The sequence below is a fragment of the Inquilinus limosus genome (assembly GCF_002195995.1).
Lineage (GTDB): Bacteria > Pseudomonadota > Alphaproteobacteria > DSM-16000 > Inquilinaceae > Inquilinus > Inquilinus limosus_C.
Window position 1 is genome coordinate 1 of record NZ_NHON01000008.1, and the last position, 55303, is coordinate 55303.

General features: G+C 70.1%; 53 protein-coding genes and 1 tRNA gene (1 of these 54 cut by a window edge). 33 read left to right on the forward strand and 21 right to left on the reverse strand.

Features of this window, described 5'->3' with window-relative positions; all coding sequences use genetic code 11:
- On the reverse strand, positions 1 to 273 hold a 273-nt coding region (locus tag BWR60_RS05995), incomplete at its 3' end, for a hypothetical protein (protein WP_179221647.1).
- Between the two features lie 132 nt (positions 274 to 405).
- Complete coding sequence (locus tag BWR60_RS06000; protein WP_088150107.1) at positions 406 to 1038, reverse strand: LysE family translocator; 633 nt, start codon at positions 1036 to 1038, stop codon at positions 406 to 408.
- A 111-nt stretch (positions 1039 to 1149) separates the two neighbouring features.
- Between BWR60_RS06000 and BWR60_RS06005 the strand changes: the two genes are divergently transcribed.
- The 8 genes from BWR60_RS06005 to BWR60_RS06040 all read left to right on the forward strand — a co-directional run bounded on the left by BWR60_RS06005 (position 1150) and on the right by BWR60_RS06040 (position 7682).
- Positions 1150 to 1608 carry an Lrp/AsnC family transcriptional regulator gene (locus tag BWR60_RS06005; RefSeq protein ID WP_088150108.1) on the forward strand — a complete coding sequence of 153 codons (459 nt, stop codon included), beginning with the start codon at positions 1150 to 1152 and terminating at the stop codon, positions 1606 to 1608.
- 90 nt (positions 1609 to 1698) lie between these two features.
- Positions 1699 to 3663: an acetyl-CoA carboxylase biotin carboxylase subunit gene (locus BWR60_RS06010; protein WP_088150109.1), complete on the forward strand. Its 1965-nt coding sequence runs from the start codon at positions 1699 to 1701 to the stop codon at positions 3661 to 3663.
- 16 nt (positions 3664 to 3679) lie between these two features.
- Positions 3680 to 3982: a hypothetical protein gene (locus BWR60_RS06015; RefSeq protein ID WP_088150110.1), complete on the forward strand. Its 303-nt coding sequence runs from the start codon at positions 3680 to 3682 to the stop codon at positions 3980 to 3982.
- On the forward strand, positions 3979 to 4455 hold the full coding sequence (locus tag BWR60_RS06020) for a hypothetical protein (protein ID WP_088150111.1): 477 nt from the start codon (positions 3979 to 3981) through the stop codon (positions 4453 to 4455). Before BWR60_RS06015 ends, BWR60_RS06020 begins: the two co-directional genes overlap by 4 nt.
- Complete coding sequence (locus tag BWR60_RS06025) at positions 4452 to 4739, forward strand: acylphosphatase (protein ID WP_088150112.1); 288 nt, start codon at positions 4452 to 4454, stop codon at positions 4737 to 4739. The genes BWR60_RS06020 and BWR60_RS06025 overlap by 4 nt, the downstream gene beginning before the upstream one ends.
- The gene (locus BWR60_RS06030; protein ID WP_088150113.1) at positions 4736 to 5140 is read left to right on the forward strand and encodes an NUDIX domain-containing protein; all 405 of its coding nucleotides are present in this window, start codon (positions 4736 to 4738) and stop codon (positions 5138 to 5140) included. The genes BWR60_RS06025 and BWR60_RS06030 overlap by 4 nt, the downstream gene beginning before the upstream one ends.
- 319 nt (positions 5141 to 5459) lie before the next feature.
- The gene (locus BWR60_RS06035; protein WP_088150114.1) at positions 5460 to 6275 is read left to right on the forward strand and encodes a hypothetical protein; all 816 of its coding nucleotides are present in this window, start codon (positions 5460 to 5462) and stop codon (positions 6273 to 6275) included.
- A 15-nt stretch (positions 6276 to 6290) separates the two neighbouring features.
- The gene (locus BWR60_RS06040) at positions 6291 to 7682 is read left to right on the forward strand and encodes a hypothetical protein (RefSeq protein ID WP_088150115.1); all 1392 of its coding nucleotides are present in this window, start codon (positions 6291 to 6293) and stop codon (positions 7680 to 7682) included.
- A 63-nt stretch (positions 7683 to 7745) separates the two neighbouring features.
- Here BWR60_RS06040 and BWR60_RS38610 read toward each other — a convergent pair whose 3' ends face one another.
- A complete protein-coding gene (locus BWR60_RS38610; RefSeq protein ID WP_179221648.1) occupies positions 7746 to 9323 on the reverse strand; it encodes a methyltransferase regulatory domain-containing protein in 1578 nt (525 codons plus the stop codon).
- A gap of 187 nt (positions 9324 to 9510) precedes the next feature.
- The gene (locus BWR60_RS06050) at positions 9511 to 11049 is read right to left on the reverse strand and encodes an ABC-F family ATP-binding cassette domain-containing protein (protein WP_088150117.1); all 1539 of its coding nucleotides are present in this window, start codon (positions 11047 to 11049) and stop codon (positions 9511 to 9513) included.
- A 42-nt stretch (positions 11050 to 11091) separates the two neighbouring features.
- Between BWR60_RS06050 and BWR60_RS06055 the strand changes: the two genes are divergently transcribed.
- From BWR60_RS06055 to BWR60_RS06065, 3 genes are all read left to right on the forward strand, one after another.
- Entirely contained in the window at positions 11092 to 11268 is a 177-nt protein-coding gene (locus BWR60_RS06055; protein WP_088150118.1) for a type II toxin-antitoxin system CcdA family antitoxin, read from the forward strand.
- 67 nt (positions 11269 to 11335) lie between these two features.
- Complete coding sequence (locus BWR60_RS06060) at positions 11336 to 11581, forward strand: type II toxin-antitoxin system CcdA family antitoxin (RefSeq protein WP_218823366.1); 246 nt, start codon at positions 11336 to 11338, stop codon at positions 11579 to 11581.
- A complete protein-coding gene (locus BWR60_RS06065; RefSeq protein WP_179221649.1) occupies positions 11581 to 11883 on the forward strand; it encodes a CcdB family protein in 303 nt (100 codons plus the stop codon). The genes BWR60_RS06060 and BWR60_RS06065 overlap by 1 nt, the downstream gene beginning before the upstream one ends.
- 1 nt (position 11884) lies before the next feature.
- Here BWR60_RS06065 and lipB read toward each other — a convergent pair whose 3' ends face one another.
- On the reverse strand, positions 11885 to 12556 hold the full coding sequence (gene lipB, locus BWR60_RS06070; protein WP_218823367.1) for a lipoyl(octanoyl) transferase LipB: 672 nt from the start codon (positions 12554 to 12556) through the stop codon (positions 11885 to 11887).
- 87 nt (positions 12557 to 12643) lie between these two features.
- Between lipB and BWR60_RS06075 the strand changes: the two genes are divergently transcribed.
- From BWR60_RS06075 to mgtE, 3 genes are all read left to right on the forward strand, one after another.
- Positions 12644 to 12730: transfer RNA gene (locus BWR60_RS06075), tRNA-Leu, on the forward strand.
- A gap of 131 nt (positions 12731 to 12861) precedes the next feature.
- Positions 12862 to 15198, forward strand: coding sequence for an NADP-dependent malic enzyme (locus tag BWR60_RS06080; protein ID WP_088150122.1), 2337 nt, complete (start codon positions 12862 to 12864; stop codon positions 15196 to 15198).
- Position 15199: 1 nt separating this feature from the next.
- Positions 15200 to 16588, forward strand: coding sequence for a magnesium transporter (mgtE, locus tag BWR60_RS06085; RefSeq protein ID WP_230982964.1), 1389 nt, complete (start codon positions 15200 to 15202; stop codon positions 16586 to 16588).
- Positions 16589 to 16638: 50 nt separating this feature from the next.
- Here the strand turns inward: mgtE and BWR60_RS06090 are convergent, their stop codons facing one another.
- A complete protein-coding gene (locus BWR60_RS06090; protein ID WP_144445529.1) occupies positions 16639 to 16941 on the reverse strand; it encodes a hypothetical protein in 303 nt (100 codons plus the stop codon).
- 756 nt (positions 16942 to 17697) lie between these two features.
- Between BWR60_RS06090 and BWR60_RS38615 the strand changes: the two genes are divergently transcribed.
- The 8 genes from BWR60_RS38615 (at position 17698) to BWR60_RS06130 (ending at position 28279) form a co-directional block, all read left to right on the forward strand.
- Positions 17698 to 20175 (forward strand): calcium-binding protein, encoded by a 2478-nt coding sequence (locus BWR60_RS38615; RefSeq protein ID WP_179221650.1) that lies wholly within the window; start codon positions 17698 to 17700, stop codon positions 20173 to 20175.
- A gap of 172 nt (positions 20176 to 20347) precedes the next feature.
- The gene (locus tag BWR60_RS06100; RefSeq protein WP_088150125.1) at positions 20348 to 21520 is read left to right on the forward strand and encodes an isovaleryl-CoA dehydrogenase; all 1173 of its coding nucleotides are present in this window, start codon (positions 20348 to 20350) and stop codon (positions 21518 to 21520) included.
- Between the two features lie 37 nt (positions 21521 to 21557).
- Positions 21558 to 22664, forward strand: coding sequence for a hypothetical protein (locus tag BWR60_RS06105; protein ID WP_144445530.1), 1107 nt, complete (start codon positions 21558 to 21560; stop codon positions 22662 to 22664).
- 97 nt (positions 22665 to 22761) lie between these two features.
- Complete coding sequence (locus BWR60_RS06110) at positions 22762 to 23754, forward strand: BMP family protein (protein WP_088150127.1); 993 nt, start codon at positions 22762 to 22764, stop codon at positions 23752 to 23754.
- Positions 23755 to 23771: 17 nt separating this feature from the next.
- Positions 23772 to 25451 carry an ABC transporter ATP-binding protein gene (locus BWR60_RS06115; RefSeq protein ID WP_088150128.1) on the forward strand — a complete coding sequence of 560 codons (1680 nt, stop codon included), beginning with the start codon at positions 23772 to 23774 and terminating at the stop codon, positions 25449 to 25451.
- Positions 25452 to 25521: 70 nt separating this feature from the next.
- Positions 25522 to 26571, forward strand: a complete 1050-nt coding sequence (locus BWR60_RS06120) for an ABC transporter permease (protein WP_088150129.1) — start codon at positions 25522 to 25524, stop codon at positions 26569 to 26571.
- Complete coding sequence (locus BWR60_RS06125) at positions 26568 to 27512, forward strand: ABC transporter permease (protein WP_088150130.1); 945 nt, start codon at positions 26568 to 26570, stop codon at positions 27510 to 27512. Before BWR60_RS06120 ends, BWR60_RS06125 begins: the two co-directional genes overlap by 4 nt.
- Before the next feature lie 65 nt (positions 27513 to 27577).
- The gene (locus BWR60_RS06130) at positions 27578 to 28279 is read left to right on the forward strand and encodes a glycosyltransferase (protein WP_088150131.1); all 702 of its coding nucleotides are present in this window, start codon (positions 27578 to 27580) and stop codon (positions 28277 to 28279) included.
- Positions 28280 to 28409: 130 nt separating this feature from the next.
- Here the strand turns inward: BWR60_RS06130 and BWR60_RS06135 are convergent, their stop codons facing one another.
- Positions 28410 to 30173, reverse strand: a complete 1764-nt coding sequence (locus BWR60_RS06135; RefSeq protein WP_088150132.1) for an acyl-CoA dehydrogenase — start codon at positions 30171 to 30173, stop codon at positions 28410 to 28412.
- Positions 30170 to 31087, reverse strand: coding sequence for a dienelactone hydrolase family protein (locus BWR60_RS06140; protein WP_230982970.1), 918 nt, complete (start codon positions 31085 to 31087; stop codon positions 30170 to 30172). Before BWR60_RS06140 ends, BWR60_RS06135 begins: the two co-directional genes overlap by 4 nt.
- Positions 31088 to 31219: 132 nt before the next feature.
- On the opposite strand from BWR60_RS06140, the gene BWR60_RS06145 reads away from it, so the two are divergent.
- Entirely contained in the window at positions 31220 to 32437 is a 1218-nt protein-coding gene (locus tag BWR60_RS06145) for an OpgC family protein (RefSeq protein WP_179221652.1), read from the forward strand.
- A gap of 65 nt (positions 32438 to 32502) precedes the next feature.
- Here BWR60_RS06145 and BWR60_RS06150 read toward each other — a convergent pair whose 3' ends face one another.
- Both BWR60_RS06150 and BWR60_RS06155 read right to left on the reverse strand, forming a co-directional pair.
- The gene (locus BWR60_RS06150) at positions 32503 to 33891 is read right to left on the reverse strand and encodes an FAD-dependent oxidoreductase (protein ID WP_088150134.1); all 1389 of its coding nucleotides are present in this window, start codon (positions 33889 to 33891) and stop codon (positions 32503 to 32505) included.
- Between the two features lie 29 nt (positions 33892 to 33920).
- Positions 33921 to 34598, reverse strand: a complete 678-nt coding sequence (locus tag BWR60_RS06155) for a peroxiredoxin-like family protein (protein ID WP_088150135.1) — start codon at positions 34596 to 34598, stop codon at positions 33921 to 33923.
- 150 nt (positions 34599 to 34748) lie between these two features.
- Between BWR60_RS06155 and BWR60_RS06160 the strand changes: the two genes are divergently transcribed.
- Complete coding sequence (locus tag BWR60_RS06160) at positions 34749 to 35648, forward strand: LysR family transcriptional regulator (protein ID WP_088150221.1); 900 nt, start codon at positions 34749 to 34751, stop codon at positions 35646 to 35648.
- A gap of 225 nt (positions 35649 to 35873) precedes the next feature.
- Complete coding sequence (locus BWR60_RS06165; RefSeq protein ID WP_144445531.1) at positions 35874 to 36227, forward strand: hypothetical protein; 354 nt, start codon at positions 35874 to 35876, stop codon at positions 36225 to 36227.
- A 166-nt stretch (positions 36228 to 36393) separates the two neighbouring features.
- Here BWR60_RS06165 and BWR60_RS06170 read toward each other — a convergent pair whose 3' ends face one another.
- The 3 genes from BWR60_RS06170 to BWR60_RS06180 form a co-directional block, all read right to left on the reverse strand.
- On the reverse strand, positions 36394 to 37107 hold the full coding sequence (locus BWR60_RS06170; protein ID WP_088150137.1) for a DUF899 family protein: 714 nt from the start codon (positions 37105 to 37107) through the stop codon (positions 36394 to 36396).
- A 276-nt stretch (positions 37108 to 37383) separates the two neighbouring features.
- Complete coding sequence (locus BWR60_RS06175) at positions 37384 to 38796, reverse strand: FAD-binding oxidoreductase (protein ID WP_088150138.1); 1413 nt, start codon at positions 38794 to 38796, stop codon at positions 37384 to 37386.
- Between the two features lie 10 nt (positions 38797 to 38806).
- On the reverse strand, positions 38807 to 39781 hold the full coding sequence (locus BWR60_RS06180) for an L-threonylcarbamoyladenylate synthase (RefSeq protein WP_088150139.1): 975 nt from the start codon (positions 39779 to 39781) through the stop codon (positions 38807 to 38809).
- Positions 39782 to 39925: 144 nt separating this feature from the next.
- Here BWR60_RS06180 and parA point away from each other — a divergent pair, with 144 nt between their 5' ends.
- Complete coding sequence (gene parA / locus BWR60_RS06185) at positions 39926 to 40540, forward strand: ParA family partition ATPase (RefSeq protein WP_088150140.1); 615 nt, start codon at positions 39926 to 39928, stop codon at positions 40538 to 40540.
- A 15-nt stretch (positions 40541 to 40555) separates the two neighbouring features.
- Here the strand turns inward: parA and BWR60_RS06190 are convergent, their stop codons facing one another.
- On the reverse strand, positions 40556 to 41518 hold the full coding sequence (locus tag BWR60_RS06190) for a LysR substrate-binding domain-containing protein (protein ID WP_218823368.1): 963 nt from the start codon (positions 41516 to 41518) through the stop codon (positions 40556 to 40558).
- A gap of 183 nt (positions 41519 to 41701) precedes the next feature.
- Between BWR60_RS06190 and BWR60_RS06195 the strand changes: the two genes are divergently transcribed.
- The 6 genes from BWR60_RS06195 (at position 41702) to BWR60_RS06220 (ending at position 49171) form a co-directional block, all read left to right on the forward strand.
- Positions 41702 to 42673, forward strand: coding sequence for an ABC transporter permease (locus BWR60_RS06195; protein ID WP_088150142.1), 972 nt, complete (start codon positions 41702 to 41704; stop codon positions 42671 to 42673).
- Positions 42670 to 43578, forward strand: coding sequence for an ABC transporter permease (locus tag BWR60_RS06200; RefSeq protein WP_088150143.1), 909 nt, complete (start codon positions 42670 to 42672; stop codon positions 43576 to 43578). The genes BWR60_RS06195 and BWR60_RS06200 overlap by 4 nt, the downstream gene beginning before the upstream one ends.
- A 10-nt stretch (positions 43579 to 43588) precedes the next feature.
- Positions 43589 to 44563, forward strand: coding sequence for an ABC transporter ATP-binding protein (locus tag BWR60_RS06205; protein ID WP_088150144.1), 975 nt, complete (start codon positions 43589 to 43591; stop codon positions 44561 to 44563).
- Positions 44560 to 45546, forward strand: a complete 987-nt coding sequence (locus tag BWR60_RS06210) for an ABC transporter ATP-binding protein (protein ID WP_088150145.1) — start codon at positions 44560 to 44562, stop codon at positions 45544 to 45546. Before BWR60_RS06205 ends, BWR60_RS06210 begins: the two co-directional genes overlap by 4 nt.
- A gap of 140 nt (positions 45547 to 45686) precedes the next feature.
- Positions 45687 to 47300, forward strand: a complete 1614-nt coding sequence (locus tag BWR60_RS06215; RefSeq protein ID WP_218823369.1) for an ABC transporter substrate-binding protein — start codon at positions 45687 to 45689, stop codon at positions 47298 to 47300.
- Entirely contained in the window at positions 47297 to 49171 is a 1875-nt protein-coding gene (locus tag BWR60_RS06220; RefSeq protein WP_230982965.1) for a CocE/NonD family hydrolase, read from the forward strand. Before BWR60_RS06215 ends, BWR60_RS06220 begins: the two co-directional genes overlap by 4 nt.
- Positions 49172 to 49321: 150 nt before the next feature.
- Here BWR60_RS06220 and BWR60_RS06225 read toward each other — a convergent pair whose 3' ends face one another.
- The 7 genes from BWR60_RS06225 to BWR60_RS06255 are packed head-to-tail and all read right to left on the reverse strand — an operon-like array spanning position 49322 to position 54441.
- Positions 49322 to 50119, reverse strand: a complete 798-nt coding sequence (locus BWR60_RS06225) for a transporter substrate-binding domain-containing protein (RefSeq protein WP_218823370.1) — start codon at positions 50117 to 50119, stop codon at positions 49322 to 49324.
- A gap of 42 nt (positions 50120 to 50161) precedes the next feature.
- Entirely contained in the window at positions 50162 to 50890 is a 729-nt protein-coding gene (locus BWR60_RS06230) for an amino acid ABC transporter ATP-binding protein (protein ID WP_088150148.1), read from the reverse strand.
- Between the two features lie 34 nt (positions 50891 to 50924).
- Positions 50925 to 51596: an amino acid ABC transporter permease gene (locus BWR60_RS06235; RefSeq protein ID WP_088150149.1), complete on the reverse strand. Its 672-nt coding sequence runs from the start codon at positions 51594 to 51596 to the stop codon at positions 50925 to 50927.
- A gap of 13 nt (positions 51597 to 51609) precedes the next feature.
- Positions 51610 to 52293 (reverse strand): amino acid ABC transporter permease, encoded by a 684-nt coding sequence (locus BWR60_RS06240; RefSeq protein ID WP_088150150.1) that lies wholly within the window; start codon positions 52291 to 52293, stop codon positions 51610 to 51612.
- Between the two features lie 11 nt (positions 52294 to 52304).
- Positions 52305 to 53213, reverse strand: coding sequence for an NAD(P)-dependent oxidoreductase (locus tag BWR60_RS06245; protein WP_088150151.1), 909 nt, complete (start codon positions 53211 to 53213; stop codon positions 52305 to 52307).
- A gap of 3 nt (positions 53214 to 53216) precedes the next feature.
- The gene (rpiB, locus tag BWR60_RS06250) at positions 53217 to 53654 is read right to left on the reverse strand and encodes a ribose 5-phosphate isomerase B (protein WP_230982971.1); all 438 of its coding nucleotides are present in this window, start codon (positions 53652 to 53654) and stop codon (positions 53217 to 53219) included.
- A 43-nt stretch (positions 53655 to 53697) separates the two neighbouring features.
- Positions 53698 to 54441, reverse strand: a complete 744-nt coding sequence (locus BWR60_RS06255) for a FadR/GntR family transcriptional regulator (RefSeq protein WP_088150153.1) — start codon at positions 54439 to 54441, stop codon at positions 53698 to 53700.
- 191 nt (positions 54442 to 54632) lie between these two features.
- Between BWR60_RS06255 and BWR60_RS06260 the strand changes: the two genes are divergently transcribed.
- Positions 54633 to 55303: the 5' portion of an N-acetylmannosamine-6-phosphate 2-epimerase gene (locus BWR60_RS06260; RefSeq protein WP_088150154.1), read on the forward strand. 16 nt of this gene lie beyond the right edge of the window; 671 of the gene's 687 nt are visible here — the first part of the coding sequence; its start codon is at positions 54633 to 54635; its stop codon lies off the right edge, out of view.

Consider the following 55303-nt stretch of genomic DNA (forward strand, 5'->3'; position numbering starts at 1 on the left):
GCCCTGCTGTGCGGCCGGGGCGGCCGGCTGCGCGGCCGGCGCCTCCGCCGGCTTCGCGGGCGGCGCCGCGGGCGCGGCCTGCTGCGCGATCGCCGGGGTGGCGAACAGGAGCGGGAGCAGGCCCTGCTGTGCGGCCGGGGCGGCCGGCTGCGCGGCCGGCGCCTCCGCCGGCTTCGCGGGCGGCGCCGCGGGCGCGGCCTGCTGCGCGATCGCCGGGGTGGCGAACAGGAGCGGGAGCAGCGCCACGCCGGCGCGGAAGGTCGAAAGATTCATTCCAGGACGCGTCCGTATGATGTCTCCAGGCGGGTCAGTCTCGAGCCTTTCCCGCAGGGCGGGCCACACTCGTCCAGAGGGGCGCGGCTTGTCAATCCGCCAGAACGCAGCGCAGCGGCTGGAGCCCGGCTCTTACCAGCGCAGATAGAGGGCCAGGAACATATAGGCGGCGAAGACCAGCAGCAGCACGCCGGCGACGCGGTCGATCCACAGGAGCGTCCGCGGCGTCAACCGGCCGCCGGTGGTGGCGACGATGAAGCTCAGCGTCGTGAACCAGGAGGCGGAGCCGCACAGCACCCCCGCCACCAGGATCAGGCCGGAGCCGATCGACAGCGTCTCGGCCAGCCCGACCGCGGTGAAGGCGGTGGCGAAGGTCAGGATCGTCATCGGGTTGCTGAGGGTCAGCAGGAAGGCGGTGATGACCGCCGTGATCTCGCTGCCCTCGGTCCGCCCGGTCTCCGGGTCGCGCTCGATATGGCCGGCATGCAGCAGGGTGCGCACGGCTAGCACGAACAGCACGGTGCCGCCGATCAGGTGCAGCGCATCCTTCAGCGTGATCAGCCAGTCGCTCAGCGCCACCATGCCGAAGGCCGCGATCAGGCCGAACACCCCATCCGCGAAGGCGGCGCCGATGCCGGTCAGGATGCCGAAGCGGGTTCCGTGGATCAGGGTCCGGCGGATGCACAGGACGCCGATCGGGCCGACCGGGGCGGCAATGGCGATACCGAGGGCGACGCCTTTGGCGAACAGGAAGGGATCGATCATCACGGATGGGGTGCCGTCGGCCTCGTGTCACAAACAGAGCGATCGCGAATGGTGGTTCGCCGGCCCTTCGATTAAACCAATGCGGGACTGAAACCAACGGGGGCGATTCGGATGGACGCGAAACTCCGCCTCGATGCCATCGGTCGCACCCTGGTGCTGGCGCTGCAGGAAAACGCCCGCGCCAGCTATGCCGAGCTGGGCCGGCTGGTCGGCCTGTCGCCCCCGGCGGTGGCCGAGCGGGTGAAGCGGCTGGAGGACCAGGGCGTCATCAAGGGCTTCCGGGCCGAGGTCGACCGCGGCCGGCTCGGCTACGGCATGTCCGCCTTCGTCCGCCTGCGCTGCCGGGCCGAGACCTTCCCCGCGGTCGAGGCCTTCGCGCGCACCGTCACCGAGGTGGTGGAATGCCATGAGGTCGCAGGAGAGGATGCCTATGTGTTCAAGGTGGTTGCCCGCTCGATCCAGCATCTCGACGAGATCCTGCTGCGCCTCGCCGCCTTCGGCGCCACCACCTCCTCGCTGATCCTGTCCTCGCCGGTCGCCGGCCGGGTGCTGCCGCCGGCGGGGGAGTAAGCCGCTGCCGGGCCTCACGCTTTCCTGTTGCGGTGCGGCGTGAACGGGACGCAATGTTGCGCCCATGGCCCAGCCGCCTCCGAAGGGACGATGTTCGACAAGATCCTGATCGCCAATCGCGGCGAGATCGCCTGCCGCGTCATCCGCACCGCGCGGCGCATGGGCATCAAGACCGTGGCCGTGTATTCCGAGGCCGATGCTGACGCCGTGCATGTCCGCATGGCCGACGAGGCGGTGCCGATCGGCCCGGCTCCCTCGGCCCAGTCCTATCTGGTGATCGACCGCATCGTCGAGGCGTGCCGCGCCACCGGCGCCCAGGCGGTGCATCCCGGCTACGGCTTCCTGTCGGAGAATCCGCGCTTCTGCGCGGCGCTCGAGGCGGCGGGCATCGCCTTCATCGGCCCCGGCGTCCCGGCCATCGAGGCGATGGGCGACAAGATCGAATCGAAGAAGCTGGCCCAGGCGGCCGGCGTCTCGACCGTGCCCGGCCATCTGGCGCCGATCCTCGACGAGGACGAGGCGGTCGAGGTCGGCCGCCGCATCGGCTATCCGGTGATGATCAAGGCGTCGGCCGGTGGTGGCGGCAAGGGCATGCGCGTCGCCGCCAACGACGAGGAGGCGCGGGAGGGCTTCCGCTCCGCCCGCAACGAGGCGCGCTCGGCCTTCGGCGACGACCGCGTCTTCGCCGAGAAGTTCATCGAGGAGCCGCGGCACATCGAGATCCAGGTGCTGGCCGACAGCCACGGCAACACCGTCTATCTCGGCGAGCGCGAATGCTCGATCCAGCGCCGCCACCAGAAGGTGATCGAGGAGGCGCCGTCGCCCTTCCTGACCGAGGAGATGCGCCGGGCGATGGGTGCCGAGGCCTGCGCCCTGGCCCGCGCCGTCGGCTATCGCTCGGCCGGCACGGTCGAGTTCATCGTCGGCGCCGACCGGTCCTTCTATTTCCTGGAGATGAACACCCGGCTGCAGGTCGAGCATCCGGTGACCGAGGCGGTGACCGGGCTCGACCTGGTCGAGCTGATGATCCGCATCGCCGCCGGCGAGGAGCTGCCGTTCCGGCAGGAGGACATTCGGCTCGACGGCTGGGCGATCGAGGCCCGGGTCTATGCCGAGGACCCGCTGCGCGGCTTCCTGCCCTCGATTGGCCGGCTGACCCGCTACCGCGCACCGCAGGAGGGGGCGCAGGTCCGCGTCGACACCGGCGTCGACGAGGGCGGCGAGATCTCGATGCATTACGACCCGATGATCGCCAAGCTGATCGGCATCGGGACGAACCGGAACGCGGCCATCGCCTCGATCCGCAGCGCGCTGGACGGCTTCGTGATCCGCGGCGTCAACCACAACATCCCGTTCCTGGCGGCGCTGATGCATCATCCGCGCTTCGTCGAGGGCCGGCTGACCACCCGCTTCATCGCCGAGGAGTTCCCGGACGGCTTCCACGGCACCGCGCCCTCGGGCGAGGCCGCGGACCGGCTGGCGGCGCTCGGCGCCGCCCTGCTGCACCGCCAGGCCGTCCTGCGTGGGGCCCCGACGGGGGCGCGGGACTGGACGCTGCGCGCCGGCCGGCAGAACCGCCCGGTGACGGTGGCGGAGGATGCCGATGGCTGGCGGGTGACGCTCGACGGCCGGTCCTTCGCCATCCAGGGCCGGTGGCGTCCAGGCGAGCTGTTGTTCGACGGCGTGGTGGACGGCACCCGGCTGGTGGCGCAGATCGACCGCCGCCCGGTGGGGCTGCGCCTGACCCATGCCGGCGGCGAGGTCGACATGGCCCTGCTGTCGCCGCGCGCCGCGGCCCTGGCCGAGCTGATGCCGGTCAAGGCGCCGCCCGACATGTCGCGCTTCCTGCTGTCGCCGATGCCGGGGCTGCTGGTCTCGGTCGCGGTCGCCGCGGGCGAGCCGGTGCGGGCGGGGCAGGAGCTGGCGGTGGTCGAGGCGATGAAGATGGAGAATATCCTCAGGGCCGAGCGTGACGGCGTGGTCGAGGCCCTGCACGCCAAGCCGGGCGACAGCCTGGCGGTTGACCAGAAGATCCTGGAATTCGCAGCGGCCTGAGGGCCGGGAGAACGCGATGAACCGAGTCCTGCCTCTCATCCTGCCGGCGCTGATCCTGGCGGGCTGCGGCGATGGCCTGACCCCGCCGGACAATCCGGGCCCGCCGCCGCCGATCGCCTCGATCAAGGATGACGATTTGCATCCGCCGCCGGGCCCGACCGACCCGTTCATGATCCGGGTCGACGAGCGCGCGATGGGCGCCTGGGCCGATTACTGCACCCGGATCAAGGACATGGCCGGCCCGACCCGGCCGCCGAGCGCGGAGAAGACCCGGTTCGAAGGCGACCTGAAGAAGTGCGAGGAGATCTTCGCCCAATGAAGAGCGGCGGCGACGAGGCGGAGCTTCGCACCCGCTGGTTCGCCGACGTCATGGCCGGCCGCGGCGCCGGGGGGCGGGCCGATCCGACCGTGACCGTCGGCGACCACACCCAGGCGCTGCTGGTCGAGTTGGAGACGGTGTTCGGCGCCGGCGCCTGGGTCGCCACCGTGATCCTCTCCGTCGCGGTGATCGAGGCGCATCTGCGCGAGCAGGCGATGGCCTCCGGCCGCACGGTCGATCCCTATCTCAACGCCGGGACGCTGTTCGCCGAGGCGGGCCTGGACGAGCGCTTCGACACGCTGCGTCGGGCCCGCAACCGGGCGCTGCATGTCTCCGACCCGCCGACGCTGACGGTCGACATGCATTGGTTCGAGGCCGAGCGGCTGGAGGCGGAGGCGCGCTTCGCCATCCGCCTGGTCGCCGCCGCGCTCTACGGCAACGCGCTGCCGGAGGAACCGGAGGGCGAGGCATGAACGGGGAGCGCAAGGCGCTGTCGCTGCGCATCACCGGCCGGGTCCAGGGCGTCGGCTACCGCGCCTGGCTGGCCGGCCAGGCCGGGGCGGCCGGGCTCGACGGCTGGGTGCGCAACCGCCGCGACGGCTCGGTCGAGGCGCTGCTGTCCGGCCCGGCCGAGGCGGTCGACCGGGTCGTCGCCGCCTGCCGCCGCGGGCCGGGCGTGGCGCTGGTCGACCGGATCCAGGTGACGGAGGCGGAGCCGCCCGACCATCCCGGCTTCGCCCAGTGGCCGACCTTATGAGCGGCGACCCCGCCCCACGGCTCGGCGTCGGCGCCTTCATCCGCGACGCGGAAGGCCGGCTGCTGCTGGTGCAGCGGCGGCGTGAGCCCGAGGCCGGGCATTGGGGCCTGCCCGGCGGCAAGGTCGATTTCGGCGAGACGGTTGAGGCCGCGGTGCGGCGCGAGATCGAGGAGGAGCTCGGCGTCGAACTGCGGCTCGACGGGCTGCTGTGCCTGGTCGACCAGATCGACCGGGCCGCCGGCAGCCATTGGGTGGCGCCGGTGTACCTGGCCGCCATCGCCGCCGGCGAGCCGGTCAACCGCGAGCCGGCGGCCCTGGCCGCAATCGGCTGGTTCGCCACCGACGCCCTGCCGCAGCCGCTGACCCTGGCCACGCGGGTGGCGCTGGAGGCGGCGGGTTAAGTGCGAAGAAAGGGTGGAAGCGTCCCGCGTTGCCTCTCCCGCCCTGCGGGAGAGGCCTGAGGCGCTTGCGTGTCCGGGTGAGGGCTGGCACCGGCCTCGACAAACTCCCCTCACCCGGAGCGGCTGTCCTGCGGACCGCGACCGGGGAGCAAGGACCCCGGCGCAGAATGTGAATGCGATCCGTCCAGGGATGCCAAGCACTATTCTTCCGATTCGATTTCTATCGACGTTTCAGCTATAATTGTGGAATTCAGCGCTCCAGTAAGGATAGCCGATTTTAAGACTTATTTCTTAGGATCATAGTTTACAGGGGTGTTTCATGAAGAAGATGGTTCTTCCGCCGATTCTGGCGGCGTTGGTGGTGTGCTCCTGCTTCCCGCCCAAACCAGATCCGGCACTGGACAGCTGGCAATCCATGCTGTCGAGCTATGCCCGGCACTATGATGGGATTATGGGGGCGGCCGACCACCTGCGGGTGGTCCCGTCGCGGGGCTTCGAGTTCCCGGTCGGTACCGCGCTGCGGCCGGACAGCGCCAGTTCGATCACCAATGTCTGCGTGTGGACGCAAGCCATCCCCGAACTCGCGATGACGCCCACCCCGTCGATCACGACGGGGCGGAGGCTCGTGCTGAGCGCGAACCTGCCGGACGCGATCAAGGCCGCCCTTGGTGCCGTCCTCGACGTGTCCGCCTCGTTCTCCGGCGGCGGCACGACGGCGGTCTCCTTCCAGAACGAGAAGGGCTTCCTGCTGACCGAGCAGCAGATCGCCGCGATATTGCGCGAGCCGCACTGCGTCGAGGCGCTGTTCGGCACGTCGTTCCAGATCGTCAGGGGCTACATCTCGGCCCAGCAGATGTCTGAAAGCAAGGCCGGCATCGACGCCGAACTCGGCCTCACCGTCGAACAGGCCGGCCTGACCGTCAAGTACAACGACAACAAGGACTGGTCCGTGAAGGACACCAGCCCGCATCAATATTTCCTGGTTATCAGTTCCGTCACCGTTTCGTCGCGAAGCATTTCATCCGTATCCGGCTCCGTCCCGTCGGTGCTGTCGGGCCCGGATGATATGAATACAGGATTTTCACTGAGCAAGCCGACCGACGCCGAACTCTTGGGCGTCGGGCTGGCACCATAGCATCGGGAGATTTCCATGAAGGCGCTTCTGTTTGCTGCGCCCCTCCTTCTTCTGGCGCCCCACGCGACCGGTTGGGGCCACGAGATCACCAGAGAGGGCGTCCAGCAATTCCCGGTCGAGGCGGCCATCCAGGAGGTCCGTAGGACCGCCGCGGCCTATGCCGCCGCTGAATCGAGCGAGATCAGCATCGAGTTGGCGGAGGCGGTCCTGCAGGACGCGGTTCTGTGGCCGTCGCCCTACAAGATCGTGACCTGCTTCTGGAACGGCTCCGATGACCTCAGGGCCGCGGTCGCGAGGGTCGGGTCCGCCTGGAACGCGCCATCGGCGGCGTCGTTCGATTTCGGCCCGGCGCCCCATTTCAACGACTGCTCGGCGATCAGGGGCGACGTCCGCATCTCGCTGGATTCCACCACCCCCGGCATCTATGACAGCCTTCCGCAGGGCGCGAAGCGGGGCGGCTACTGGTCCCTGCTGGGGACCCTGTCGCGCGACGACCCGGCGAAGATCAGCCTGAACCTGCCTTCCATCAACGCGCATTACCTGGTCTGGAAGGTCAGCCCGACCTCGAACCCCGGAAAGGCGTTCATCTTCTACACGCTGCACGAACTGGGCCATGCCATCGGCTTCTCGCACGAGTTCCAGAAGACGGGATGCGAGGGCTGGTTCAACAAGGCGGCGTTCATGCAACAGTTCGGCTGGACCGAAGAGCAGTTCCAGACGAATTTCCAGATACTCCCGGAATCCGAGGCGATCATCTATCCGGAGCGGAAGCCGGACAAGGATTCCCAGATGAACTACAACCTTGATCCGAGTCTGTACATGGCAGACCAGCCCGGAATGCCCAATCCCTGCCGTCCCGACCACTTCATCGCCGGCCTTTCCGTGGGCGACGAGGACGGGCTGCGGCATGTCTACGGCGATCCGGTGAGGATCATCGCCAGCGTGGACCCGGCCGCCCCTGTCATGGCGGCTCCTGCCGAGGCGGCCCCTGGCGTCGCGGCCCCCGGCCTGCCGGCGCGTTCACCCAGCACTCCCGCGCAGGAACTGGACCGGTACATCCAGATGCGGAGCGTCGAATCCAATCTCGCCCTGACCCAACTGCGGTCCGCGCAGGACAGCATCGCCATGGTGTTCCGCGACCGGCCGGGGGCGAATGCCTTTTCCGTCCTGATCGACGGGCCGGCGGCGCGGGCGATGGTCGCCGAGGGCCCCTTCGGCCCGAACCTTCAGGCTTCGGTGCCGTGGCAGCGGATGGAGATGCCGCCGCAGGTCGTCGAGGCACCACCGGCATTCACGACGCTACCCGAGGTGATCTCCGAACTTTCCGTCAAGCAGGAGAAGCTGGAGGACTTCTCGCGCGCCGTCGAGAAGTTCCAGGCCCTCGTGAAGGCGCATCGACCGCAATGACGGCCAAGGGGGGGCCTCGCCACCCGCATGGCGCTGTAGGCGACGCAGTCGGCTTAGGCCGGCTCAGAACACGAAGCGCCGGGGGAACTGAGCCTTGACCCGGTCGAGGTGCTCCTTGGCGCAGCGCCGGATGTCGCCGGGGTCGCTCGCCATCCGGTCGGCAAGCCTGAAGGACAGGTCGCCCGTCGCGACGCATTCGACGAGCCGATCGATCAGTTCGCCGTCCTCCTGTGTCCCGTCGAGATGCGGCATCAGGCAGCGTTCCACCACGTCGAGGACGATCGACTCGTGCCAGGCATTGGCGACCCGGGCCATCCCCGCCTCCGCCATGCATGCCGCATAGCGCCGCCACATCTCCGGCACCGCCAGCGCCAGCCCCGGCTTGGCCACCGGGCCCAGCCGGACCTTCCCGCGATCCTGCATCACCAGCAATTCGATGAGGTCGGTCACCTCCGCTTCCGCTTCGGCCGGCATCCCCTCGGGCAGGGCGGCCTCGACCGCCGCCATCAGCGACCGGAAATCCAGCGTCCCAGGCCAGGCCGCCGTCAGCGCCGCGGCCGCTGCCTTGACCGACCGCTGGGGCAGGATCAGGGGACGGCTGCCCGCCGGGCCGTAGGGCCACGGCGCATCGTCCAGCACCGCGTCTCCCTGGGGCGGCAGGAAGGCGGCGACATGGAGCGCCCGCAGCCTCTCGCCATCGAGGCGGTAGGAGATGTCTCCGGCCCGATCGGCATGGACCAGAAGGGTCTGGCGGAAGGTCCGGTTGCTGACGAAGTCGAGATACTGCTCGAGCCGCACCTGGCTGTCGCCGCATTCCTGCAGCAGCGGAGCGGCGACGGAGGCGCCAAAATTGGCGACGAACATCGTCGACGGCTCCGCATCGCCGAGATAGGCCAGCCCGGCCTTCTCCGCGGCCGCGACGAAGTCTCCGAAATAGCAGGGCGAGTTGTAGAGCTCGAGGAATTCGTGCTGGAGATAGGATTCGTGGAAGGAGTTCAGGGCACCGCTCTGCTCCGCCACGATCCGGCCCATCAGGCTGTTGGGGTCGGCGACGCCGGCGAGGAAATCGATCATGCCCCGGGCATAGGCCAGCGGCCGGTCCTTCGATCCGGCATGGCGTCCGCGCAGGATCATGGCGTCGCGGATCACCTCCTTGGCCTTCCAGCCCGGATAGCAGTTGTAGCTGACATGCGCGACGCCGTCGGGGGCGAGGTTCTCGCGACAGACGCGGAGGATCGCCTCCTGCACGTCCGGCGGCACCCAGCTGTAGACGCCGTGGCAGATGATGTAGTCGAAGACCCCGAGCGTCGGGGCGATCTCGCCCAGGTCGCCCTGGTGCAGCTCGATGTTCTTCAGCCCGAGCTCCGCGGCGGCTCTCCGCCCCGCGGCGATCTGGACCGGCGACAGGTCGATGCCGACCACATGGCTCTCCGGGTAGCGGAGCGCCAGCGGCAGGATGTTGCCGCCGGACGCGCAGCCCAGCTCCAGCACCCGGCTGGTCGCGACCCTCGGGGCCGAAAGGCCGAAGAGATGCGCGACCGTCTCGAGATGGTCCGGGGACGTGGCCGGAAAGGAATGGGAGTCGTAGGGGACCGTATCGTAGGCGTCCCGGATCTGATCGATATCGATGATGTCGGACATGCGCGCTCCGTCGGCTCGAAAAATGGCCGGCTCTCGCCGGGCAGACTCAGGCTGGCAGCCGTTTCGGTGGCCGTCCGAAAGGACGGTCGCCCTCAAATGACTCCATCCTATCAGCGGGGCGGAGATCTTTCCTAGTCGGCAATGCGCCTGTGGACGACAGGTTCGTCGGAATGTTTCCCCCGCCGGTTCAGGCCGCGGCGGCCGCCCGTTCCAGGAAGTCGTCCGGCCCGTCGACCTCGACCAGCCGGCGATTGCGGATCTCCAGATAGCGGGTGCCGATGCCGCGCAGCATGCGGCGGTCATGGGTGACGAAGACGCAGGTCGTGTCGTCGCGCGACAGCAGGTCCTCCAGCCGCTCCCGCCCGGCGATGTCCAGGTGGTTGGTCGGTTCGTCCAGCAGGTAGATGTTGGGCTGGCGCAGCCGCAGCAGCAGGAAGGTGACGCGCAGCTGCTCGCCGTAGCTGAGATGGCCGATCGGCGTCGCCTGCTTCTCGATCGGGATGCCGATATTGTGCAGCTCGCGCACCAGCTCGGCGTCGCGCAGGGTCGAGGCCGCCTGCAGCGCCCGGTTCACCGGCATTTGCCGCGGCAGGTCGGACAGGTGCTGGTCGAGATAGCCGGGGCGCAGCTGCGGGTTGGCGGTGATCGACTGGCCCAGCGGCGCGTCGCCCGCCGCCGCCCGGGTGATCGCCGCCATCAGGTCGCGGATCAGGTGCGACTTGCCGGTGCCGTTCAGGCCCAGGAGGGCGATGCGGTCGCCACGGCGCACGAATTCCTGCTCGATGCGCAGCAGCTCGCGCCCGGTCTCGGTGCGCACGACATGGTCCTTCAGCCGCACCAGCGTGGCGCGCTGCACCTCGCCGGTGTCGAGGTTGATGTCCCGTCGCGCCTCGCGATGCGCCACTGTGGCCTCCGCCCGGCGCTGCTCGGCGCGGGACGCCACCGCCTTGGCGCGCCGGGCCATGTCCGGGTTGTGGCCTTTCAGGTTGGACCAGATCGCCAGCCGCTTCGCCGCGCGCTCCAGCCGCTCGACCTCCTTCTCGTCGCGCTCGGCCTGCTGCAGCGCCGCCAGATCCTCGCGGATCAGCTCCTGCCGCGCCTGGGAGAAGGAGGTGCCGTAGCTCCGCACCCGGTCGCCGCGCAGGATGATGGTGCGGTTGGTGACGCGGTCCAGGAACTCGCGGTCATGCGAGACCAGGATGAAGGGCAGGCGCAGATGCTCGGTCAGCCAGCGCTCCAGCCGCATCACCTTGCCGACATCGAGATGGTTGGTCGGCTCGTCCAGGATCAGCAGGTCCGGGTCGGCCAGCGTCGCCCGCGCCACCAGCAGCAGGCGCTGCCAGCCGCCGGACAGCTCGGCGACCGTCTGGGCGTGCCATTGATCCGGGGCGAGGCCCAGCTCGTCCAGCACCACATCGGCGCGCCAGGCCTGGTCGTCGCGTGCCGCCTCGGGCAGGGCCTGGACCATGGCCTCATGCAGCGTCAGCGGCAGGATCGCGGCCGGCACCGCCTGCGGCACATGGCCGATCAGCAGGCCGCGCCGGCGGGCGATGCGGCCGCGGTCCAGCTCGACCTCGCCCAGCAGGGCGTTGATCAGGGTCGACTTGCCGCTGCCATTGTCTCCGACCAGGCCGATCCGGTCGCCGGGGTGGACGGCGAAGCTGGCGTCCTGGAACAGGGCCCGGCCGCCGATCTTGAGGGTGATGGCTTCGGCCTGGAGGAGCATGATGGGACCCGGATTCGGCGATCGGACCGGGGAAGGTATCAGATGACCGATCGGAACAAGTCGAAAGATCGTGACCCGAAGGGCGCGGCCGACGAGGCCGGGCGCCGGGGCGAAGCGGAGCGCTGGAAGGAGGAGAACGCCGAGGCGATCCGGAGCCACAACGAGCGGGTCAAGCGGGAAGGGCTTATCCTAGCGAGGTACCGTCGCTTTCCGAAGTGACCTGGGCGGGCCTCGCCTGAGATCGAGGGGCCTTGTCATGCGCATCTCTTGTGCGCATATTATGCTTATGGCTTTGATCGAAGAGAAGCGCACGCCTCGCCGCGCGACCAATCTCAGCCTCTCGGCGGAGGCGACCCGTCGCGCCAGGGATTACGGTCTGAACATTTCCAGGATCGCCGAGGATGCGATCGTCGACGCGGTACGCCGGCATGAAGGCGAACTCTGGAAGCAAGAGAACGCCGAGGCGATCCGAAGCTACAATGAATGGGTGGCGGAAGAGGGCCTGCCCTTCGCGAAGTTCCGGCAGTTCTGATGCGCTTCGACGTCCATCGCGTCGCCGGATCCGATGTGACTCTCGCGCTGAAAGTTCAATCGGATTTCCACGACCATCTGGACACCTGTGTGGTCGTGCCGCTCATTCCTCTCGCTCGAACGAAGATGAAGCCGGCGCTACGGCTGCAGCCCGTGTTCAACGTTGCCGGTCAACCTTACATGCTTGCCACGCCTGCGCTGGCCTCGGTTCCTGTCGGCGATCTTGGTGATCGCGTCGGGTCCTTGGCCGACCAGCATTCGGTGATCGTCGACGCCCTGGACTTCCTGTTCCAGGGCTTCTGACTCACCCCTCGAACACCTCGTCCCAGGCCTCGCGCAGGGCCAGGTCGACATCGGCCATCGTCACCGGCAGGCCGAGATCGATCAGCGAGGTGACGCCGTACTGCGCCAGGCCGCAGGGCACGATGCCGGCGAAATGCGACAGGTCGGGGTCGACGTTCAGCGCCACGCCGTGAAAGGTCACCCAGTGCCGGATCCGCACGCCGATCGCGGCGATCTTCTTCTCGACGCCGTCGCGCTCGACCCAGATGCCGACCCGGCCCTCGCGCCGCTCGCCCTTCACCTGGAACCGCGCCAGGGTGCGGATCAGCCATTCCTCCAGGGAATGGACATAGGCGCGGACATCCGGGTTGCGCCGCTTCAGGTCGACCATGACATAGCCGACCCGCTGCCCCGGCCCGTGATAGGTGTACTGGCCGCCGCGGCCGGCGCGATAGACCGGGAAGCGGTCGGGCGCCAGCAGGTCGCCGGCCTGGGCGCTGGTGCCGGCGGTGTAGAGCGGCGGATGCTCCAAGAGCCATACCAGCTCCGGTGCGGTGCCGGCGCGAATCGCCTCGGCCCGGGCCTCCATCGCCGCCAGCGCCTCGGGGTAGGGCACGGCACCGTCGTCGATGCGCCAGTCAGGGCCGTGCGAAACGGCGGTTTCGAGGGGGGCGGCAGACGGAATCGCGATCATCTCATCGGGCTGCTTGATCGGGCGCATCCGATCTGCTAATCCCCCCGCACCTCGGAAGGCAAGGCCCCTCGTGGGCGTGCCTGCCGTGCGGTCGTGGCGGAATTGGTAGACGCGCAGCGTTGAGGTCGCTGTGGGCTAACCCCCGTGGAAGTTCGAGTCTTCTCGACCGCACCATTCTTCGCAAGGCCCGCCCTCACCGGCGGGCCTTTCGCGTTTCGGTCGCAGCAGCATCCCGTGCCGGCTCTTCCGCCCGGGCGGAACGCTGCCTATAACGGCTCGACCCGTAACGCTGTCCGGATCCCCTGATGTCCAGCGACCTGCGCGAAGCCGCCCTCGACTACCATCGTCTCCCGACGCCCGGAAAGATCGCGGTGGCACCGACCAAGCCGCTGGCGACGCAGCGCGACCTGGCGCTGGCCTATTCCCCCGGCGTGGCCGCGGCCTGCGAGGCGATCGTCGCCGACCCGCAGGAGGCCTCGCGCGTCACCAGCCGGGCCAACCTCGTCGCCGTGATCTCGAACGGCACCGCCGTGCTCGGCCTCGGCAATATCGGCCCGCTGGCGTCCAAGCCGGTGATGGAGGGCAAGGGCGTCCTGTTCAAGAAGTTCGCCGGCATCGACGTCTTCGACATCGAGGTCAACGAGACCGACCCGGACAAGCTGGTCGACATCATCGTGGCGCTGGAGCCGACCTTCGGCGGCATCAACCTCGAGGACATCAAGGCGCCGGAGTGCTTCGAGGTCGAATCCAAGGCTCGCGCCAGGATGAAAATCCCGGTCTTCCACGACGACCAGCACGGCACCGCCATCATCGTCGCCGCCGCCATCACCAACGGGCTGCGCGTCGTCGGCAAGGACCTGACATCGGTCAAGCTGGTCACCTCCGGCGCCGGCGCCGCGGCGCTGGCCTGCCTCGACCTGCTGGTCGACATGGGGCTGCCGATCGAGAACATCTGGGTCACTGACATCGCCGGCGTGGTCTGGGACGGCCGCAACGAGCTGATGGACCCGCGCAAGCAGCGCTACGCCCGCAAGACCGAGGCGCGGACCCTGGCCGAGGTGATCGGCGGCGCCGACATCTTCCTCGGCCTTTCGGCGCCGCGGGTGCTGACCGGCGAGATGGTCAAGAGCATGGCCGACCGGCCGATCATCATGGCGCTGGCCAACCCGACGCCGGAGATCATGCCGGAGGAGGTCAAGGCCATCCGCCCCGACGCGGTGATGGCCACCGGCCGGTCGGACTATCCGAACCAGGTCAACAACGTCCTGTGCTTCCCCTTCATCTTCCGCGGCGCGCTCGACGTCGGCGCCACCGCGATCAACGAGGCGATGAAGATCGCCGCGGTGCAGGCCATCGCCGACCTAGCGATGCAGGAGGGGTCGGACATCGTCGCCACCGCCTATGGCGACCAGCAGCTCAGCTTCGGCCCCGACTACCTGATCCCGAAGCCCTTCGACCCGCGGCTGATCATCAAGATCGCGCCGGCGGTGGCGAAGGCGGCGATGGAGTCCGGCGTCGCCACCCGGCCGATCGAGGATTTCGACGCCTATGTCGGCAAGCTGGAGGAGTTCGTCTTCCGCTCCGGCCTCGTCATGCGGCCGGTGTTCAACCTGGCGCGGGCGGAGCCCAAGCGCGTCGTCTACGCCGAGGGCGAGGACGAGCGGGTGCTGCGCGCGGTCCAGATCGTGCTGGACGACCAGCTGGCCAAGCCGATCCTGATCGGCCGCCGCGGCGTGGTCGAGCGCCGGATCGAGAAGCTGGGCCTGCGGGTCAAGCTCGACCGCGACGTCGAGCTGGTCGATCCCGAGGACGATCCCCGCTACACCGAATACTGGCGCCTGTACCACCAGCTGCTGGCCCGGCGCGGCGTCTCGCCCGACGTCGCCCGCACGGTGGTGCGCACCAACTCGACCGTGATCGCGGCGCTGATGGTGCAGAAGCAGGAAGCCGACGCCATGGTCTGCGGCAGCTACGGCCCGTACCGGCCGCATCTGCGCGACGTGCTCAGCGTCATCGGCCTGGCGCCGGGGGTGACCACCCCGGCCGCGCTCAGCGCTCTCGTGCTGCCGCGCGGCACCTTCTTCCTGGCCGACACCTACATCACCCCGGACCCGACGCCGGAGCAGATCGCCGAGACCACGCTGCTGGCGGCGGAGGAGGTCAAGCGCCTCGGCATCGTGCCGAAGGTGGCGCTGCTGTCGCATTCCAACTTCGGCACCATGGACGGCCCGTCGCCGGTGAAGATGCGCCACGCCCTGTCGCTGATCCGCGAGCAGGCGCCCGACCTCGAGGTCGAGGGCGAGATGCATGCCGACGCCGCGCTGTCGGAGGAGGTGCGCCAGCGCATCTTCCCGGACAGCAAGCTGACCGGCAGCGCCAACCTCTTGGTGCTGCCCTCGCTCGACGCCGCCAACATCGCCTTCAACATGCTGAAGGTGCTGGGCGAGGCGATCTCGATCGGCCCGATGCTGCTGGGCGTCGCCCGGCCGGCCCATATCGTCACCCCCTCGGTGACGGTGCGCGGCCTGGTCAACGTCACGGCGATCGCCACGGTCGACGCGCAGCTGGCGGGGGCGGTCTGCCCGATCGACGCCCATGCGCGGCAGGCGTCGCACGTGGCGCTCGAAGCCCTCTCGGTCTGAGGTGGTCACGGCGCCCGACCCGCAACCGGCGGACGCCCAGGAATACGGCCTGCCGCCCGGCTTCGTGCAGGAGATCGAGGAGGCGCTGGACGACCACCGCCTCGCCGAGGTGGAGGAGCGGCTGGCGCCGCTCCACTCCGCCGACCTGGCGGCGCTGCTCGAGGCGCTGCACCCGGACGACCGGCGCGTCGTCGTCGGGCTGATCCGGGTGCAGCTGACCACCGACGCCGAGGCGCTGGCCTGGCTGAACGAGGATGTCCGGCAGGAGGTGCTGGACCTGCTCGGGCCGCAGGACGTCGCCGCGGCGCTGCAGGAGCTCGATTCCGACGACGCGCTGGCCCTGATCGAGACCCTCGATGAGGGCGAGCGCGATGCGGTCCTGGCCAACATCCCGGCCGAGGAGCGGCGGCTCCTGCTCGAGGGCCTCGACTTCCCGGAATACTCCGCCGGCCGCCTGATGCAGCGCGAGCTGGTGTCGGTGCCGGACTACTGGACCGTCGGCAAGACCATCGACTGGCTGCGCACCGCCGAGGCGCTGCCGGACGAGTTCTACAGCCTGTTCCTGGTCGATGTGCACGGCAAGCCCAGCGGCCAGCTACCCCTGTCGCGCTTCCTGCGCGGCCGCCGGCCGGCGAAGCTGGCGGAGCTCGGGCTGGAGGACATCCATCCGATCCCGGCGGAGATGGACCAGGAGGAGGTGGCGCTGCTGTTCCGGCGCTACGGCATGGTCTCGGCACCGGTGGTCGACCGCGACGGCAAGCTGCTCGGCGTCATCACCCTGGACGACGTGGTCGACGTCATCGACGAGGAGGCGGAGGAGGACATCTTCCGCCTCGGCGGCATCGGCGAGCAGAGCGACCTGTATCGCGACGTCGCCGCGACCACGCGCTCGCGCTTCTCCTGGCTGTTCGTCAACCTGCTGACCGCGGTGCTGGCCTCGTCGGTGATCGGCCTGTTCGAGGAGACGATCAGCAAGGTGGTGGCGCTGGCGGTGCTGATGCCGATCGTCGCCTCGATGGGCGGCAATGCCGGCACCCAGACCCTGACCGTGGCGGTGCGGGCGCTGGCGATGCGCGAGCTGACCGACAGCAACGCCGTCCGCATCCTGTGGAAGGAGGTGCTGGTCGGCGTGATCAACGGCCTGCTGTTCGCGGCGATCGCGGGCGGGGTGGTGTGGCTGTGGTTCTCGGATCCGCGCCTGGCGGTGGTGATCGGCGCGGCCATGATCATCAACCTGCTGGCCGCCGCCTTCTCGGGGACTGTGATCCCGCTGGCGCTGCAGCGCTTCGGGGTTGATCCGGCGGTGTCCAGCGGCGTGTTCCTGACCACCGTCACCGACGTGGTCGGCTTCTTCGCCTTTCTCGGCCTGGCCGCCTTGATCCTGCTCTGAACCGTCGCCCCATCCCGCCGGACCGCGGGATGGGGGTCGATCCATCCGCCTCAGGCGGTGCCGACGGTGCCGGTGCTGCCGGCGATGCTGACGCCCTTGGCCTCGCGCGCGGCCTTGATCACGTTGTTGGCGATGTTGACCGCCGGGATGGTGAGATTCTGGCCGCCCGGCACGCCCCGGGTCAGGTGCTCGACGAGCTCCTTGACCTTCTCCTCACTGATGGTCTCGACGCCCGGCAGCAGCGCGATCAGCGCGGCCAGGCCGACCACCTGGCCGAAGCGCAGGTCGCTCGCCACCGCCAGCTTCTTCAATGCGTCGCGCAGATCGGCTTCGCTAATGCCAGTGGATTCCACGTTCAAAATGCCCTCCCTCACCGGATCCGGGGCTACTGCTCAAGTGCAGTGCATATCCCGTCATGAATACCCAGGGTTGTACGAGGCGATCGCGCCCGGTGTCCAGCCGTTCTCGCCGAGCCTTGAGTTGACCCTGGTGGAGGAGTCTACCCCGCCGGGGCCGGCAATGCGACCGTCCCATGACAACCGGGCCGAGGCGCCACGGCGGTCCGGCAAGATCAGCGGCAGTCGCCGCCTCCACCCGGCTGGGATTCCATTCGCCCATTGCTGATTCGCTCAAAGACCCCGGGGAATTTGTGTCACATTTTCGACATGCTGCAAGAACAGCGGGAAGCAAAGCCGGCCGCCGTGACGGGCGGTGGTGCCTCGGGCCCGGCATTTTGCCACCGGTCTCAGGACCGAGGCTGCGTCCCAAGCCCGCTGCCGAACGAGTCGCGGAGGGCCCTTCCGACATCCCCGGAACTCTGTCGGATCAAGGACATATTACGCGCAGCAAACGGGCGTGCATGAAGCGCATTCAGAAATAAAATTATACTAACAAAGTAATAATGTGACTTATATCGAGAAATGAAAGAACTAGCTTGGCTGACAGAATTTATCCGGAGTCAATTTCATCCGTCTATTTCGTCTTTGAAAAGTAAAAAACGGGAATTTCCATGGACAGCCCTATCGTTTTTTGCCTGAATGCCGGCTGGCTAGCCCTGTGGGCGGCGGCCGGGCTGTCGGCTTGGCAAGAGTTTTTGGAGGAGGAAAACAATGGGTCTTCTTGACGGCCTGCTCGGAGATGACGGACTGCTCGGCGGCTTGCTGGGCAATGACGGTCTCCTCGGCGGCCTGCTGGGCAGCGACGGCCTTCTCGGCGGTCTGCTCGGAAACGATGGTCTGCTCGGGAATCTTCTCAGCGAAGATCTCCTCAGCGGCGTGATCGGCACGGTGAAGAGCGTCCTGGGCTCCCTGGACGGCCTGATCCTGGGCTCCTCCGAGGGCGAAGGGCTCCTCGGCGGCGTCTTGGGACTGGTCGACGGGCTGCTCAACGGCCTGCTCGGCGGCGCGCTCGGCAGTGACCTGACCGGCGGCCTGCTCGGCGGGGTCGAGGATCTCCTCGGCAACATCCTGCATGGCGACCTGCTGGGCGGCGTCCTCGGCGGCGTGCTCGACACGGTCAGCGGCCTGCTGGGCGGCATCCTCGACGGCGACCTGCTGGGCGGCGTCCTCGGCGGCAACGCCGGCGGCATCCTCGGCGGCCTGCTCGAGACGGTCGACGGCCTGCTCGGCGGCATCCTGGGCGGCAGCGATCTGCTCGGCGGCCTGCTGGACGGCGGCCTGCTCGGCGGCGTGCTCGACACCGTCGGCGACCTGCTGAACGGCGTCCTTGGCGGCGACCTGCTGGGTGGCGACCTGCTCGGCGGCCTGCTGGGCGGCGACCTGCTCGACGGCCTGCTGGGCAGTGTGAACGACCTGCTGGGCGGCTTGCTCGGCGGCGACCTGCTGGGCGGCGACCTGCTGGGCGGCGTGCTCGACCTGGTCCAGGGCCTGCTGGGTGGCGTCCTGGGCGGCGGCGACGTGCTGGGCGGCGCGCTGGGCGGCATCACCGGCGGCGGCGACCTGCTGGGCGGTCTGCTCGGCGCGGTCGAGGGCATCGTCGGCGGCCTGCTGGGCGGCGACCTGCTCGGCGGCGACCTGCTGGGCGGCCTGCTCGGCTCGGTCGGCGACCTGCTGAACGGCCTGCTGGGCGGCGACCTGCTGGGCGGCATCGGCGGCGGCCTGCTGGACGGCGACCTGCTGGGCGGCCTGCTCGGCACCGTCACCGGTCTGCTGAACGGCGTCCTCGGCGGCGACCTGCTGGGTGGCGATCTGCTGGGCAGCCTCACCGGCGTGCTGGGCGACCTGCTGGGCGGCATCACCGGCGGCGGCGACCTGCTGGGCGGCGTCCTGAGCACGGTCGAAGGCCTGCTGGGCGGCTTGCTCGGCGGCGACCTGCTGGGCGGCGACCTGCTCGGCGGCGTCCTCGGCACCGTCACCGGCCTGCTCGACGGCCTGCTGGGCGGCGACGTCCTCGGCGGCGGCCTGGGCGGCGTCGATCTCGGCAATATCGGCGGCCTGGTCGAGGGCATCCTCGGCGGCGTCCTGTCGACGGTCGAGGGCGTGCTCGGCGGCCTGCTGGGCGGCGACGGCCTCGGCGGCATCCTGGACCTGCATGGCGTGCTGGGCAGCCTGCTCGGCGGCGGCAACACCCTCGAGGCGGCGCTGGACACCATCCTGTCCTCGCTGGGTGACGCGGTCACCAGCATCGACGTCGGCGGCCTGTCGCATGTCGGCCCGCTCAGCGTCGTGACCGGCCTGCTGGGCTCGGTGCTGAACGTCGTCGGCCTCGGCGCCAACTCGCTGGCCAACATCGTCGGCGACACCGTCGGCTCGGCCGATCATCTGAACGGCACGGCCAATGCCGATCACCTGAACGGCTATCTCGGCAACGACGTGGTCCACGGCGCCGCTGGCGACGACCGGATCGACGGCGGCACGGGCGCCGACACCCTCTACGGTGATGCCGGCAACGACACCATCACGGGTGGCCTCGGCAACGACGTGATCGTCGGTGGCGCGGGCGCCGATATCATGATCGGCGGCGCGGGCAACGACACCTACTACGTCGACAACACCGGTGATCGGACCCAGGAGCAGGCCGACGGCGGGATCGACTGGGTCGTCTCGACCAAGAGCTGGACCCTGGCCGACAACGTCGAGAACCTGATGCTGGCGGCCGGTTCGGGCTCGCTGGGCGTCGGCAACGCCGCCGCCAACACCATCTGGGGCAACGATACCGCCAACGGCCTCGCCGGCCTGGCCGGTAACGACATCCTCGACGGTAAGGCGGGCAACGACGTCCTCGACGGTGGTGCGGGCACCGACACCCTCACCGGCGGCGCGGGTGCCGACACCTTCCGGTTCCAGTCGATCGCCCATTCGGTGGTCGGCGCGGGCCGGGACGTGATCACCGACTTCAGCCACAGCCAGGGCGACAAGATCGACCTGCACTACATCGACGCCAACACCAAGGTCGCCGGTGATCAGGCCTTCACCTTCATCGGCGGGGCCAACTTCACCGGCGTCGCTGGTCAGCTGCACTTCCAGGGCGGGATCCTCAGCGGCGACGTCAATGGCGACGGCCATGCCGACTTCGAGGTCCAGGTCAAGGGCGCGGCCGCTCTGGTGATCGGCGACTTCGTGCTCTGATCGGCTTCGGCCGGTCGGGGGGATCGGCCCGGACGCTTGGCCCACGAGCGTCCGGGTCCCCGTTCCCTCCTTCCGCACAAGCCCCGCGATGCCTCGGCGTCGCGGGGCTTTTCTTTTGTTGCGCGCGCTGCGCTAGAGTGCCGGAAACATCGACACCGGGAGCGACGCCGCCATGATCCCCAACGCGCCGCAAGGCCTCGACTTCATGCTCGGCGACACCGCCGACATGCTGCGTGATTCGGTCCACGGCTTCGCCGCGGCAGAGATCGCGCCGCGCGCCGCCGACATCGACCGCGACAATCAGTTCCCGATGGATCTGTGGCGCAAGATGGGCGACCTCGGCGTCCTCGGCGTCACGGTCGACGAGGAGTATGGCGGCGCCGGGATGGGCTATCTCGAGCACATCGTGGCGATGGAGGAGATCTCCCGCGCCTCCGCCTCGGTCGGCCTGTCCTACGGCGCCCATTCCAATCTCTGCGTCAACCAGATCAAGCTGAACGGCACGGAAGAGCAGAAGCGCCGCTACCTGCCGAAGCTGATCGCGGGCGAGCATGTCGGGGCGCTGGCGATGTCCGAGCCCGGCGCCGGCTCCGACGTCGTCGGCATGAAGCTGAGGGCGGAGAAGAAGGGCGACCGCTACATCCTCAACGGCAACAAGATGTGGATCACCAACGGCCCCGACGCCGACACGCTGGTGGTCTATGCCAAGACCGATCCGGCGGCCGGGCCACGCGGCATCACCGCCTTCCTGGTCGAGAAGGGGTTCAAGGGCTTCTCCACTGCGCAGAAGCTCGACAAGCTCGGCATGCGCGGCTCCAACACCTGCGAGCTGGTGTTCCAGGATTGCGAGGTGCCGGAGGAGAATGTGCTCGGCCGGGTCGGCGAGGGCGTGCGCGTGCTGATGAGCGGCCTGGATTACGAGCGCACGGTGCTGGCGGCCGGGCCGCTCGGCATCATGCAGGCCTGCCTCGACATCGTCCTGCCCTATGTCCGCGACCGGCAGCAGTTCGGCCGGCCGATCGGCGAGTTCCAGCTGATGCAGGGCAAGGTGGCCGACATGTATGTCGCCCTCAACGCCAGCCGCGCCTATGTCTACGCCGTCGGCCAGGCCTGCGACCGCGGCCGGGTGACCCGGCAGGATTCGGCCGGCGCCATCCTCTACGCCGCCGAGAAGGCGACCTGGATGGCGCTGCAGGCGATCCAGGCGCTGGGCGGCAACGGCTACATCAACGACTTCGCCACCGGCCGCCTGCTGCGCGACGCCAAGCTGTACGAGATCGGCGCCGGCACCTCCGAGGTGCGCCGCATGCTGATCGGTCGCGAGGTGATCGGGCTCAGGGGCTGACGGCGGGCGTCGCGGTGCACCAGTGAGGGGGCGAGGCATGAAATGGGCGAGGGGGCTCGTGCTGGCCACGGCGGCGATGTCGGCGTTGGCCGTCGGCGCTCCGGCGCGGGCGGCGGACACGCCGGGCACGATCGATGGCTGGCCGGCGGTGGAGGCCCTGGTCGGCAACACGCTGGTGGTGACGCGGCCCGACCAGCCCGGCGGGGAATCGGCCGTCTTCATGCTGCCGGACGGGACCGGCCGGGTCGCCGAGCGGAAGGGCGGCGTCGCCGATCCGCCGCGGGCCGTGCAATGGGCGTTCCGGTCCGACGGGCTGTTCTGCGTGAGCGACCCCTCCGGCACGGCTTCGGACGGTGACTGCGTCACGCTCTCGATTGCCGGCGACACGGCGACCCTGGCGCCGAAGGACGGGCCGGCCGTGGCCGGCAAGGTCCTGCGCGGCGACGCCTGGCAGCTGGATCCTGCAGGTGCGAAGAGCCCGGTCACCGGCAAGGCGGCGGCCCGGAGCCTGGCCGGCAACACCGTGGTGCTGATGCCGCTCGGCGGCTCCGGCGAGGTGGCCGCCTTCTATTTCCTGGCCGACGGAACCGGGCGGAGTACCCGGCAGGACAACGCCGCCGAGACGCCGGACGCCTTTCGGTGGTCGCTTCGGGACGACGGGCGGCTGTGCTTCACCGATGCCGGGAAGGGGCCCGCGGACGGGGATTGCCTCACCGTCTCGATCACCGGCGACCGCGTGACCCTGGCGGGCCGGGACGGGCGCGCCGCCTATGGCAGGCTGCTGGACGGCGATGCCCGCGGCCTGGCCCCGGCGACGCCCGCGACCAGGGCGATGATCGATGCCCTGGCCGGGAACACGCTGGTCTTCGCCAGGCCCGATCGGCCCGGCGAGGAGACGACCTTCTATCTCCAGGCCGACGGGACCGGCCGTGCTCTCCAGGGCGGCGGCGAGGGCAAGCCCGAGCCCGTCCGCTGGTCGCTGTGGAATGACGGGCGCTTCTGCGTGTTCTCGGCCAGAGCGAAGGCTCCCCTGGAGGGCGACTGCGCCACACTCTCGGTTGCCGGGGACAGCGTGACCTTCACGGCTCCGGGCCGGCCCGCCATGTCCGGCAGGATCCTGAAGGGCAACGCCCGGACGCTGTAGGCCCTGTGCCGGCCGGGGCGGACGCCCTGTTGCGCCTCGCGCCGGTTTCTGCACACTTGACCGGCTGGTCAGAAAATCAACAAGCAAGGGGGCTTTCATGCTGGGACGTTGGGGTCGCCGGGCGCTGCTCGGCGCGGCGGTGGCGATGCTCGGGGCCGCGGCGCTGCCGCAGGCGCGGGCGGCGGACAAGCTGCAGGTGGCGGCGGTCTACACCGTGCCGGTCGAGCAGCAATGGGTCAGCCGCCTCCACAAGGCGCTGAAGGCGGCCGAGGCACGCGGCGAGATCGACTACGTCTATTCCGAGAACACGTCGAACACCGACTATGAGCGCGTCATGCGTGAATATGCCGAGGCCGGCAAGAAGCTGATCATCGGCGAGGCCTTCGGGGTCGAGCGCGGCGCGCGGGCGGTGGCCAAGGACTATCCCGACACCGCCTTCCTGATGGGCTCCAGCCTGCCGCCGGTCGAGCCGAACTTCTCGGTCTTCGACAATTACATCCAGGACGCCTCCTACCTCACCGGCATGGTGGCGGGGCTGAAGACCAGGTCGAACACCATCGGCATGGTCGGCGGCTATCCGATCCCGGAGGTGAACCGGCTGATGCACGCCTTCATGGCCGGGGCGCTGGAGGTCAACCCGCAGGTCAAGTTCTCGATCACCTTCATCGGCTCCTGGTACGACCCGCCCAAGGCCAAGGAGGCGGCCTTCGCCATGGTCGATGCCGGCGCGGACGTGCTGTATGCCGAGCGCTACGGCGTCTCCGACGCGGCCAAGGAGCGCAAGGTGCTGGCCATCGGCAACGTCATCGACACCCAGTCGGAATATCCCGGCACGGTGGTGGCCAGCGCGCTGTGGCAGATGGAGCCGACCATCGACCGCGCGCTGAAGGCGGTCGCCGGCGGCAGCTGGAAGGCCGAGGATTACGGCCCCTACAGCGCCATGAAGGCGGGCGGCGCCACGCTGGCCCCGCTGGACCCGAAGCTGGTCGACCAGGCGATCATCGACAGGGTGGCCGCCCGGCAGAAGGAGATCGAGAGCGGGGCCTTCACGGTCAAGGTCGACGACAGCGAGCCGAAGCCGACGCTGTGACGCCCGGTTCCGATCCCGTGGATGCCGCTCCGGCCTTGCGCCTGCGCGGCATCACCAAGCGCTTCGGCGCGCTGCTCGCCAATGACGGCATCGACCTCGACCTCGCCCGCGGCGAGGTGCTGGCGCTGCTCGGCGAGAACGGCGCCGGCAAGACCACGCTGATGAACATCCTGTTCGGCCATTACCTGGCCGATGCCGGGACGGTCGAGGCGGCGGGGGCGGATGGCGTCCTCGTGCCGCTGCGCCCGGGCTCGCCCCAGGCTGCGCTCGCCGCCGGCATCGGCATGGTGCACCAGCACTTCGCCCTGGCCGACAATCTCAGCGTCTTCGACAACATCGTGCTCGGCTCGCAGCCGCTGTGGCGCCCGGCGCTGCGGCGGCGCGGGGCGCGGGCGAAGCTGGCGGTGCTGATCGAGGCCTCGGGCCTGGCCGTGCCGCTCGACGCCCCGGTCTCCGGCCTGTCGGTCGGCGAGCGGCAGCGGGTCGAGATCCTCAAGGCGCTGTACCGCGACGCCCGGGTGCTGATCCTGGACGAGCCGACGGCGGTGCTGACGCCGCAGGAGGCCGACGGCCTGTTCGCGGTGCTGCGCCGGCTGGCGGGGCAGGGGCTGGCCATCGTCTTCATCTCGCACAAGCTGGGCGAGGTGCTGGCGATCAGCCGCCGCGTCGTGGTGCTGCGCGCCGGAAGGGTAGCGGCGGAGATGGCGACTGCAGGCGTCGACCGCGCGGCCCTCGCCGAGGCCATGGTCGGCCGCACCGTCGCCGAGGTGCAGAGGCGCCCGGCCGCGCCCGGCGCCGCGGTGCTGGCGCTGGACGGCGTCACCCTGCGCGGCCCCGGCGGCCGGGCGCTGCTCGACGGCGTCTCGCTCACCCTGCGCGGCGGCGAGGTGGTGGGCATCGCCGGCGTCTCCGGCAACGGCCAGGCGGCGCTGGCAGATCTGGTCGCGGGCCTGGCTGCGCCGGACTCCGGCCGGGTCACGCTGTTCGACCGCCCGGCGCCGCTCGGCTCCCCCGCCGCCATGGTCGCAGCCGGGGTCGGCCGCATCCCGGAGGACCGCCATCGCGACGGCGTCGTCGGCGACATGGCGGTGTGGGAGAACGCGGCGCTGGAGGCGTATCGCCGGCCGGAGGCGCAGAGGGCCGGCCTGCTGCGCCGTGTTGTGCTGCGCGACCGGGCGCGGCGGCTGATCGCGGATTACGATGTGCGCTGCCCGGGGCCGGAGGCGCGCACCCGGCTGCTGTCGGGCGGCAATATGCAGAAGCTGATCCTCGGCCGGGTGCTGGAGCGGTCGCCCGGCCTGGTCCTGGCCTGCCAGCCGACCCGCGGCCTGGATGTCGGCGCGGTGGCGGAGATCCATGGCAGGCTGCTGGCCGCGCGCGATCGCGGCGCCGGGGTGCTGCTGGTATCGGAGGACCTCGATGAGCTGTTCGCGTTGTCCGACCGCATCGCGGTCATGTACCGCGGCCGCCTGACCGAACCCTGGCCGGCGGAGCGGCTGACCATCCGCGCATTGGGCCTGATGATGGCGGGGCAGGAGCCGGCAGGCGGCGAGATCAGCGGAGAGGCCGGGGCCACCCCCTCACCCGAAATCGCCGACGCGATTTCGACCTCTCCCCAAGGAGAGGTGAAGGGGCTGCGCGTCTCCCCTCTCCTCGGGGAGAGGGAGGGGCCCGACCCGTCAGGGTCGGGAGGGTGAGGGGGAAAGCCGACCGTGCCATTACGCAAGCCCAGCCTTAAGTCAGCGCCTATGGGGCAGGAGCCGGCCGATGCGGCTTGAACCCCGCGAGCGCGCCTCGCCGCTGCTGATGCTCGGCGCCTCGGCCGGCGCCGCGCTGCTGGCGCTGCTGCTTTGCGCCATCCCGCTGCTCTGGGCGGGCGCGCCGGTGCTGCAGGCGTATGGGGTGATGATCCAAGGCGCCTTCGGCTCGCGCTTCGCCGTCGCCGAGACGCTGTCCCGCGCCACCCCGCTGGTGCTGACCGGCCTGGCCGCCACCGTCGCCTTCCGGGCGAAGCTTTGGAACATCGGGGCGGAGGGGCAGCTCTATCTCGGCGCCCTGGCGGCGACGGCGCTGGGCTCCGGCGCGCTCGATTGGCCCGCCTGGGCGCTGCTGCCGCTGGTCCTGCTGGCCGGGGCGCTGGCCGGCGGGTTGTGGATGGCGGGGCCGACGCTCTTGAAGACCCGGCTCGGCGTCGACGAGGTGGTGACGACGCTGCTGCTCAACTTCGTCGTGCTGCTCTTCATCTCGATGATGCTGGAAGGGCCGATGAAGGACCCGATGGGCATGGGCTGGCCGCAATCCACGCCGGTGCTCGACGCCGCCGCCCTGCCGAAGCTGATCCCGCGCACCCGCGTGCATGCGGGGCTGATCGTCGCCGTGGTCGCGGCCATCCTGGTCTGGCTGATGACCACCCGCACCATCTGGGGCTTCGAGATGCGGGCCACCGGCGCCAACCCGTCGGCGGCTCGCTTCGCCGGCATGCCGGTCGGACGGGTGATGCTGCGCGTCGGCCTGATCTCCGGCGCCCTGGCCGGCCTGGCCGGGGTGGGGGAGGTGGCGGGGCTGAAGGGCTATCTCAGCCAGGACCTGTCGCCCGGCTACGGCTATGCCGGCATCGTCGTCGCCATGCTGGCGCAGCTGCATGCGCTGGGCGTGCTGCTGGCGGCGCTGTTCGTCGCCGCGGTCTTCGTCGGGGCCGACAGCATGAGCCGGGCGATCGGCGTCTCCAGCTACATCGCCAACCTGGTGGTCGCCACCTCGCTGCTGACGGTGCTGTTGTCCGGCATCGTCCTGCGCTACCGGGTGCGGTGGCGATGAGCGAGGTGCTCGACATCCTCCTGGCCGCCAGCTTCTGGGCGGCGGCGCTGCGCATCGCCACGCCGCTGGTCTTCGGCACGCTGGGCGAGCTCATCTGCGAGCGCGCCGGAGTGCTGAATCTCGGCATCGAGGGCATCTTCACCGCCGGCGCCATGGCCGGCTGGATGTGGGTGTACCAGGGCGGCGACCTGTGGACCGGCGTGGTCTTCGCCGCCGGGGTGGGGGCCGCCTTCGGCCTGCTGCACGCGCTTCTCACCGTGCCGCTCGGCCTGTCGCAGCACGTCACCGGCATCGGCGTCACGCTGCTGGCCACCAGCCTGTCCTACTTCACCTACCGCATGGTGCTGCCGAACGCCTCGACTCCGCCGCGGATCGAGCCGTTCCAGCCGGTGGCGCTGCCCGGCCTGTCGGACCTGCCCTGGATCGGCCCGGTGCTGTTCCAGCAGACGCCGCTGACCTATCTGGCGCTGGCCGCCGTCGCCGTCACCGCCTGGGTGTTGTACCGCACGCCGCTCGGTCTGGCCCTGCGCGCGGTCGGCGAGAACTCGGCGGCGGCGGAGGCGCAAGGGCTCGACGTCGTCGCCATCCGCCTCGGCGCGGTGATGGCCGGGTCGGCGCTGATGGCGGTGGGCGGCGCCTTCCTGACCATGTCGGCCTTCAACGCCTTCTTCTTCGAGATGGTGGCCGGCCGCGGCTGGGTGTGCGTCGCCCTGGTGGTCTTCGCCTCCTGGCGGCCGGGCAAGGCGCTGCTCGGCGCCCTGCTGTTCGGCGCCTTCGACGCCTTCCAGGTGCGGCTGCAGCAGCTCGCCGGCGGGGCGGTGCCCTACCAGATCTTCCTGATGCTGCCCTACCTGCTCAGCGTCCTCGCCCTGATCGCCATGTCGCGCCGCGCCGCGGTGCCGAAGGCGCTGATGGTGCCTTATCGGAAGGGGGAGCGTTAGACTATGGTTCCCGCCCGTGCTAGGGAGGGACAGTTGCGAGCCGGTCGCAAGGCGGGAGTATGGGAATGAGCGAAGCGCTGCGCCTCTATGTCGGTTACGATTCACGCGAGGACATCGCGTGGCAGGTCTGCCGTCATTCGGTGCTGCAGCACGCGTCGAAGCCGGTGGAGGTCTCGGCCCTGAAGCTGCCGGAGCTGCGGGCCCAGGGCATCTACACCCGCCCGGTCGACACGCTGGGCTCGACCGAGTTCACCTTCAGCCGCTTCCTGGTGCCGGCCCTGGCCGGGTACCGGGGCTGGGCGGTGTTCTGCGACTGCGACTTCCTGTGGTTCGGCGACATCGCCGACCTCTTCGCCCAGGCCCAGGACCGCTATGCGGTGATGGTCGTGCAGCACGACTATCAGCCAAAGGAGGCGGTGAAGATGGACGGCAAGCCGCAGGCGGCCTATCCGCGCAAGAACTGGTCCAGCCTGATGCTGTTCAACTGCGGCCACCCGGCGAACGCCGGGCTGACGCCGGAGGTGGTGAACCGCGAGACCGGCGCCTTCCTGCACCGCTTCCAGTGGCTGGCCGACGAGCAGATCGGCTCGCTGGACACCGGCTGGAACTGGCTCGAGGGCTGGTACCCGAAGCCGGCGAAGGGCACGCCGCAGGCGGTGCACTACACCCGCGGTGGCCCCTGGTTCGAGAACTACCAGGATGTCGACTACGCCCAGGAATGGCGTGACGCCGCGGCCGAGGTGCAGCGGCTGGGGATCCACGCCTGAAGTCCGGTTTGCCCGTTTCCTGACCCGTCATTGCGAGCCGAAGGCGAAGCAATCCGGGCCGGCGCGCGCCGGCCCCTGGATCGCCACGTCGCTTCGCTCCTCGCGATGACGGTTCGGGGGACGGCAATGGTCAGGCAGCCCCATCGACCACGCTCCGCCACCCCTCGGTGATCGGCAGCAGCAGGGATGCGGCCTGGGGCAGGAACTGGTCGGCGAAGAAGCGGGCATGGGCCAGCTTGGTCGCGGCCAGCGCCGGGTCGTCATCCTCGACCGCCGCGGCCAGCGCCGCCCGGGCCATCAGCCAGCCGCCGGCCACCAAGCCAAACATGCGCAGATAGTGCACCGCGCTGGCGGCGACGGCGGCGGGGGTGCCGGGCGCGGTCTCCACCACCCAGTCGGTCGCCGCCATCAGCGCCGCCAGGCTCTCCACCAGACGCTCGCGGATCGAGGCCGCGGCCGGATGGGCGGCCAGCTCCGCCTGGGTCCGCGCCATCTCCTCGAACAGCTGGCGGGCGGCGACGCCGCCGTCGCGCGCCACCTTGCGGAAGACCAGGTCGTTGGCCTGGATGCCGTTGGTGCCCTCGTAGATCGGGGTGATCCGGGCGTCGCGCAGGAACTGGGCGGCGCCGGTCTCCTCGATATAGCCCATGCCGCCATGCACCTGGATGCCGGTCGAGGCGACCTCGCAGCCGACATCCGTGCTCCAGCCCTTCACCACCGGGGTCAGCAGGTCGACCCGGGCCTGGGCATGGGCGCGCTCGATCGGGTCGGGATGGCCGCGGGCCAGGTCCAGCGCGGCGCCGGCGCTGTAGGTCAGGGCCCGCGCCGCCTCAGTCAGGCAGCGCATCGACAGCAGCATGCGGCGGACATCGGGGTGGGCCGCGATCGGCGTGCCGTTCTCCGCCCCGATCGGCTTGCCCTGGAGCCGGGTGGCGGCATAGGCCTCGGCCGCCTGGGTGGCGCGCTCGGCCACCGCCACGCCCTGCAGACCGACGGTCAGCCGGGCGTTGTTCATCATTGTGAACATGTACTCGATGCCGCGGTTCTCCTGGCCGATCAGGAAGCCGGTGGCGCCGCCGGCATCGCCATAGGCCATGACGCAGGTCGGGCTGGCATGGATGCCCAGCTTGTGCTCCAGGCTGACGCAGCGCAGGTCGTTGCGCTCGCCCGGCTCGCCGTCGGCATCGGGCAGCAGCTTCGGCACCAGGAACAGGCTGATGCCCTTGATCCCGGCCGGCGCGTCCGGCGTGCGGGCCAGCACGAGATGGACGATGTTCTCGGCCATGTCGTGGTCGCCATAGGTGATGAAGATCTTCTGGCCGGTGATGCGATAGGTGCCGTCCGGCTGCCGCTCCGCCTTCGTCCGCACCGCACCGACATCGGATCCCGCCTGCGGCTCGGTCAGGTTCATCGTGCCGGTCCAGACGCCGGAGACCAGCTTGGGCAGGTAGGTCCGCTTCTGCTCGTCCGAGCCATGCGCCTGCAGCGCCTCGACCGCGCCCTGGTTCAAGACCGGGCACAGGCCGAAGGCCAGGCTGGCCGACTGCCACATCTCCGCTACCGCCATCGCCACCGCCCAGGGCAGGTCCTGGCCGCCCCATTCCGCCTCGAAGGGCAGGGCGTTCCAGCCGCCGTCGCGGTACCGGGCATAGGCCTCGCGGAAGCCCGGGGCAGTGCGCACCACGCCGTTCTCCAGCCGGGCGCCCTCGCGGTCGCCGACGGCGTTCAGCGGCGCGATCACCTCGCCGGCCAGCCTGCCCGCCTCCTCCAGCACCGCCTCGACCAGCTCCGGCGTCGTCTCACTTTTGCCGGGCAAGGCGGCGATGCGGTCGAGCCCGACCAGATGCCGCAGCACGAAGCGCATGTCGGAGATCGGCGCGGCATAGGCGGTCATCGGACGACTCCCTCGCTCCCCGCTGGTGCGGGGTTTCCCTTTACGTAAAGGGGAGATTTCACTGAACCGACGCCCAAATCAAGCCCCAGCCGCTTGTCGAGGAAGCTCAGGGCGCGGAGCTCGGCATCGTCCACCGGGGTCCAGCTCGGGCTCAGCACCGGCGGGGTGGCGATCGCCTGGGCCCGGTCCAGCATCGCCGTGGTCGGGGCGGTGAAGTCGAAATTGTGCTGCATGCCGGGATAGACGATCAGGCTGACCGCGGCGCCTTTCGACAGCCAGGCGTCGAACAGCGTGTCGCAGGCCGCGGCCGGGGTGACCGAGTCGGCCGCGCCCATCAGCACCAAGAGCGGCGTGTCGCCGACCGGCTGGGTGTTGGTCATGTACTGGTCGCAGCGGGGGTAGAGGGCGACGGCCGCGGCGAAATGCGGGGCGGTCTTGGCGATCAGCGCCGTCCGCATCGTCGCCGTCGTGGCGACCGCGGTGGTGCCGCCCTGCGACCAGCCCAGCACGGCGATCTGCTTGGGATTGATTTCCTTGCGGGTTTGCAGGTATTCGAGGGCCCCGACCGCGTCCTTCACGCGCAGCTCGACCGGGATCGTCGACAGGCCGACCGAGACGATCTCGCGATAGCCGCGCGGGGTGTAGCTGTCGACCAGGAACATGGCGTAGCCGCTGGCGGTCAGCCGGGTGGCCCAGCGGTCATGCGCCGGGGCGTAGCCGCCGGACCCGTGCAGCCCGACCACGGCCGGGAAAGGGCCCGCGCCCTTGGGCAGGAACAGGCGTCCGGTGATCACCTCGCCGGACAGGCTCTTGAACGTCACCGCCTCGGCCGGGGCCATGCCCTGGGCCCGGGCAGGCCGGTGCAGAATCGGCGCAGCAGCCAGCAGCAGGAGGACGATGCACAGGCGAAACATGCTCAATCCGCTTCTCCGTGCGCCCCACCGGACGGCAGTCTTCCACGACTCGGTTTTCCAGGGAACCTCGTCCTGTATGAAGCGTTCCCCAGATGCATCGCCTCGTCGCGCCGATGCAGCCGGAGTGAGGAAATGACCGCACAGAAGCCGGCACGGGACGTTCGGATCGATTTCTTTCGTGGTCTCGCGCTGATCATCATCTTTATAAACCATACGCCCGGGAACATTGCAGGAATGTTCACGCCGCGGATGTATGGGCTGAGCGATGCGGCGGAGATCTTCATCTTCCTGGCCGGGCTGTCCTCGGCCATGGCGTTCGGTCGCAGCTTCGACAGGGCCGGGTTCCTGGCGGGCCTGGGCCGGGTGGCGCAGCGCGTCTGGCAGCTGTACCGCGCCCATATCGGCCTGTTCATCGTGATCTGCGGCGTCATCGTCATGGCGAACCGGATGTTCGCCGAGCCGAACTACATCTCGCGCCTGGGCATCGACCGGTTCTTCCAGGACCCGGGCGGGTCGCTGGTGGCGCTGCTGTCGCTGCACTATGTGCCGAACTACTTCGACATCCTGCCGCTGTACATGCTGCTGCTGGCGGCGATCCCGGTCCTGGTGCTGCTGGCGCGGATCTCGCCGGCCCTGGTCGTCGCCGCCTCGGCGGTGCTGTATGTCGGCGCCATCGCCGGCGACTGGAACCTGGTGGCCGACAGCACGACCGGCCGCGGCTGGTTCTTCAACCCCTTCGCCTGGCAGGTGCTGTTCGTCGCCGGCTACGGCTACGGCGCCGGCTGGTTCGAGGTGCCGCAGGCGACGCGCGGCCGGATCACCGCGGCGCTGATCTACCTGGTGTTCTGCGCGGCGCTGGCGCTGTCGCTGGTGCGGCTCGACGGCGGCCTGTTCGCCGGCATGCGCGACATCCTGGAGCCGCTGGCGCGCAAGACCGACAACGGCCCGCTGCGCCTGCTGCACTTCTTCGCCCTGGCCTATGTGGTGGTGTCGCTCCTGCGCGCCGCGCCGGGCCTGATCACCCCGCAGCGGGCGGAGCCGGTGGCGATCATGGGCCGGCACTCGCTGTCGGTGTTTCTGCTGGGCATGACGCTGTCCTTCATCGGCGGCATCGTGCTGGACCAGAGCGGCGCCGGGCTGCTGCCGCATCTGGCGGTCAATCTCGGCGGCATCGCGCTGCTGTGGATCTGGGCCCGCGGCGCCGCCTGGTTCAACGGCCAGCCCTGGAAGCCGGTCCGCGGCCGGCCGGCTGCGCCGGTCCCGGCCTTCCGCATCCGCCCGGCCCGGACTGCGCCGATGCCGGCCCCGGCCATGGCCCGGCTGCGCCTGGCCCCGCGCCGGGCGCTGTAGCCAGGTCACCACGAACCAAACGGCCGGTGTGCCCGGGGACGCACCGGCCGTTTTCATGTCCGGGCCTATCGCGCCGGGACGTTGCCGAACAGCGGCCCCAGCCCCTCGGCGAAGGTCAGGTGGGCGATCACGGCGTCGCGCAGCTTCGGGAACGGCAGGCCCGCCAGCATCGCCGTCTGCACCGCGGCCATCACCTCTCCGGCCTCGGCGCCGATCATGGTGAAGCCCAGGATGCGGTCGTCGTCGCCGACCAGCGCCTTCAGGAAGCCCTGGGTCTCGTCGGTCGCCTCGGTGCGCAGCACCGCGGCCATCGGCAGCCGCGCCACCCGGGCCGAAACGCCCTGGCGCTTCGCCTCGCCTTCGCTCAGGCCCACCCGGGCCAGCGGCGGATCGGTGAACACGACATAGGGGATCAGCCGGTCCGTCGTGCTGCGGTTCCCGCCGGCCAGATTGTCGCGGATGATCCGGAAGTCGTCGACCGAGACATGGGTGAATTGCGGGCTGCCGGCGCCTTCGCCCAGCGCCCAGACCCCCGGCGCCGTGGTCTCCAGCCGGTCGTTGACGCGGATGAAGCCGCGGGCGTCCAGCTCCACCCCCGCCAGCTCCAGCCCGATGCCGGCGGTGTTGGGGACGCGCCCGGTCGCGATCAGCAGGTCGCTGCCGTCGATGCGCTGCTCGCCCGAGGCGGTGCGCAGGGTGACGCCGACCTCCTGCCCGGACCAGCCCTGCACCGCGATCGGCTGGGCCCCCAGCAGGACGCGGATGCCCTCGCTTTCCAGGATCCGCTGCATCTCGGCCGAGACGTCCGGGTCCTCGCGTCCCAGCAGCTGCGGCCCGGGCTCGATCACCGTGACCCGGCTGCCGAAGCGGCGATAGGCCTGGGCCATCTCGACGCCGACATAGCCGCCGCCCAGCACGATCAGATGCGCCGGCAGCGTGTCCAGCTCCAGCACCTCGATATGCGTCATCGGCCGGGCTTCGGCGAGGCCTGGGACATCTGGGATCGCCGCGTGCGACCCGACATTGACGAAGACCTGGCCGCCGGCCAGCAGCCGGGTGCCGCCGTCGTTCAGCGCCACCTCGATCGTCTTCGGTGCGGTGAAGCGGCCGCTGCCCATGATCAGCTCGGCGCCGCTGTCGCGATAGGCCTTCAGGTGGAACGCGGCCTCGCGCTCGACCATCTCGCGCTTGCGCTGGCGCACCTTGGCCATGTCGACCGTGACCGGCCCGGTCACCGTGCCGAAGCGGCCGGCCGCGCCGGCCAGATGCGCCACCCTGGCGCTCCACAGCTCGTTCTTGCTCGGCAGGCAGGCGACGGCGGGGCAGGAGCCGCCGACCCAGCGGCGCTCCACCACCGCGACACGCCGGCCCGCCCGGGCCAGGTGCCAAGCCAGCAGCTTGCCGCCCTGGCCGCTGCCCAGGATCAGGGCGTCGAAGGACTCGGGTTGGGACATGATCGTCTCCGTCTCCAGGGGCCGGCCGCTCAGGCGGCGCTGCGGGCGGCGGCCTGTCGAAGGGCCGGCAGCAGCGCCTCCGGCTCGGGCCGGCGGGTGTAGTCGGGGTTGACGTCGGCATAGAGGATGGTGCCGTCCTGGCCGATCAGGTAGCGGCCCGGCATCGGCAGGGTCCAGCCCGGGTCGTCGTTGAAGCTCGGCAGGTCGTTCTTCAGGCTCCTGTACAGCTCGACCAGATAGTCCGGCAGCCGGAAGCGCAGGCCGAAGGCGGCCGCGACCTCGCCCTTCGCGTCGGACAGGATCGGGAAGGCCAGCCCGTTCTGGCGCACCGATTTGCGGCTGTTCGGCGCGGTCTGCGGCGAGATCGCGATCAGCGCCGCGCCCAGCCGCTCGAACTCCGGCCGCGCCGCCTCCAGCGCCTGCAGCTCCATGTTGCAATAGGGGCACCAGACGCCGCGGTAGAAGCTGATGATCAGCGGGCCCCGGGCCAGCAGCGCCGCCGAGTTCACCACGCTGCCGTCGGGGTCCTTCAGCGCGAAGGACGGCGCCTTGTCGCCGGCCTTCAGGGCGCGGTCGGCGGCACCGGAGGCGACCAGCTCCGCCGTGGCTCGGTGCATGGTCTCGATCACCGACGGGGGCACGTTGTAGGGCGGCCTGCCGGCCTCGAAATCCGCCTTGAACGCGTCGAGCTTGGCTTGCAGGGACATCGCGTCCTCCTGGGGGGAAGGTCCGCACCGCGGGGTGACGGGGCGGTGGATGGATGGGATGCCCGAAGATCATCTATTCCCGGCTGCTGGAGGTAGCTGCATGGTCGCGATATGATTCATTCCATCCTGGAATGAATGCCGGAGCCGAACATGGACCGCCTGGCCGCGATGGAGGCCTTCATCCGCGTCGTCGACGCCGGCTCCTTCTCCGCCGCCGCCAGGCAGATGCGGGTCGGCCAGCCCGCCATTTCCAAGACCATCGCACAGCTGGAGGAGCGGCTGGGCGTGCGGCTGCTGCTGCGCTCGACCCGCGGCCTGGCCCCGACCGAGGCGGGGCGCAGCTTCTACGAGCGCGCCAAGCGGTCGCTGCAGGAGGTGGAGGAGGCCGAGCATGCGGCCCGCGGCGCGGCGGCGGCGCTTTCGGGCCGGCTGCGCGTCGGCGCGCCGGTGACCTTCACCCGGCTGATGGTCGTTCCGCGCCTCGGCGCCTTCCTGGCGGCCCATCCGGCGCTGGACATCGACATCGTGCTGGACGACCGCCCGATCGACCTGATCGAGGAGGGCATCGACGTGGCGCTGCGCATGGGCCAACTGCCGGATTCGGGCCTGGCCGCACGCAAGATCGGGGAGTGCCGCCGGCTGGTGCTGGGCACGCCCGGCTATTTTGCGGCGCAGGGCGTGCCGCGGGCGCCGGTCGACCTTCTCTCGCGCCAGGTCGTGATCCACGAGCCGCGCGGCGGCGGCAGCGGCGCCGCCTGGACTTTCCGCCGGGGCGATGTCCAGGTTCCCCTCGTCGTCGGCGGGCGCCTGCGCATCAGCGCCGCCGAGGGGGTGCGGGAGGGCGTACTGGCCGGGCTGGGCCTGGCCATTGCCTCGGAATGGATGTTCGGGGCGGAGCTGGCGTCCGGCGTGGTCGTCTCCGCCCTCAAGGACTGGCAGCTGCCGCCGGTCGGGCTGTGGGCGGTGTTCCCCACCGGCCGGCAGGCCAGCGCCAAGGCCAGGGCCTTCGCCGACTTCGTCGAGCGGCAGGTGGCCGGCGCCGCACCCTAGCGCCGGCCGCGCTCAACCGTCCCGGATTCTTTTTGCCGCCCTGCCAAGTCGAGCGACGGAGTGATCGGCCTTGTCCGTGTATTGCTGCGGAAGGGGCGCCGGATTCGTGAAGTCATCCCGCCGCCCTGTGGGTAGTTCCAGGGTTCGCCGTGAAGTTGCCATGGAATTGCCTTAATTGGAAAACGGCGTGCCGATCGAATGAAGTCTGGTCGGCTGGAGATGAATATGGTTGCCGGTTCGTTGGGATCTCGCATCTCGCGGGTTGGTATCGTCGGAGTTCTGGTCGCCCTGGCGGCCTGCGGGCCGACGCCGAGCGAGACGCAGCTGAACTATGCCTCGCAGCGCTGCTCCTATGGCGACCCGTATGCCTGCGATGAGGTCGGCCCGCTGTCCTACCAGGCGCAGGCCGAACGGCAGCAGCAGGACACCAACACCGCGGTGGCGGCGGGCCTGCTGGCGGTCGGCGGCATCGCGCTCGGCGCCGCCCTGGCCGATGACGATGGCGGTCATCACCACTACTACCGCCGCGGCGGCGGCTGGGGCCATGGCGGCTGGGGCGGCCACCGCGGCCGCTGGTGAGGCAGGCGCGGCCGGGGGCGATCACACCCCGGCCGCCGGAGACCGTCTGGAAATGCGCTGGCATGAGTCGGCTGGCGGTGGTTTCGAGAACCGGAGCGCAGCGCACGTTTGGTGCGTGAGCACCGGAAGCGCAGAAACCGCCGTCAGACGGCCATGCCAGTAGCATTTACGGGCGGTCTCCGTAGCTCAGCTTCGGGTACCAGTCCGTCCCCCGGCCCTCCGGGGTGCAGTCCAGCACCATCCACAGCGGCGACGGGTCCGGGGCGCCGCGCGGATCCTGGCCCGGATCGGCGGTCTCGCCGGTCATCTCCTCGGCCCAGAAGTGGCGGATGGTGCCGTCGCGCCGGGTGAAGACATGCAGCGCCGGCAGGTCCGAGCCGTCCGGTCCGATGGCGAGATAGTCCCGCGAATAGGCGCCGTCGAGATCGCTGTAGAGGGGCAGATCGCGCCAGCCGCGCTCGCGCTTCCACGCTGCCAGCTTGGCGAAGGGCGAGCGGGCCACCACGGCCAGGGCGGTGCGCTGGCCGATGTCTGCGGCGTTGCTGTCCCAGGCGTCCAGCAGGTTGGTGCACATCGGGCAGGGGCGCTCGCGCTGCGGCCCGAACATGTAGCTGTAGACCACCAGGGTCGGCTTGTCGCCGAACAGCCCGGCCAGGCCGGTCGGGCCGTCCGGCCCCTCGAAGCGGTAGTCGCCGATCACCGGCCCGCCGGGCGGCAGGGCGCGGCGCTGCGCGGCGACGCTCTCGATCCGGCGCCGCAGCTCGATCTCCTCCGCCAGCAGCGCGGTGCGGGCGGCGCGGTATTCCGGGCTCTCGTTCGGGATGCGGACGGGGTTGGCACGGGCCAGCTCGGCCGCAGGGATGAGGGTTTTCGCGTCCATCGGGAGGTCCTCCAGAGGTTGACGCATCTGGTCGTCCGGGCACGGCCGGATTCGACAGCGGGGTGGAGTTTTTCCCACCACCATTTCCTGTCATTGCCGGGCTTGACCCGGCAATCCAGGGGCCACCGAGAACCGCTCTGGCTGCCCCTGGATCCTCGGGTCAAGCCCGAGGATGACAACAGAATAGAGCAAAATCTGAACCGAGCCCGCCTCGGTCACTTTTCCCTCGAGCGGACACACCCGTGAATCAAGCCTGGGCATGACAAAAATGGAAGGTCAGGTCCGCACCATCTTGCCCGGATTCATGATTCCGGCCGGGTCGATCGCCTGCTTGATCCGGCGCATCAGCTCGATCTCGACCGGCGATTTGCGCTCGGCGATCTCGTCGCGCTTCAGCAAGCCGACGCCGTGCTCGGCGCTGATCGACCCGTCGAGATCGGCGACGATGTCGTGCACCCGGTGGGCGATCTCCTCCCACCGCGCCATGAAGGCCTCGCGGTCGGCGCCCACCGGCTGGTTCAGGTTGAAATGGATGTTGCCGTCGCCGAGATGGCCGAAGCCCACAACCCGCACGCCCGGCACCATCGCCTCGGACAGCGCCGTCGCCCGCCCCAGGAACTCCGGCACCTTCGCCACCGGCACGGCGATGTCGTGCTTGATCGCCCCGCCCTCGAAGCGCTGGCCTTCGACGATCGCCTCGCGGATGTGCCAGAACGCCTTGCGCTGCGCCTCGCTCGCCGCGATCGCGGCGTCGACCACCAGCCCGGCCTCCAGCCCGCCGGCCAGGATCGCCTCCAGCCGCTCCGCCAGCGGCGCATCGGCGGCGGGGGAGGACAGCTCCAGCAGCACGTACCAGGGATGCGGCTCCGCCATCGGGTCGACCACGCCCGCGACATGGCGCAGCGCGAAGTCGATGGCCAGGCGCGGCATCAGCTCGACCCCAGTAACCGACCCGCCGGCCTCGGCCCGGGCACGGCCGAACAGGGCCACGGCGGCGGCCGGGTCCGGCACCCCGACCAGCGCTGCCTCCACGCTGCGCGGCCGCGGGAACAGCTTCAGCACCGCGGCGGTGATGATGCCCAGCGTGCCCTCGGCGCCGATGAAGAGCTGCTTCAGGTCGTAGCCGGTGTTGTCCTTGCGCAGGGCCCGGAGGCCATCCCACACCTGCCCGTCGGGCAGCACCACCTCCAGCCCCAGCACCAGGTCGCGGGCATTGCCGTAGCGCAGCACCGCGGTGCCGCCGGCATTGGTCGACAGGTTGCCGCCGATGCGGCAGCTGCCCTCCGCCCCCAGGCTCAAGGGGAACAGCCGGTCCGCCGCCTCCGCCACCGCCTGCACCTGGGCCAGGATCACCCCGGCCTCGACCGTCATGTGGTCGCCCTCGGCATCGACCTCGCGGATCCGGGCCAGCCGGTCGGTCGACAGCAGGATCTGCCCGGCCTCGGCCACGGCGCCGCCGCACAGGCCGGTGTTGCCGCCCTGCGGCACCACGCCGATGCCGCGCTCGGCGCACAGCTTGACCACGGCCGCGACCTCGGCGGTCGATCCGGGCCGCACCACGATGCCGGCGGTGCTGCGGTACTTGCCGCGCCATTCCTTCAGATAGGGCGCCAGGTCCGCCGCCTCGTGCAGCACGCCCTGCGGGCCGGTGATAGCCATCAGGACCTCCAGCAGAGCGGCGTCGGTCATGGATCTCTCCCTAGGGGCGCGGGGCGGCGGCGCGGCGCAGCCGGTCGTTGATGGCGGCGCCCAGGCCGGTCTCCGGGATCGGCGCCACGGCGATGGTGCCGGCGCCGGTCCGGTCCAGCGCCCGCAGCATCGCGAACAGGTTGGCGGCGGCCTCGGCCAGGTCGCCCTTGTCGCTGAGGTTCATCACCTTGGGGCCGCTGCGCAAATCGGGGCCGAAGGTCAGCAGCACCTCGTCCGGCCCGATCGCCCCGGCGTTCAGCCGCACCTGCGCCCGCGGCGCGTAGTGGCTGGCCAGCTGGCCGGGCGAGGCCGGGCGGTCCGGATCCTTCTCCGGCACCGCGATGGGGCCCAAGAGGGCGGTCAGCTCCTCGATCGTCACCCCGCCGGGGCGCAGCAGCACCGGCTGCTCCCCGGTCAGGTCCAGCACGGTCGATTCCAGCCCGACGGCGCAGCGCCCGCCGGCCACCACCAGCGACACCCGGCCGGACAGCCCGTCCAGCACATGCTGCGGCGTGGTCGGGCTGACGGCGCCGGAGACATTGGCGCTGGGCGCCGCCACCGGCCGGCCGACCGCGGCCAGCAGGCGCCGGGCGGCCGGATGCGCCGGCACGCGGATCGCCAGGCTGTCCAGCCCGGCCGAGGCCAGCAGCGACACCGGGCTGTCGGCGCGCCGCGGCAGCACCAGGGTCAGCGGGCCGGGCCACAGCGTCTCGGCCACGCGCCGGGCGCGGTCGTCGAACAGCACCAGATCCTCCGCCTGTTCGGCATCGGCCAGGTGGCTGATCAACGGGTTGAAGCTGGGCCGGCGCTTGGCCTCGAAGATCGCAGCCACGGCGCGGTCGCTGGTGGCGTCGCCGCCCAGGCCGTAGACCGTCTCGGTCGGGAAGGCGACCAGGCGGCCCTCGCGCAGCAGCGCCGCGGCGCGGGCGATGCCGGCGGGACCGTCGTCGACGATCTGGGTCTTGATCGGATCGGTGCTCTCCATGCCCGCTCTATAGCCCGATCCGGCGCCGCGGGCCATGCGCTCGGGGGAAGGCCGCCATCCCGCGGCAGGAGATCTCATGTTGCGCTGCAGCAAAAGCCGCGCGACACTTTCTCAAAACAGCGGACGCGAAACGGAGGGTGCGAAATGGCCGGTCGGACGATCACCGTGGCGCAGCAGAAGGGCGGGGCCGGGAAGACCACGCTGGTCGCGCATCTCGCCGCCGCCTTCGCCCGCGCCGGCCTCAAGGTCGCGACGGTCGACATCGACCCGCAGGGCAGCCTCAGCCGCTGGGTCGACGCGCGGGGGGCGGATCCCGGCTTCACCCATCTCCGCATCACCGGCTGGCGCGTGCCGGCGGAGGTCGACCGCGCCCGGGCGGCGCATGATTTGGTGCTGATCGACAGCCCGCCGCATGCGGCGTCGGACGCCCGCATCGCGGTCCGGGCGGCTCAGCTCGTCCTGGTGCCGATCCAGCCCAGCCCGATGGATCTGTGGGCGACGCAGCCGACGCTGGATCTGGCGGCGGAGGAGAAGGTGCCGGCCCGGATCGTGCTGAACCGGGTGCCGCCGCGCTCCAAGGTCGCCGACGCGCTGGAGGTGGAGATCGGCCGCCTCGGCATCCCGGTGCTACCGGCCCGGATCGGCAACCGCACCGGCTTCGCCGCGGCGATGCTGTCCGGCCGCACCCTGGTCGAGACCGCGCCGAGCACGAAGGGGGCGGAGGAGATCGCGGCCTTGGCGGCGGTGCTGCGCGGCTGAGGCCGGGAGCCGGCCCTATCCTGCCTCCGGCCGGAACTCCGCTTCCAGCCCGCGCAGCATCTCGACCAGGCGGCGGCGGAAATGCTCGGCGAAGCGGTCGGCGGCGCGGGAGCGGGGCTGGCCGGCGGCGAAGGCCAGGCCGAACTCGTTCCACAGACGCGGCCGGAACGGGCGGATGGCGATCGGCAGGTCGCGGAAATGGCTGGCCATCAGCGCGTTGACGATGGTCACGCCCAGCCCCTGCGCGGCGAAGGCGCAAGCCGAGCCGACCGAATGGGTCTCGACCTGGACCCGCGGCCGGAACCGGACCTGCCGGAACATCTGGTCGATCTCCGCCCGCGCCGGGCGCTGCCGGCCCAGCAGCACCAGCGCCTCGCCCTCCAGATCCTCGACCGACACCACCGCCTTCTCCGCCAGGCGGTGGCCGGCCGGCATGACGCAGACGCTCGTCGTGCGGGCGATGGCGACCGTGTCCATCCCGGCCTCGCCGGTCGGCAGCCGGACGAAGCCGAGATCGGCCTGCCGGGTCAGCACCGCGCGCTCGGTCTCGTGATAGGCGCCGGACAGGATCTCCAGAGCCACATTGCCGTGATCGGCCAGGAACTCCCCCACGATCCGCGGCAGGATGGTCTGCGACATGCTGTGCGGCACGCCGATGCGCAGCAGGATCTGCCCGGAATTGCCGGCCCGCAGTTCCTCGGCCACATGCTGCACCCGCTGCACGCCATCGACCGCGCTCTCGACCGAATCCAGGAGGCCGATCGCCTCCGGCGTCGGGATCAGCCGGCCCTTCTCGCGGGCGAACAGCTCCAGCCCCAGCTCGGCCTCCAGTTGGGTCAAGAGGCGGCTGACCGCCGATTGCGACAGGTCCAGCCGCGCCGCCGCGGCGGTGGTGGAGCCGCTGCGCATGATCGCCTTGAAGGCCTCGAGCTGCTTGACGTTCACGGCCGTCGCGCCGATATCCGCGACACGAAGCATCCGGCCGGCCCGCGCCCGCGCATGAAATGCGCATAGCCCGATGCGGATTCCGCATGATGTTGCGGGCTGCTGTCTGCCACCCCTAGTGTCCCCCTCGCCATGCCGGACCGCCCGGCGGGCCCATCATAAGCGAACAGGGACGCAGATGCGGGAATCGCGCGCCGGGGAGGCAGGGGCCCGGCCATGACCGTCTTCATCATCCGCCGGCTGGTGCAAAGCGGCTTCGTGCTGCTGGTCACCTCGATCCTCGTCTTCCTCGGCGTCTATGCTATCGGCAACCCCATCGAGATCCTGGTGCCGGCCGACGCCTCGCAGGCCGAGATCGCCCAGGCGGTCCAGTCGCTCGGCCTCGACCGGCCGCTGTGGGAACAGTACCTGACCTTCCTCGGCAATGCGCTGCATGGCGACCTCGGCCGCTCCTTCGTCTTCAACCAGCCCTCGATCAGCCTGATCTTCGAGCGGCTGCCGGCGACGCTGGAACTGGCCTTCATCGCCCTGATGCTGTCGCTGGTGGTGGGCATCCCGCTCGGCGTGCTGTCGGGGCTGAAGGCCGGCAGCGGCTTCGACCGCACGGTGATGACCGGGTCGATCCTCGGCTTCAGCCTGCCCAGCTTCTGGCAGGGCATGATGCTGATCATGATCTTCTCGGTCATGCTCGGCTGGCTGCCCTCCACCGGCCGCGGCGCCACCGGCGAGATCCTGGGCCTGCACACCAGCCTCGCCACCTGGGACGGCTTCACCCATCTGATCCTGCCGGCGATCAACCTGTCGCTGTTCAACGTCTCGCTGATCATCCGCCTGACCCGCAGCGGCATGCGCGAGACCCTGCCGCTCGACTTCGTCAAGTTCGCCCGCGCCAAGGGCCTGTCCGAGCGGCGGGTGATCTTCGTCCATGTGCTGAAGACCATCCTGATCCCGATCGTCACCGTGGTCGGGATGGAGTTCGGGTCGCTGATCGCCTTCGCCACGGTGACCGAGACCATCTTCGCCTGGCCCGGGGTCGGCAAGCTGATCATCGACAGCATCATGCGCCTCGACCGGCCGGTGATCGTCGCCTACCTGCTGATCGTGGTGGCCATGTTCATCGTCATCAACCTGGTGGTCGACATCCTGTACTCGGTGCTCGACCCCCGCGTCCGGCTGTCCGACGCATGAGCGACGCCGTGATCCCCCGCAAGCCGCTGCTCGGCGACGGCATCCTGGCCCAGGCGCTGCGCGGCATCCTGGACAGCAAGGCCGCGACCCTGGCCGCCATTGCCTGCCTGGTCCTGGTCCTGGTCGCCCTGTTCGCGCCCTGGATCGCGCCGCAGGACCCCTACGACCTCGCCTCGCTCAGCATCATGGACGGCCGCCTGCCGCCGGGCAGCGAGAGCATGGATGGCTGGACCTACTGGCTGGGCACCGACGCCCAGGGCCGCGACATGCTCTCGGCGATGCTGTACGGGCTGCGCACCAGCCTGGGCGTCGGTGTGCTGTCCGGCCTGTTCGCGCTCGCCGTCGGCACCACGCTCGGCCTCGTCGCCGCCTATTTCGGCGGCCGGATCGACACGCTGGTGATGCGCGTCGTCGACCTGATGCTGGGCTTTCCCACCATCCTGGTGGCGCTGATGATGCTGGCCGTGCTGGGGCAGGGGGTGGGCAAGGTCATCCTGGCCCTGGTGGTGGTGCAATGGGCCTATTTCGCCCGCGCCGTCCGCGCCGCGGCGCTGGTCGAGCGCGGCAAGGAGTATGTCGAGGCGGCGCAGTGTCTGGGGTTGAGCCGCGCGCGCATCCTGTTCAGCCATCTGCTGCCGAACTGCCTGCCGCCGGTGATCGTGATCGCCACCATCCAGGTGGCGCATGCGATCGCGGCAGAGGCGACCTTGAGCTTCCTCGGCATCGGCCTGCCGATCACCGAGCCGTCGCTCGGCCTTTTGATCGCCAATGGCTACCAGGTGCTGCTGGCCGGCCTGTACTGGATCAGCGTGTTCCCCGGCCTGCTGCTGCTGGCGCTGATCTTCTCGATCAACATCGTCGGCGACCGCCTGCGCGAGGCGCTGAACCCCAGGCTGCAGAAGTGAGGGCCCGCACATGACCGCCCCCACGCTCAGCGTCGAGAACCTGCAGACCCATTTCTTCACCAAGGCCGGGGTGGTGCGCGCCGTCGACGGCGTGTCCTTCCGGGTCGACCGCGGCGAGGTGCTGGGCCTGGTCGGCGAATCCGGCTCCGGCAAGTCGATCACCGGCTTCTCCATCCTCGGCCTGGTCGATCCGCCGGGCCGGGTGGTCGGCGGCCGGATTCTCTTCAAGGGCGAGGATCTGGCGGCGCTGCCGGCGGAGCGGCTGCGGCAGCTGCGCGGCAACCGCATCGCCATGATCTTCCAGGACCCGATGATGACCCTGAACCCGGTCCTCAGGGTCGAGACCCAGATGGTCGAGACCATCCAGGCGCATGAGCGGGTGTCGCGGGCCGAGGCGGTGGCCCGCTGCCGCGACGCGTTGGGCCGGGTCGGCATCCCGTCGCCGGAAGAGCGGCTCAAGGCCTATCCGCACCAGTTCTCCGGCGGCATGCGCCAGCGCGTGGCGATCGCCATCGCCCTGCTGCACAAGCCCGATCTGATCATCGCCGACGAGCCCACGACCGCGCTGGACGTGACCATCCAGGCGCAGATCCTGGCCCAGGTGCAGACCCTGTGCCGCGAGACCGGCACGGCGCTGATCTGGGTCAGCCACGACCTGGCGGTGGTGGCGGCCTTGGCCGACCGGATCTGCGTCATGTATGCCGGAAAAGTGGTCGAGACCGGCACGGTCGATGAGGTGATCGACCGGCCGGCGCATCCCTACACGATCGGGCTGATCGGCTCGGTGCCCGGCGACCGGCCGCGCGGCGAGGCGCTGTTCCAGATCCCCGGCATGGCGCCGTCGCCGCTGGCCCTGCCCGAAGGCTGCGCCTTCCGGCCCCGCTGCAGCCATTCCACCGAGGCCTGCCTTAAGGCGCCGGAGACCACCCGGCGGGGCGACCGCGCCTTCCGCTGCTTCCACCCGCAGCTGGAGGTGCGCGCATGACCCCCCTGATCGAGGCCGCCGGCCTGGGCAAGCGCTTCAGCAAGCGCCTGGACTATGCCGAGAAGGCGGCGCGCCTGCTGGGCGCGAAGGTCGAGGAGCGGACGGTGCACGCCGTCGACGCGGTCGACCTCGCCATCGCCCCCGGGGAGGTGCTGGGGCTGGTCGGCGAATCCGGCTGCGGCAAGTCCACGCTGGGCCGGATGATGGCCGGCATCCTGCCGAAGAGCGACGGCGCGATCCGCTGGCGCGGCCGGGATGTCGACGGCCTGGCCGGCGACGCCGCGCGTGACGCCAGGCTGAAGGCGCAGATGATCTTCCAGGATCCCTTCGCCTCGCTGAACCCGCGCAAGCGGGTGCGCGACATCATCGGCGAGGCGCCGCGGGTGCACGGGCTGGTGCGCCGGCGCGAGGCCGATGGCTATGTCCAGGAGGTGATGCGCCGGGTCGGGCTGGACCCGGCCTATCGCGACCGCTTCCCGCACCAGTTCTCCGGCGGCCAGCGCCAGCGCATCGGCATCGCCCGGGCCCTGGCGGTGAAGCCCGACTTCCTGGTCTGCGACGAATCCATCGCCGCGCTCGACGTCTCGATCCAGGCCCAGATCCTGAACCTGTTCCTGGAGCTGAAGCGCGAGCTGGGCCTGACCTACCTGTTCATCAGCCACGACCTCGGCGTGGTCGAGCACATCAGCGACCGGGTGGTGATCATGTATCTCGGCCGGGTGGTCGAGACGGCGGCGACCGCCGAGCTGTTCGACCGGCCGTTGCACCCCTACACCGTGGCGCTGCTGAACGAGGTGCCGCGCCTCAGCAACCGCAAGCGGAAGTTCGAGACGATCAAGGGCGAGATCCCGTCGCCTTTGCACCCGCCCAGCGGCTGCCATTTCCACCCGCGCTGCCCGATGGCGACCGACCGCTGCCGCGTGGAGCGGCCGGCGCTGCGCCCGGTCGCGCCCGGCCACCAGGCCGCCTGCCACCTGATCTGAGGCGCGGAATGCGCCCACTGCACGAAACAGAGGAGAGCGAGATGATGCGGATGCCGACACTGACCGCCCACCCTTCGCCGTCATTGCGAGGAGGCGAAGCCGACGAAGCAATCCAGGGGCCGGTTCGCACTGGCCCTGGATTGCTTCGCTGCGCTCGCAATGACGGTTCTGGGAGGCGATGGCTCTGCGCCCTCCTGGCCACGATCGCGACGGTCCTGACGCTGGGCAGCGCCGGCTTTGCCCAGGCCGCCGACCTGACCATCGGCACGGCGACCGAGCCCTCCGCCATCGACCCGCAATTCTCGCGCACCGGCAACAACCAGTCGATCTCGCAGCACATGTTCGACCGGCTGGTGCAGACCGACGAGAACCTGCAGGTGCAGCCGGCGCTGGCCCTGTCCTGGACCTCGGTCGACCCGACGACCTGGGAGGTCAAGCTGCGCCCCGGCGTCAAGTTCAGCGATGGCTCGGACCTGACGGCCGACGACGTGATCTTCTCGATGGACCGCGCCAAATCGGTGCCGAACAGCCCGGCGCCCTTCACCGGCGCGGTCGGCAGCATCGCCTCGATGGAAGCGGTCGACCCGCTGACGGTCCGCTTCAAGACCAAGGCGCCGACGCCGCAATTCATCGAGCAGGTCGGCCTCGTCTACATCGTCTCGAAGAAGGCGTCCGAGGGAAAGACCACCAACGACTTCAACTCCGGCGCCGCCGCCATCGGCACCGGGCCGTACGTGTTCAAGCAGTGGGTGCCGGGCGACCGGCTGGTGCTGGCGCCGAACCCGCATTACTGGGGCGACAAGCCGGCCTTCGAGAACGTCACCATCAAGTTCATCTCGAACAATGCGGCGCGGATCGCGGCGCTGCTGTCCGGCTCCGTCGACCTGATCGACGGCGTGCCGCCGGCCGATGTGGCGACGGTGAACGACAGCGGCAAGGCCAAGGTCTACTCCACCACCTCCGGCCGGCTGATCTATCTGGCGCTGGATTCGGCGCGGGACCAGAGCCCGTTCGTGACGGCCAAGGACGGCCAGCCTCTGGCGGCCAATCCGCTGAAGGACAGGCGGGTGCGCCTCGCCGTCTCCAAGCTGATCAACCGGGATCTGATCATCCAGCGCCTGCTGAACGGCTCCGGCACGCCGGCCGGACAGATCGTGCCGGAAGGGCTGGGCGGCTATGCCGCCGACGTGAAGCCCGAGGCGTATGACGCTGCCGGCGCCAAGGCGCTGCTGGCCGATTCCGGCTATGGCGACGGCTTCGGGCTGACGGTGCATTCCTCGAACGACCGCTTCGCCGGCGACGCCGATATCGCCCAGGCGATCGGCCAGATGCTGGCGCGCGGCGGGCTGAAGATCAACGGTGTGGTCACCCAGCCCTACAACGTCTATGCCGGCGCCGCCTCGAAGCAGGAATACAGCGCCTTCATCTTCAGCTTCGGCAACAGCAACAGCAACTCGGCCAACGCCCTGACCAATGTGCTGGCGACCTATGACAAGGAGGCCGGCAAGGGCGCCTTCAACCGCGCCCGCTACTCGAACCCGGAATTCGACGCGGTGCTGAAGCAGGCGCTGGCGGAGTTCGACGAGGCCAAGCGCAACCAGCTGCTGGAGCAGGCGGCGCGGATCGGCTTCGGCGATGTCGGCATCGTGCCGCTGTACTTCCCGACCGTGCACTGGGCGGCGCGCAACGGCATCACCTATCGCGCCAACAAGAACGAATGGACCCTGGCGACCTATGCGGAGAGCGCCAAGTGAGCGAGGTGCTGCGCGACTGCATGGTGACGCTGCGCGACGGCGTGCGGCTGGCGACGGATGTCTACCTGCCGGCCGGATACCGCATCGGCGTCGACGCGAAGCTGCCGACGATCCTGGAGCGCACGCCCTACGGCAAGACCGAGCTGTCGCGCTCCGAGATCGGGGTTGGGATGGACGGGCCGATGGCCCGGCCGCAGGTGGCGGCGCATTTCGTCCGCGCCGGCTATGCCGTGGTCTACCAGGACTGCCGCGGACGCCACGCCTCCGAGGGGGTGTTCACGAAGTACACCTCCGAGGGGCCGGACGGCTTCGACACGATGGAATGGATCACGGCCCAGCCCTGGTCGAACGGCAAGGTCGGCACCATGGGCCTGTCCTATGCCGCGCACACCCAGTTCGCGCTGGCCTGCCTGAACCCGCCGGGCCTAGCCTGCATGGTGGTGGATTCGGGCGGCTTCTCGAATTCCTACCATTGCGGCATCCGCCAGGGCGGCGCCTTCGAGCTGAAGCAGGCGACCTGGGCCTTCAGCCAAGCCAAGGAGAGCCCGGCGGCCCTGGCCGACCCCAAGGTGCTGGCGGCGCTGGAGGCGGAGGACATCCGCGCCTGGTTCGCCGCCATGCCCTGGCGCCCCGGCCACTCGCCGGTGCGCGCCGTGCCGGATTACGAGGCCTATCTGTTCGAGCAATGGACCCACGGGTCCTTTGGCGACTACTGGAAGCAGCTCGGCATCTATGCCGAGGGGTATTACGACCGCTTCCCGGACGTGCCGATGGTGCTGATGTCCAGCTGGTACGACGCCTATGTCCGCACCACGATGGAGAACTATGCCGCCCTCGGCGGCCGGTCGGCGCCGGTGCAGCTGATCATGGGGCCGTGGCTGCACGGCAACCGCAACACCACCTTCAGCGGCGACACCGAATTCGGGCCGGCGGCGACGATCGACGGCAATGTCACCACAGGCTGGCTGCAGTTCCGCCGGCGCTGGTTCGACCGCTGGCTGAAGGGCGAGGGCAACGGCGCGGAGGCGGAGCCCACCGCGCGGCTGTTCCTGATGGGCGGCGGCAGCGGCCGGCGCACGGCCGACGGCCGGCTGGACCATGGCGGGCGCTGGATCGCGGCGCCGGACTGGCCGCTGCCCGGCACCGCCTTCACCGACTACCACCTGCACGCCGACGGCCGGCTGGACCCGGCGGTGCAGGAGGCGGCGGAGGCGTCGATCGCCTACCAGTCCGACCCGTCCGACCCGGTGCCGACCATCGGCGGCGCCCTGACCTCCGGCCAGCCGGTGTTCGAGGGCGGCGGCTTCGACCAGACCGAGGGCGACCGTTTCTTCGGCAGCCGCCGGCCCGGCCTGCCGCTGTCGTCCCGCCCCGACGTGGTGGTGTTCGAGACCGCGCCTCTGGCCGAGGACCTGGCGGTGATCGGGCCGATCGAGGTCCGGCTGTTCGTCTCCTCCGACGCGCCGGACACGGATTTCACCGCCAAGCTGATCGACGTGCATCCGCCGACCGCGGACGACCCCAAGGGCTTTGCCTTGAATCTGACCGACGGCATCCTGCGCTGCCGCTACCGCGACAGCTGGGAGAGCCCGTCGCCGCTGGAATCGGGCCGGGTCTACGCGATCACCATCGAGCCCTTCGCGACGGCCAACCTGTTCAAGGCCGGCCACCGCATCCGGCTCGACATCGCCTCCAGCAACTTCCCGAAATACGACGTCAACCCGAACAGCGGCGAGCCCGAGGGCGCCGGCCGGCTGAAGCGGGTGGCGACCAACCGGATCCATTTGGACCGCAGCCACCCGTCCAGGATCGTGCTGCCGGTGGTGCCGGCCGGGTCGCTGACCGATCTGCCGAAGCCCGGGGAGGGATAGGGCAGGCCTCTTTCCCCGCCAATCACCAAAATCGTCATGGCGAGGAGCGAAGCGACGTGGCCATCCAGGTTGGTGGGCCTGCTCCGGCTGCAGGACTGGATGGCCACGCTTCGCTCGCCATGACGGTTGGTTTAGGGCCTGCCGACCTTCCTACTGAAGCATCGCCTCCGGCAGCGGCGAGCCGTGGTACTTCTGGTAGATGTCGCTCAGCTTGCGGTTCTTCAGGTTGGCCGACACCCACTCATTCACCTTCTCCATCAGCTTCGGCTCGCCCTGGCGCAGGCCGATGGCGAGGTCGAAGGTGCGGATCAGGAATTTCGGCTCGAAGGCGCGGTCCGGGGCCTTCGCCTTGATCTGGTTCACCAGCGTCGCCGAGGTGGCGACGATCTGGGCCTGGCCGGAGACGGCGGCCGTCACCATGGTCGCATCGTCGTCGTAGCGCACCACCTGGAAGCCCTTCTCCGCCGCCAGCTTGGTCAGCTCCGTGTCCTGGGTGGTGCCGCGGGTCACGGTCACCGACTTGCCCTGCAGGTCGGCCCAGTCCTTGATCGGCGAATCCTTCGGGGCGCCGATCACCGATTGCAGCACCGCATAGGGCTTCGAGAAGTCGATCACCTTCGCCCGCTCCGGTGTCACCGACAGGGTCGAGATGATGATGTCGGCCTTGCCGGTCTGCACGTTCGGGATGCGGGTGGCGCCCGTGGTCTGCACGAACTCCAGCTCCAGCCCCCAATCCTTGGCCAGCAGCTGCGCGGTCTCGACGTCGGAGCCGGTCGGCTTCATCTGGTCGTCGATCATGCCCGAGGGCGGTATCGCCAGGTCGGTCGCGATCCGGATCTTCTTCGCGGCCATGATGTCGTCCAGCGCGTCCGCATGTGCGGTCAGGGCCCCGAGGCTCAGCGCGCAGGCCAGGGCGATCGCCCGGCCCCAGCGGATTGACGGCTGCATCTGCGTCTCCTCCATGTCTGTGTTCTGGTTGGTTGTGCGGGCTCAGAGTTCGTTGGCGACGAACTGCTGCAGCTCCGGCGTTTCGGGTTCGGCCAGGATCCCGGCCGGCCCCTGCTCATGCACCCGGCCGCGATGCATGAAGACGATGCGGTCGGCCACACGGCGGGCGAAGCCCATCTCATGGGTGACCATGATCATCGTCATGCCGCGGGCGGCCAGGTCCTCCATCACCTTCAGCACCTCGCCCTTCAGCTCGGGGTCGAGGGCCGAGGTGACCTCGTCGAACAGCATCACCTTGGGCTGCATCGCCAGCGACCGGGCGATGGCGGCGCGCTGCTGCTGGCCGCCCGACAGTTGCTCGGGATAGGCATCGGCCTTCTCGCCGAGGCCGACCTGGTCCAGCACGCCGCGGGCCAGCGCCCGGGCCTCGGCCCGCGCCACCTTCTTCACCGAGACCGGGGCCAGGGTGATGTTCTGCTCGATGGTCAGATGCGGGAACAGGTTGTAGCTCTGGAACACGATGCCGACGTCGAGGCGCAGGCGGCGCAGGTCGATCTCCGGGTCGCTGACCTTGTGGTCGCAGACCGTGATCTCGCCGCCATCGATCGTCTCCAGCCGGTCGATGCAGCGCAGCGCCGTGCTCTTGCCCGATCCGCTGCGGCCGATCAGGGCCGTGACCTGGCCCTTGTCGACGGCGAAGGACACGCCGTCGAGCACGGTCAGCTCGCCGAAGCTCTTGCGCACGTCCTGCAGCGTCACCATCGCGGTCATCGCGTTCTCTCCCTGATGTCTTCTTGGGGTCCGGTCAGGCGAGGGCCGGCTTCAGCCGCGGCGCGCGGCCCGTCCGGCGCTCCAGCCGGCGGCTCAGAGCCGAGACCGGGTAGCACATGGCGAAGTAGAGAACGGCGATCACCATGTAGATCGCGAAGGGCTGGAAGATCGAGTTGTTGACGATCTGCCCGGCGCGGGCCAGTTCGACGAAGCCGACCACCGAGGCCAGCGACGTGTTCTTGATGATCTGCACCATGAAGCCGACGGTCGGCGGCGTGGCCAGGCGGATCGCCTGGGGCAGGATCACCTTGAACAGGCGCTGGGTCCGGCTCAGCGCCAGGCACTCCGCCGCCTCCCATTGCGGCTTCGGCACGGCTTCGAGACAACCGCGCCAGATCTCGCCGAGATAGGCGCTGACATAGATCGTCAGCGACACGCCGGCGGCCAGCAGCGGCGGCACGTCGAGCCCGAGCGCCGGCAGGCCGAAATAGGTCAGGAACAGCAGCACCAGCAGCGGCGTGCCCTGGATCAGCTGGACGTAGCCGCCGACCGCGACGCGCAGCAGGCGGCTCGGCGCGATGCGGCCGAGCGCGACGCCGAAGCCGACCACGCCGCCGCCGACCAGCGCCATCAGCGACAGCACCAGCGTCCACAGCGCGCCCTGCAGCAGGAAGTCGAGATGGTTCAGGTTCAGTCCGGTCTGCATGGCGTCCTCGCGGTCAGAGCGGCGTGCCGAGCCGGCGGCGGCGCGGGAACAGCACCAGGCCCAGCCCCCAGAACCCGGCCCGCATCAGGAGCGAGAGGGCGATGTAGAGCAGCGCGACGACGATGTAGGTCTCGAAGGCGCGGTAGGTGTCGGACTGGATGAAGTTGGCGACCGCCGTCAGCTCCTCGGCCGAGATCTGCGAGACGACGGAGGAGGCCAGCATCAGCAGCACGAACTGGCTGGTCAAAGCGGGGTAGACCCGCTCCATCGCCGGGCGCAGCACCACATGCCAGTAGACCTGCACCCGCGACAGGCCCAGGCATTCCCCGGCCTCGATCTGCCCCTTGTGGATCGAGTCGAAGCCGGCGCGCATGATCTCGGCGGTGTAGGCGCCGACATTGATGACCAGCGCGATCACCGCGACGGTGACGGCCGGCAGCGACAGGCCCAGGCTGGACAGGCCGAAATAGACGACGAAGATCTGCACCAGGAAGGGCGTGTTCCGGATCGCCTCGACATAGATGCCGCACAGCCGCGACAGCCAGGCCGACCCGCCGCGCCGGCCGGTCGCGCACAGCGTGCCGAGCGCGAAGCCCAGCACGGTCGAGGCCAGGGCCAGGCGGATGGTCAGCCAGGCGCCGTCCAGGAACATCGGCCAGCGCTCGAGCACGACGGAGAAATCGAGGGACACGCCCATCGCCCGCTCCTCTATCCGCCCTTGGCGGCTTCAGCCTGCCCGCTCATGCGGTCATAGACGCGGAACAGGGCCTGGTTGCCGTTGCCGCCCTCGCCATGGGCCCGGGCGTCGAGATACTGGCTGGTGACCAGCGCGGTGGCGGGCAGGGGCACGGCCTTGCCATAGGCCAGCTCCTGCACCAGCCGCAAATCCTTCAGCATCAGGTCGATGCGGAAGCCGGCGCCGGCATCGCCGGAGATCATCGCCGGCCCTAGCCGGTCCAGCATCCAGGAGGCGGCGGAGCCGCCCAGCAGCACCTCGCGCATCTGCTCCAGGTCGACGCCGCAGGCCCGGCCCAGCGCCAGCGCTTCGCAGATCGCCTGCAGGTTGATGCCGCAGATCAGCTGGTTGCACAGCTTCACCGTCTGGCCGGCGCCGCTGTCGCCGACATGGGTGATGGTGGTGCCCATGCCGCGCAGCACCGGCAGTGCTTTGTCAAAGGCGGTGCGGCTGCCGCCGGCCATGATCGTCAGCGTGGCGGCGCGGGCGCCCTGCGGCCCGCCGGAGACCGGGGCGTCGAGCAGGTCGGTGCCGGCGGCGGCCAGGTCGGCATGCATCCGCCGCACCGCCTGGGGCGCGATCGTGCTCATATCGACCACCAGCCGGCCGCGCGGCGGCGCCGCCAGCAGCCCGTCCGGGCCATACACCACCTCCTCCACCTGCGGCGTGTCGGGCAGCATGGTGACGACGATGTCGGCGCCGTCGGCCGCCTCGGCCACGCTGGCGGCGGGGACGGCGCCCTGCGCCGCGAGGGCGTCGACCGCGGTGGGCACCACGTCATAAGCGCGCACCGCATGGCCGGCGCGCAGCAGGTTGGCCGCCATCTCGCGGCCCATGGTGCCGAGGCCGATGAAGCCGACCGTCTGACGGGCTTCCGCCATGGCTCAGCCCTCCCGCTCCAGCTGCGCCAGCTTGTCGACCCGGCGCTTGAAGTCCTCGCTGGGCTCGAATTCGGCGGCGAGATAGGCGGCGACCAGGTCGCGCGCCAGCCACGGGCCGACGATCTGGGCGCCGACGCACATGACATTGACGTCGTCATGCTCGACCGCCTGATGCGCCGAATGGAAATCGTGGCAGACCGCGGCGCGGATGCCGCGGATCTTGTTGGCGGCGATGGCGGCGCCGACGCCGGTGCCGCAGACCATCAGGCCGCGATCGGCCGCCCCGCCGGTGACGGCGGCGCAGACCGCCCGGGCGATGTCCGGGAAGTCGACCGGGTCGGGGGTGTGGCTGCCCACATCCGTCACCGTGTGGCCGAGGCCCGCGACGAAGTCGGCGATCTCGCGCTTCAGGGGAAAGCCGGCATGGTCGCAGCCGATCACGATCTTCAACTCGGGGTCTCCTAAAGTCTTGTCGGGTGGGCCGTCAGCCTTGCGGCCTGGGCGTCTCGAAGGCCTTGCGGCGATACTCGTCGCCGATCTCGAAATGGCGGCGCAGCAGCTCGTCCGACCGCTGCACGTCGCGCGCCACCAGCGCCTCGAAGATCCGGTGGTGATGGTCGATCAGGAAGGACCGGATGCCGGGCACCTTCAGGATCAGCTCGCGCCGCCCGCGATGCGAACGGTGCACCAGGTCGGAAATGGCGGCGTAGACGCTGCGCAGGGTCTCGGACCGCCCGGCCTGGACGATGCCGTTGTGGAAGTCGAAATCCGCCTCGCCGCCCGCCACCGGGTCGTCGATCGTGGCCTCGATCCGCTGCAGCGCCGCCCGGATGCGCTCGAAATCCGCCAGGGTGGCGCGGCGGCAGGCCAGGCGCACCGCCTGGCACTCGATCGCGATCCGCGCCTCCATCACGTCGTCGATGGCGTCGGACTGCTGGGCCAGGGCGAAGGTGAAGAACTCGCCCAGGGTCGAGGCGTCCGGCTGGCGCACGATGGTGCCGACGCCGTGCCGGATCTCGACCGCGCCCAGCATCGCCAGCGCCCGCAGCGCCTCGCGCAGCACCGGCCGGCCCACGCCCAGCAAGGCCGACAGGTCGCGCTCCGGCAGCAGCCGGTCGCCGGTCTTCAGCGCGCCGGACAGCAGCTGCTCGCGCAGGAAGGCGAAGACCTTGGCGTAGCCGCCGGGGGCGTCGTCGGGATCGCGGGTGAGCTTGATGAGGTCGGTCATGGTGTTCTTACCGTGGTAAGACCACTTAGCCGATGACGGCGTCGGGAGTCAATCGGGCTGACCCAGCAAATTTCAGACGACCTCCTTCGTCAGCATGACGGCTGGGAGGGCGGGTTGACATCTTGGTTGAAGGAAATTTTCATCCAAAATTATCTGTTGATGAAAATTACCAACTCGCACAGCATGGCGTCATGACCGACGCCGCTTCCGCCTCCGCCCTGCTCGGCCGCCTGCGCGGCCGGCTGATCGTCTCCTGCCAGCCGGTGGTGGGCGGGCCGCTCGATCGCGACGAGATCGTCGTGGCGCTGGCCGAGGCCGTCACCGGCGCCGGCGCCGCCGGCCTGCGGATCGAGGGGGTGGCGCGCGTCGCCGCGGTGTGCCGCGCCGTCGCCGTGCCGGTGATCGGCATCGTCAAGGCCGACCTGCCGGACACGCCGGTGCGGATCACGCCGCATCTTGCCGACATCGACGCGCTGGCCGAGGCCGGCGCCCCGATCATCGCCTTCGATGCCACCGACCGCGCCCGCCCCCTGCCGGTGGCGGAGATGGTGGCCCGCATCCATCGCCACGGCCGCATCGCCATGGCCGATGTCTCGACCCGGGCCGAGGGCCGGGCCGCCGCGGCGGCCGGCGCCGACATCGTCGCCTCGACCCTGGCCGGCTACGTCGCCGGGCCGGCGCCGACCGAGCCGGACCTGGCCCTGGTCGCCGACCTGGCGGCGGACGGCTTCACCGTGATCGCCGAGGGCAATGTGCGGACGCCGGAGCATGCCGCCTCCGCCCTGGCCGCCGGGGCTTTCGCCGTCGTCGCCGGGTCGGCCATCACCCGGCCGGAGCATGTGACGCGCTGGTTCCTCGACGC

Coding starts and splice junctions, on each gene's coding strand:
- BWR60_RS06000 (WP_088150107.1), bottom strand. CDS start 1,038: ATGATCGATCCCTTCCTGTTCGCCAAAGGCGTCGCCCTCGGTATCGCC.
- BWR60_RS06005 (WP_088150108.1), top strand. CDS start 1,150: ATGGACGCGAAACTCCGCCTCGATGCCATCGGTCGCACCCTGGTGCTG.
- BWR60_RS06010 (WP_088150109.1), top strand. CDS start 1,699: ATGTTCGACAAGATCCTGATCGCCAATCGCGGCGAGATCGCCTGCCGC.
- BWR60_RS06015 (WP_088150110.1), top strand. CDS start 3,680: ATGAACCGAGTCCTGCCTCTCATCCTGCCGGCGCTGATCCTGGCGGGC.
- BWR60_RS06020 (WP_088150111.1), top strand. CDS start 3,979: ATGAAGAGCGGCGGCGACGAGGCGGAGCTTCGCACCCGCTGGTTCGCC.
- BWR60_RS06025 (WP_088150112.1), top strand. CDS start 4,452: ATGAACGGGGAGCGCAAGGCGCTGTCGCTGCGCATCACCGGCCGGGTC.
- BWR60_RS06030 (WP_088150113.1), top strand. CDS start 4,736: ATGAGCGGCGACCCCGCCCCACGGCTCGGCGTCGGCGCCTTCATCCGC.
- BWR60_RS06035 (WP_088150114.1), top strand. CDS start 5,460: ATGAAGAAGATGGTTCTTCCGCCGATTCTGGCGGCGTTGGTGGTGTGC.
- BWR60_RS06040 (WP_088150115.1), top strand. CDS start 6,291: ATGAAGGCGCTTCTGTTTGCTGCGCCCCTCCTTCTTCTGGCGCCCCAC.
- BWR60_RS38610 (WP_179221648.1), bottom strand. CDS start 9,323: ATGTCCGACATCATCGATATCGATCAGATCCGGGACGCCTACGATACG.
- BWR60_RS06050 (WP_088150117.1), bottom strand. CDS start 11,049: ATGCTCCTCCAGGCCGAAGCCATCACCCTCAAGATCGGCGGCCGGGCC.
- BWR60_RS06055 (WP_088150118.1), top strand. CDS start 11,092: ATGACCGATCGGAACAAGTCGAAAGATCGTGACCCGAAGGGCGCGGCC.
- BWR60_RS06060 (WP_218823366.1), top strand. CDS start 11,336: ATGGCTTTGATCGAAGAGAAGCGCACGCCTCGCCGCGCGACCAATCTC.
- BWR60_RS06065 (WP_179221649.1), top strand. CDS start 11,581: ATGCGCTTCGACGTCCATCGCGTCGCCGGATCCGATGTGACTCTCGCG.
- lipB (WP_218823367.1), bottom strand. CDS start 12,556: ATGATCGCGATTCCGTCTGCCGCCCCCCTCGAAACCGCCGTTTCGCAC.
- BWR60_RS06080 (WP_088150122.1), top strand. CDS start 12,862: ATGTCCAGCGACCTGCGCGAAGCCGCCCTCGACTACCATCGTCTCCCG.
- BWR60_RS38615 (WP_179221650.1), top strand. CDS start 17,698: ATGGGTCTTCTTGACGGCCTGCTCGGAGATGACGGACTGCTCGGCGGC.
- BWR60_RS06100 (WP_088150125.1), top strand. CDS start 20,348: ATGATCCCCAACGCGCCGCAAGGCCTCGACTTCATGCTCGGCGACACC.
- BWR60_RS06105 (WP_144445530.1), top strand. CDS start 21,558: ATGAAATGGGCGAGGGGGCTCGTGCTGGCCACGGCGGCGATGTCGGCG.
- BWR60_RS06110 (WP_088150127.1), top strand. CDS start 22,762: ATGCTGGGACGTTGGGGTCGCCGGGCGCTGCTCGGCGCGGCGGTGGCG.
- BWR60_RS06120 (WP_088150129.1), top strand. CDS start 25,522: ATGCGGCTTGAACCCCGCGAGCGCGCCTCGCCGCTGCTGATGCTCGGC.
- BWR60_RS06125 (WP_088150130.1), top strand. CDS start 26,568: ATGAGCGAGGTGCTCGACATCCTCCTGGCCGCCAGCTTCTGGGCGGCG.
- BWR60_RS06130 (WP_088150131.1), top strand. CDS start 27,578: ATGAGCGAAGCGCTGCGCCTCTATGTCGGTTACGATTCACGCGAGGAC.
- BWR60_RS06135 (WP_088150132.1), bottom strand. CDS start 30,173: ATGACCGCCTATGCCGCGCCGATCTCCGACATGCGCTTCGTGCTGCGG.
- BWR60_RS06140 (WP_230982970.1), bottom strand. CDS start 31,087: ATGTTTCGCCTGTGCATCGTCCTCCTGCTGCTGGCTGCTGCGCCGATT.
- BWR60_RS06145 (WP_179221652.1), top strand. CDS start 31,220: ATGACCGCACAGAAGCCGGCACGGGACGTTCGGATCGATTTCTTTCGT.
- BWR60_RS06150 (WP_088150134.1), bottom strand. CDS start 33,891: ATGTCCCAACCCGAGTCCTTCGACGCCCTGATCCTGGGCAGCGGCCAG.
- BWR60_RS06155 (WP_088150135.1), bottom strand. CDS start 34,598: ATGTCCCTGCAAGCCAAGCTCGACGCGTTCAAGGCGGATTTCGAGGCC.
- BWR60_RS06160 (WP_088150221.1), top strand. CDS start 34,749: ATGGACCGCCTGGCCGCGATGGAGGCCTTCATCCGCGTCGTCGACGCC.
- BWR60_RS06165 (WP_144445531.1), top strand. CDS start 35,874: ATGGTTGCCGGTTCGTTGGGATCTCGCATCTCGCGGGTTGGTATCGTC.
- BWR60_RS06170 (WP_088150137.1), bottom strand. CDS start 37,107: ATGGACGCGAAAACCCTCATCCCTGCGGCCGAGCTGGCCCGTGCCAAC.
- BWR60_RS06175 (WP_088150138.1), bottom strand. CDS start 38,796: ATGACCGACGCCGCTCTGCTGGAGGTCCTGATGGCTATCACCGGCCCG.
- BWR60_RS06180 (WP_088150139.1), bottom strand. CDS start 39,781: ATGGAGAGCACCGATCCGATCAAGACCCAGATCGTCGACGACGGTCCC.
- parA (WP_088150140.1), top strand. CDS start 39,926: ATGGCCGGTCGGACGATCACCGTGGCGCAGCAGAAGGGCGGGGCCGGG.
- BWR60_RS06190 (WP_218823368.1), bottom strand. CDS start 41,518: ATGCTTCGTGTCGCGGATATCGGCGCGACGGCCGTGAACGTCAAGCAG.
- BWR60_RS06195 (WP_088150142.1), top strand. CDS start 41,702: ATGACCGTCTTCATCATCCGCCGGCTGGTGCAAAGCGGCTTCGTGCTG.
- BWR60_RS06200 (WP_088150143.1), top strand. CDS start 42,670: ATGAGCGACGCCGTGATCCCCCGCAAGCCGCTGCTCGGCGACGGCATC.
- BWR60_RS06205 (WP_088150144.1), top strand. CDS start 43,589: ATGACCGCCCCCACGCTCAGCGTCGAGAACCTGCAGACCCATTTCTTC.
- BWR60_RS06210 (WP_088150145.1), top strand. CDS start 44,560: ATGACCCCCCTGATCGAGGCCGCCGGCCTGGGCAAGCGCTTCAGCAAG.
- BWR60_RS06225 (WP_218823370.1), bottom strand. CDS start 50,119: ATGCAGCCGTCAATCCGCTGGGGCCGGGCGATCGCCCTGGCCTGCGCG.
- BWR60_RS06230 (WP_088150148.1), bottom strand. CDS start 50,890: ATGACCGCGATGGTGACGCTGCAGGACGTGCGCAAGAGCTTCGGCGAG.
- BWR60_RS06235 (WP_088150149.1), bottom strand. CDS start 51,596: ATGCAGACCGGACTGAACCTGAACCATCTCGACTTCCTGCTGCAGGGC.
- BWR60_RS06240 (WP_088150150.1), bottom strand. CDS start 52,293: ATGGGCGTGTCCCTCGATTTCTCCGTCGTGCTCGAGCGCTGGCCGATG.
- BWR60_RS06245 (WP_088150151.1), bottom strand. CDS start 53,213: ATGGCGGAAGCCCGTCAGACGGTCGGCTTCATCGGCCTCGGCACCATG.
- BWR60_RS06255 (WP_088150153.1), bottom strand. CDS start 54,441: ATGACCGACCTCATCAAGCTCACCCGCGATCCCGACGACGCCCCCGGC.